The sequence below is a fragment of the Actinoplanes sp. M2I2 genome (assembly GCF_023544445.1).
GTDB lineage: Bacteria > Actinomycetota > Actinomycetes > Mycobacteriales > Micromonosporaceae > Actinoplanes.
In genome coordinates this window covers 1-56,651 of record NZ_JALPVJ010000030.1, presented here as the reverse complement: position 1 = coordinate 56,651, position 56,651 = coordinate 1, and the positions used below count along the sequence as shown (strand labels likewise).

General features: G+C 71.7%; 51 protein-coding genes and 1 tRNA gene (1 of these 52 running past the window's edge). 35 read left to right on the top strand and 17 right to left on the bottom strand.

Translation table 11 applies throughout. From position 1 onward, the window contains the following. Positions 1 to 3,154, bottom strand: the 5' portion of a protein-coding gene (locus HJC40_RS40090) for a bifunctional proline dehydrogenase/L-glutamate gamma-semialdehyde dehydrogenase (RefSeq protein ID WP_250008861.1). The gene continues 254 nt to the left of window position 1, outside the view; only the first 3,154 of its 3,408 coding nucleotides appear in the window; the start codon lies at positions 3,152 to 3,154; its stop codon lies off the left edge, out of view. A gap of 92 nt (positions 3,155 to 3,246) precedes the next feature. Here HJC40_RS40090 and HJC40_RS40085 point away from each other — a divergent pair, with 92 nt between their 5' ends. The 6 genes from HJC40_RS40085 to HJC40_RS40060 all read left to right on the top strand — a co-directional run bounded on the left by HJC40_RS40085 (position 3,247) and on the right by HJC40_RS40060 (position 9,666). Further along, positions 3,247 to 4,152, top strand: coding sequence for a LysR family transcriptional regulator (locus HJC40_RS40085; RefSeq protein WP_250008859.1), 906 nt, complete (start codon positions 3,247 to 3,249; stop codon positions 4,150 to 4,152). 93 nt (positions 4,153 to 4,245) lie between these two features. Continuing rightward, on the top strand, positions 4,246 to 5,865 hold the full coding sequence (locus HJC40_RS40080) for a methyl-accepting chemotaxis protein (RefSeq protein WP_250008858.1): 1,620 nt from the start codon (positions 4,246 to 4,248) through the stop codon (positions 5,863 to 5,865). Between the two features lie 147 nt (positions 5,866 to 6,012). After that, entirely contained in the window at positions 6,013 to 6,759 is a 747-nt protein-coding gene (locus tag HJC40_RS40075; RefSeq protein WP_250008857.1) for a hypothetical protein, read from the top strand. 158 nt (positions 6,760 to 6,917) lie between these two features. Continuing rightward, positions 6,918 to 7,256 (top strand): YciI family protein, encoded by a 339-nt coding sequence (locus HJC40_RS40070; RefSeq protein WP_250008856.1) that lies wholly within the window; start codon positions 6,918 to 6,920, stop codon positions 7,254 to 7,256. Continuing rightward, complete coding sequence (locus tag HJC40_RS40065) at positions 7,253 to 7,609, top strand: sigma factor (protein WP_250008855.1); 357 nt, start codon at positions 7,253 to 7,255, stop codon at positions 7,607 to 7,609. Before HJC40_RS40070 ends, HJC40_RS40065 begins: the two co-directional genes overlap by 4 nt. A 161-nt stretch (positions 7,610 to 7,770) precedes the next feature. Further along, positions 7,771 to 9,666, top strand: coding sequence for an adenylyl cyclase (locus tag HJC40_RS40060; RefSeq protein ID WP_250008853.1), 1,896 nt, complete (start codon positions 7,771 to 7,773; stop codon positions 9,664 to 9,666). A 154-nt stretch (positions 9,667 to 9,820) separates the two neighbouring features. Here HJC40_RS40060 and HJC40_RS40055 read toward each other — a convergent pair whose 3' ends face one another. Further along, on the bottom strand, positions 9,821 to 10,585 hold the full coding sequence (locus HJC40_RS40055) for a serine hydrolase (RefSeq protein ID WP_250008851.1): 765 nt from the start codon (positions 10,583 to 10,585) through the stop codon (positions 9,821 to 9,823). 53 nt (positions 10,586 to 10,638) lie between these two features. On the opposite strand from HJC40_RS40055, the gene HJC40_RS40050 reads away from it, so the two are divergent. From HJC40_RS40050 to HJC40_RS40030, 5 genes are all read left to right on the top strand, one after another. Beyond that, positions 10,639 to 10,959: a sigma factor gene (locus HJC40_RS40050; RefSeq protein WP_250008850.1), complete on the top strand. Its 321-nt coding sequence runs from the start codon at positions 10,639 to 10,641 to the stop codon at positions 10,957 to 10,959. Positions 10,960 to 11,021: 62 nt separating this feature from the next. After that, positions 11,022 to 11,174: a sigma factor-like helix-turn-helix DNA-binding protein gene (locus tag HJC40_RS46455; protein ID WP_308200995.1), complete on the top strand. Its 153-nt coding sequence runs from the start codon at positions 11,022 to 11,024 to the stop codon at positions 11,172 to 11,174. After that, positions 11,171 to 11,929, top strand: coding sequence for a hypothetical protein (locus tag HJC40_RS40040; protein ID WP_250008848.1), 759 nt, complete (start codon positions 11,171 to 11,173; stop codon positions 11,927 to 11,929). Before HJC40_RS46455 ends, HJC40_RS40040 begins: the two co-directional genes overlap by 4 nt. A gap of 35 nt (positions 11,930 to 11,964) precedes the next feature. Continuing rightward, complete coding sequence (locus tag HJC40_RS40035; RefSeq protein WP_250008847.1) at positions 11,965 to 12,648, top strand: nucleotidyltransferase domain-containing protein; 684 nt, start codon at positions 11,965 to 11,967, stop codon at positions 12,646 to 12,648. 48 nt (positions 12,649 to 12,696) lie between these two features. Continuing rightward, positions 12,697 to 12,909: a DUF1737 domain-containing protein gene (locus HJC40_RS40030; RefSeq protein ID WP_250008845.1), complete on the top strand. Its 213-nt coding sequence runs from the start codon at positions 12,697 to 12,699 to the stop codon at positions 12,907 to 12,909. A gap of 245 nt (positions 12,910 to 13,154) precedes the next feature. Here the strand turns inward: HJC40_RS40030 and rho are convergent, their stop codons facing one another. Further along, entirely contained in the window at positions 13,155 to 14,294 is a 1,140-nt protein-coding gene (rho, locus tag HJC40_RS40025) for a transcription termination factor Rho (protein ID WP_250008844.1), read from the bottom strand. Between the two features lie 288 nt (positions 14,295 to 14,582). Between rho and HJC40_RS40020 the strand changes: the two genes are divergently transcribed. From HJC40_RS40020 to HJC40_RS40010, 3 genes are read left to right on the top strand one after another with little or no spacing between them, the layout of a single operon-like run. Beyond that, the gene (locus HJC40_RS40020) at positions 14,583 to 15,446 is read left to right on the top strand and encodes a hypothetical protein (protein WP_250008843.1); all 864 of its coding nucleotides are present in this window, start codon (positions 14,583 to 14,585) and stop codon (positions 15,444 to 15,446) included. Beyond that, positions 15,443 to 16,948: a hypothetical protein gene (locus HJC40_RS40015; protein ID WP_250008842.1), complete on the top strand. Its 1,506-nt coding sequence runs from the start codon at positions 15,443 to 15,445 to the stop codon at positions 16,946 to 16,948. Before HJC40_RS40020 ends, HJC40_RS40015 begins: the two co-directional genes overlap by 4 nt. A 29-nt stretch (positions 16,949 to 16,977) precedes the next feature. After that, entirely contained in the window at positions 16,978 to 17,748 is a 771-nt protein-coding gene (locus HJC40_RS40010; RefSeq protein WP_250008841.1) for a maleylpyruvate isomerase family mycothiol-dependent enzyme, read from the top strand. Positions 17,749 to 17,829: 81 nt separating this feature from the next. On the opposite strand, the gene HJC40_RS40005 is transcribed toward HJC40_RS40010, so the two are convergent. Both HJC40_RS40005 and HJC40_RS40000 read right to left on the bottom strand, forming a co-directional pair. Continuing rightward, the gene (locus HJC40_RS40005) at positions 17,830 to 18,930 is read right to left on the bottom strand and encodes a glycosyltransferase (RefSeq protein WP_250008840.1); all 1,101 of its coding nucleotides are present in this window, start codon (positions 18,928 to 18,930) and stop codon (positions 17,830 to 17,832) included. Then, positions 18,923 to 19,855, bottom strand: a complete 933-nt coding sequence (locus HJC40_RS40000; protein WP_250008838.1) for a glycosyltransferase family 2 protein — start codon at positions 19,853 to 19,855, stop codon at positions 18,923 to 18,925. Before HJC40_RS40000 ends, HJC40_RS40005 begins: the two co-directional genes overlap by 8 nt. A gap of 200 nt (positions 19,856 to 20,055) precedes the next feature. Between HJC40_RS40000 and HJC40_RS39995 the strand changes: the two genes are divergently transcribed. Continuing rightward, the gene (locus HJC40_RS39995; RefSeq protein WP_250008837.1) at positions 20,056 to 21,150 is read left to right on the top strand and encodes an LCP family protein; all 1,095 of its coding nucleotides are present in this window, start codon (positions 20,056 to 20,058) and stop codon (positions 21,148 to 21,150) included. 109 nt (positions 21,151 to 21,259) lie between these two features. Continuing rightward, positions 21,260 to 22,120: an MEDS domain-containing protein gene (locus tag HJC40_RS39990; protein WP_250008836.1), complete on the top strand. Its 861-nt coding sequence runs from the start codon at positions 21,260 to 21,262 to the stop codon at positions 22,118 to 22,120. 27 nt (positions 22,121 to 22,147) lie between these two features. On the opposite strand, the gene HJC40_RS39985 is transcribed toward HJC40_RS39990, so the two are convergent. Then, positions 22,148 to 22,714 (bottom strand): NADAR family protein, encoded by a 567-nt coding sequence (locus HJC40_RS39985; RefSeq protein ID WP_250008835.1) that lies wholly within the window; start codon positions 22,712 to 22,714, stop codon positions 22,148 to 22,150. 44 nt (positions 22,715 to 22,758) lie between these two features. Next, entirely contained in the window at positions 22,759 to 23,139 is a 381-nt protein-coding gene (locus HJC40_RS39980) for a MerR family transcriptional regulator (protein WP_250008834.1), read from the bottom strand. Between the two features lie 117 nt (positions 23,140 to 23,256). Between HJC40_RS39980 and HJC40_RS39975 the strand changes: the two genes are divergently transcribed. Then, a complete protein-coding gene (locus tag HJC40_RS39975) occupies positions 23,257 to 24,195 on the top strand; it encodes a chlorophyllase (protein ID WP_250008833.1) in 939 nt (312 codons plus the stop codon). Positions 24,196 to 24,273: 78 nt separating this feature from the next. Further along, positions 24,274 to 24,759, top strand: a complete 486-nt coding sequence (locus HJC40_RS39970) for a hypothetical protein (protein WP_374273658.1) — start codon at positions 24,274 to 24,276, stop codon at positions 24,757 to 24,759. 22 nt (positions 24,760 to 24,781) lie between these two features. Here the strand turns inward: HJC40_RS39970 and HJC40_RS39965 are convergent, their stop codons facing one another. Beyond that, positions 24,782 to 25,183, bottom strand: a complete 402-nt coding sequence (locus HJC40_RS39965) for a GNAT family N-acetyltransferase (RefSeq protein ID WP_250008832.1) — start codon at positions 25,181 to 25,183, stop codon at positions 24,782 to 24,784. A 283-nt stretch (positions 25,184 to 25,466) separates the two neighbouring features. Between HJC40_RS39965 and chvE the strand changes: the two genes are divergently transcribed. The 4 genes from chvE to HJC40_RS39945 all read left to right on the top strand — a co-directional run bounded on the left by chvE (position 25,467) and on the right by HJC40_RS39945 (position 29,891). After that, entirely contained in the window at positions 25,467 to 26,594 is a 1,128-nt protein-coding gene (gene chvE / locus HJC40_RS39960) for a multiple monosaccharide ABC transporter substrate-binding protein (protein ID WP_250008830.1), read from the top strand. Further along, positions 26,594 to 28,126, top strand: coding sequence for a multiple monosaccharide ABC transporter ATP-binding protein (gene mmsA / locus HJC40_RS39955; RefSeq protein WP_250008829.1), 1,533 nt, complete (start codon positions 26,594 to 26,596; stop codon positions 28,124 to 28,126). The genes chvE and mmsA overlap by 1 nt, the downstream gene beginning before the upstream one ends. After that, positions 28,123 to 29,376 (top strand): multiple monosaccharide ABC transporter permease, encoded by a 1,254-nt coding sequence (mmsB, locus tag HJC40_RS39950; protein ID WP_250008828.1) that lies wholly within the window; start codon positions 28,123 to 28,125, stop codon positions 29,374 to 29,376. The genes mmsA and mmsB overlap by 4 nt, the downstream gene beginning before the upstream one ends. Positions 29,377 to 29,561: 185 nt before the next feature. Beyond that, on the top strand, positions 29,562 to 29,891 hold the full coding sequence (locus tag HJC40_RS39945; protein WP_250008827.1) for a nucleoside triphosphate pyrophosphohydrolase family protein: 330 nt from the start codon (positions 29,562 to 29,564) through the stop codon (positions 29,889 to 29,891). Between the two features lie 60 nt (positions 29,892 to 29,951). Here HJC40_RS39945 and HJC40_RS39940 read toward each other — a convergent pair whose 3' ends face one another. Continuing rightward, complete coding sequence (locus tag HJC40_RS39940; protein ID WP_250008826.1) at positions 29,952 to 30,674, bottom strand: TetR/AcrR family transcriptional regulator; 723 nt, start codon at positions 30,672 to 30,674, stop codon at positions 29,952 to 29,954. Positions 30,675 to 30,758: 84 nt separating this feature from the next. Between HJC40_RS39940 and HJC40_RS39935 the strand changes: the two genes are divergently transcribed. Further along, a complete protein-coding gene (locus tag HJC40_RS39935; protein ID WP_250008825.1) occupies positions 30,759 to 31,622 on the top strand; it encodes an SDR family oxidoreductase in 864 nt (287 codons plus the stop codon). 22 nt (positions 31,623 to 31,644) lie between these two features. Beyond that, entirely contained in the window at positions 31,645 to 33,312 is a 1,668-nt protein-coding gene (locus tag HJC40_RS39930) for an alpha-amylase family glycosyl hydrolase (protein WP_250008824.1), read from the top strand. Here the strand turns inward: HJC40_RS39930 and HJC40_RS39925 are convergent. Then, complete coding sequence (locus tag HJC40_RS39925) at positions 33,285 to 34,445, bottom strand: HEAT repeat domain-containing protein (RefSeq protein WP_250008822.1); 1,161 nt, start codon at positions 34,443 to 34,445, stop codon at positions 33,285 to 33,287. The genes HJC40_RS39930 and HJC40_RS39925 overlap by 28 nt on opposite strands. An 84-nt stretch (positions 34,446 to 34,529) precedes the next feature. Between HJC40_RS39925 and sigJ the strand changes: the two genes are divergently transcribed. Further along, on the top strand, positions 34,530 to 35,471 hold the full coding sequence (gene sigJ / locus HJC40_RS39920; RefSeq protein WP_250008821.1) for an RNA polymerase sigma factor SigJ: 942 nt from the start codon (positions 34,530 to 34,532) through the stop codon (positions 35,469 to 35,471). 65 nt (positions 35,472 to 35,536) lie between these two features. Next, positions 35,537 to 36,634, top strand: a complete 1,098-nt coding sequence (locus tag HJC40_RS39915) for an NAD(P)/FAD-dependent oxidoreductase (protein WP_250008820.1) — start codon at positions 35,537 to 35,539, stop codon at positions 36,632 to 36,634. Positions 36,635 to 36,656: 22 nt separating this feature from the next. Here HJC40_RS39915 and HJC40_RS45865 read toward each other — a convergent pair whose 3' ends face one another. The 3 genes from HJC40_RS45865 to HJC40_RS39900 all read right to left on the bottom strand — a co-directional run bounded on the left by HJC40_RS45865 (position 36,657) and on the right by HJC40_RS39900 (position 41,460). Next, positions 36,657 to 39,380: a patatin-like phospholipase family protein gene (locus HJC40_RS45865; protein ID WP_284044416.1), complete on the bottom strand. Its 2,724-nt coding sequence runs from the start codon at positions 39,378 to 39,380 to the stop codon at positions 36,657 to 36,659. 129 nt (positions 39,381 to 39,509) lie between these two features. Next, on the bottom strand, positions 39,510 to 40,403 hold the full coding sequence (locus HJC40_RS39905; protein ID WP_250008819.1) for a GIY-YIG nuclease family protein: 894 nt from the start codon (positions 40,401 to 40,403) through the stop codon (positions 39,510 to 39,512). A 31-nt stretch (positions 40,404 to 40,434) separates the two neighbouring features. Then, a complete protein-coding gene (locus HJC40_RS39900) occupies positions 40,435 to 41,460 on the bottom strand; it encodes a LacI family DNA-binding transcriptional regulator (RefSeq protein WP_250008907.1) in 1,026 nt (341 codons plus the stop codon). A 171-nt stretch (positions 41,461 to 41,631) separates the two neighbouring features. Between HJC40_RS39900 and HJC40_RS39895 the strand changes: the two genes are divergently transcribed. From HJC40_RS39895 to HJC40_RS39870, 6 genes are all read left to right on the top strand, one after another. Continuing rightward, positions 41,632 to 42,552: a carbohydrate ABC transporter permease gene (locus HJC40_RS39895; RefSeq protein WP_250008818.1), complete on the top strand. Its 921-nt coding sequence runs from the start codon at positions 41,632 to 41,634 to the stop codon at positions 42,550 to 42,552. Beyond that, positions 42,549 to 43,463, top strand: a complete 915-nt coding sequence (locus tag HJC40_RS39890; RefSeq protein WP_250008817.1) for a carbohydrate ABC transporter permease — start codon at positions 42,549 to 42,551, stop codon at positions 43,461 to 43,463. Before HJC40_RS39895 ends, HJC40_RS39890 begins: the two co-directional genes overlap by 4 nt. Positions 43,464 to 43,485: 22 nt before the next feature. Beyond that, a complete protein-coding gene (locus HJC40_RS39885; RefSeq protein WP_250008815.1) occupies positions 43,486 to 44,826 on the top strand; it encodes a sugar ABC transporter substrate-binding protein in 1,341 nt (446 codons plus the stop codon). An 18-nt stretch (positions 44,827 to 44,844) separates the two neighbouring features. Then, a complete protein-coding gene (locus HJC40_RS39880; RefSeq protein ID WP_250008814.1) occupies positions 44,845 to 46,821 on the top strand; it encodes a beta-galactosidase in 1,977 nt (658 codons plus the stop codon). Between the two features lie 84 nt (positions 46,822 to 46,905). Beyond that, positions 46,906 to 47,574 (top strand): endonuclease V, encoded by a 669-nt coding sequence (locus HJC40_RS39875; protein ID WP_250008813.1) that lies wholly within the window; start codon positions 46,906 to 46,908, stop codon positions 47,572 to 47,574. A 224-nt stretch (positions 47,575 to 47,798) separates the two neighbouring features. Then, positions 47,799 to 48,908: a hypothetical protein gene (locus HJC40_RS39870; protein WP_250008812.1), complete on the top strand. Its 1,110-nt coding sequence runs from the start codon at positions 47,799 to 47,801 to the stop codon at positions 48,906 to 48,908. A gap of 9 nt (positions 48,909 to 48,917) precedes the next feature. Here the strand turns inward: HJC40_RS39870 and HJC40_RS39865 are convergent, their stop codons facing one another. Next, positions 48,918 to 50,381, bottom strand: a complete 1,464-nt coding sequence (locus tag HJC40_RS39865) for a benzaldehyde dehydrogenase (RefSeq protein ID WP_250008811.1) — start codon at positions 50,379 to 50,381, stop codon at positions 48,918 to 48,920. A gap of 166 nt (positions 50,382 to 50,547) precedes the next feature. Here HJC40_RS39865 and HJC40_RS39860 point away from each other — a divergent pair, with 166 nt between their 5' ends. Further along, positions 50,548 to 52,203: a sulfatase-like hydrolase/transferase gene (locus HJC40_RS39860; RefSeq protein ID WP_250008810.1), complete on the top strand. Its 1,656-nt coding sequence runs from the start codon at positions 50,548 to 50,550 to the stop codon at positions 52,201 to 52,203. 24 nt (positions 52,204 to 52,227) lie between these two features. Here the strand turns inward: HJC40_RS39860 and HJC40_RS39855 are convergent, their stop codons facing one another. Next, positions 52,228 to 53,010 (bottom strand): aminoglycoside adenylyltransferase domain-containing protein, encoded by a 783-nt coding sequence (locus HJC40_RS39855; RefSeq protein ID WP_250008809.1) that lies wholly within the window; start codon positions 53,008 to 53,010, stop codon positions 52,228 to 52,230. 206 nt (positions 53,011 to 53,216) lie between these two features. Between HJC40_RS39855 and HJC40_RS39850 the strand changes: the two genes are divergently transcribed. Further along, on the top strand, positions 53,217 to 54,284 hold the full coding sequence (locus tag HJC40_RS39850; RefSeq protein WP_250008807.1) for a glycoside hydrolase family 26 protein: 1,068 nt from the start codon (positions 53,217 to 53,219) through the stop codon (positions 54,282 to 54,284). Between the two features lie 19 nt (positions 54,285 to 54,303). Here the strand turns inward: HJC40_RS39850 and HJC40_RS39845 are convergent, their stop codons facing one another. Together HJC40_RS39845 and HJC40_RS39840 are read right to left on the bottom strand one after the other, a co-directional pair. Further along, positions 54,304 to 54,618 carry an STAS domain-containing protein gene (locus tag HJC40_RS39845; RefSeq protein ID WP_250008806.1) on the bottom strand — a complete coding sequence of 105 codons (315 nt, stop codon included), beginning with the start codon at positions 54,616 to 54,618 and terminating at the stop codon, positions 54,304 to 54,306. A 51-nt stretch (positions 54,619 to 54,669) separates the two neighbouring features. Further along, a complete protein-coding gene (locus HJC40_RS39840; protein ID WP_250008906.1) occupies positions 54,670 to 56,340 on the bottom strand; it encodes a cyclic nucleotide-binding domain-containing thioredoxin-disulfide reductase in 1,671 nt (556 codons plus the stop codon). 108 nt (positions 56,341 to 56,448) lie between these two features. Here HJC40_RS39840 and HJC40_RS39835 point away from each other — a divergent pair. Further along, a tRNA-Gly gene (locus HJC40_RS39835) sits at positions 56,449 to 56,521 on the top strand. Positions 56,522 to 56,651 lie beyond the last annotated feature (130 nt).

Below are 56,651 nucleotides of genomic sequence, written 5' to 3'. Positions count from 1 at the left end.
GCAGGTCGAGGGCGGGCAGGGCGGTGGCCGTGGAGACCCGGAACGGCGCGCCGGCCCGCAGGCCCGCCGCGACGACCCGCAGCAGGCCGGCGACCGAAGCACCCTCGGCCAGCCGCACCTCGACCGGGACGGGCAGGTACCGCAGCACGTTGCGCTCGGCCCACAGCCCCGACACGTCCGTGGCCGCGCCGAACTCCGCCTTCCAGGCGGCCGCGTCGCTGCGGGCGGCCCGCTCCAGCATCCGCGCCTCGTCGGCCGGCAGGACCTTCGCGGCCGCGGTGAGCAGCGCGCTGACCGCCACGTCGTCGACCTTGGCGTCGGCCCGCGACTCCGCCGTCTGCCAGCCCGACAGGCCGACCAGGTAGTTGGGGCCGCCGGCCTTGGTGCCGGGGCCGACCGCCGAGCGCTTCCAGCCACCGAACGGCTGCCGGCGCACGATCGCGCCGGTGATGCCCCGGTTGACGTACAGGTTGCCGGCCTGGACCCGGTCGAGCCAGCGGGCCAGCTCGTCGGGGTCGAGCGAGTGCAGGCCCGAGGTGAGGCCGAAGTCGACGTCGTTGACCAGGTCGATCGCCTCGTCGAGGGTCTCCGCGGTCATGATGCCGAGGACCGGTCCGAAGTACTCGGTGCGGTGGTAGGCCGAGCCGCGGGTGACGCCGTCCCGGATGCCCGGGCTCCACAGCCGGTCGGTGTCGTCCAGGTTCCGCGGCTCCAGCAGCCAGCTCTCACCCGGGCCGAGCTTGGTCAGGCCGTCGAGCAGTTTGCCCGAGGCCGGCTCGATGACCGGGCCGACCTGGCTGCGCGGGTCGGTGGGCCAGCCGACGGTCAGCGACCGGGCGGCGTCGAGCAACTGGTGGCGGAAGCGCTCCGAGCGGGCGACCGACCCGACCAGGATGACCAGCGAGGCGGCCGAGCACTTCTGGCCGGCGTGCCCGAAGGCTGAGCTGATCACGTCCTTGACGGCCAGGTCGAGGTCGGCGCTGGGCGTCACGATGATCGCGTTCTTGCCGCTGGTCTCGGCCAGCAGCGGCAGGTCGGGGCGGAACGAGCGGAACAGCTCGGCCGTCTCGTACGCGCCGGTCAGCACGACCCGGTCGACCAGCGCGTGGCTGATCAGCTGCTTGCCGAGGGCCTGCTCCTCGACCTGGACCAGGGTGAGCAGGTCGGCGTCGGGCAGCACCGGCCGGATGATGTCGGCCAGCACCGCGCCGCAGCGCTCGGCCGGGCCGGCCGGCTTGAGCGCGACGGCCGAGCCGGCGGCCAGGGCGGCCAGCACCGAGCCGGCCGGGATGGCCACCGGGAAGTTCCAGGGCGGCGTGACCAGCGTCAGCTTCTCGGGCACGGCGATCGCGCCGTCGACGGTGTCGAGCCCGGCGGCCAGTTCGCCGTAGTAGTGGGCGAAGTCGATGGCCTCGGAGACCTCGGGGTCGGCCTGGTCGGCGGTCTTGCCGGTCTCGGCCGCCATGACCTCGATGAGGTCGGCCCGGCGGGACTCGAGAGCCTCACCGATGCGGTGCAGGACGGCGCCGCGCTCGGCGCCGGTCATCGCGCCCCAGGCCGTGGCCGCGGCGACGGCCGCGCCCAGGCGGTCGTCGAGGCGGCGCTCGTCGGTGACCCGGGCGGTGTCGATGGTCTCCACGCCGATCGCCGAGGCCGGCACCCGCTGGAGGATCTCGCGGATCTCGGCGCGGTTGGAGGCGACGGACGGGTCGGTGTCGGGCGTGTTGGCGAAGTGCCCCTTCTCGGCGGCGGCCAGCGCGGCGTGCCGGTCGGCCACGCGGTGCGGCGCCGGCACGGTCTCGTCCAGCTCGGCCAGCGACGCCAGGAACCGGTCGCGCTCGCGGGCGAACAACCCGGCGTCGCTGTCCAGCTCGAACACCGCCGACATGAAGTTGTCGCTGCTCGCGCCCTCCTCGAGGCGGCGGATGAGGTACGCGATGGCCACGTCGAACTGCTCCGGGCGGACGACCGGGGTGTAGAGCAGCAACCCGCCGACCTCCCGCCGCACCACCTCGGCCTGGCCCTCGGCCATGCCGAGCAGCATCTCGAACTCGATGCCCTCGCGCACCCCGCGCCGACCGGCCAGCAGCCAGGCGTACGCGATGTCGAAGAGGTTGTGCCCGGCCACGCCCAGCCGCACGTTGCCGATGCGGTCGGGGTGCAGCGCGTAGTGCAGCACCCGCTTGTAGTTGGTGTCCGTCTCCTGCTTGCTGCCCCAGGTGGCCAGCGGCCAGCCGTGCACGGTCGCCTCGACCTGCTCCATCGGCAGGTTGGCCCCCTTGACCAGGCGCACCTTGATGCCGGCGCCCCCGTCGGCGCGCCGGGCGGCCGCCCACTCCTGCAACCGGATCATCGCGGCGAGCGCGTCCGGCAGGTATGCCTGCAGCACGATGCCGGCCTCGAGGTCACGCAGCTCGGGCTTGTCGAGCAGCCGAGTGAAGACCGCGATCGTGAGGTCGAGGTCCTTGTACTCCTCCATGTCGAGGTTCACGAACTTGCGCGTACGGGCGGTGGCAGCCAGCGTGAACAGCGGCGTGAGCTGCTCGACGATCTCGGTCACGGCCTCGTCGAACGCCCACGGGTTGTGCGGGGCGACGGTCGCCGACACCTTGATCGACACGTAGTCGACGTCGTCCCGGCCGAGCAGGCGCTCGGTCTCGCGCAGCCGCCGGGTCGCCTCGCCCCGGCCGAGCACGGCCTCACCGAGCAGGTTGACGTTCAGGCGTACGTCCCGGCGCCTGATCCGGGCGATGGCCCGGCCCAGCTTGGCGTCGCTGGCGTCGACGATGAGGTGACCGACCATGTGGCGCAGCACCCGGCGGGCGATCGGCACGACCACGCCCGGCAGGACGGGGGCCAGCAGACCGCCGAGCCGCACCGCGCCGCGCAGGGGAGCGGGCAGGAAGCGGGGCACGTCCGGGGCGAGCGTGTGCAGGGCCCGGGCGCTGACCCGCACGTCCTCGGGGCGCACGACGCCGTCGACGAAGCCGACCGTGAAGGCCAGCCCCTTCGGGTCGCGCAGGACGCCGGCCAGCTGAGCCGCCGAACCGGTGGTCTTGATGGCGGAGGCTTCGTGCAACCAGCGGCGGACGAGCGCGACGGCTTCGTCGGCCAGGTCGGCCTGCACGAGCGGCGACTGAGCGACTTCAGACATGCCGAAAGTGTCCTTCCGGGTTCCGTTCAGGAAAAGCGACGGTTTTCGACGAGTACTCTTCACTTTTGCTTAACAATTTCTCGGAGGCTGTCGTGCTCGAGCTCCGGCGTCTCGTCCTGCTTCGCGAACTGGCCGTCCGGGGCACCATCGCGGCCGTCGCCGAGGCCCTCAACTTCTCCCCGTCGGCGGTGTCGCAGCAGCTCAGCCAGCTCGAGCGGGAGGCCGGCCGGCCGCTGCTGCGCAAGTCCGGCCGCGGCGTGCAACTGACCCCGCAGGCCGAGGTGCTGGTCGAGTCGGTCGGCGAGGTGCTGGACACGCTGGAACGGGCCGAGGCCCGGCTGCAGGCCTCGACCGCGACCGTGAGCGGCCGCGTGCGCGTCGCCGTGTTCCAGTCGGCCGCGCTCGCCCTCATGCCGGCCACGCTGCTGGCCATGGCCACCCGCTTTCCGGACGTACGGGTCGAGATGGTGCAGCGCGAACCCGAGGAAGCGTTGCGCGAAACCTGGGCCCGCGACTTCGACATGGTGATCGCTGAGCAATACCCGGCCCACGCCGCGCCACACCACCCCGGCCTCGACCGACACCCGCTGACCACCGACGCCATCCGGCTGGCCCTGCCCGCCGCCGAGGCCGCCCTGCACCCCGTCGCGTCCCTCGACGAGGCCCGCCACATGCCCTGGGTCATGGAGCCGCGCGGCACCGCGTCCCGCCACTTCGCCGAGCAGCTGTGCCGGGTCACCGGCTTCGAGCCCGACGTCCGCTACGAGACGGCCGACCTGCAGGCCCAGATCCGCCTGGTCGAGTCGGGCAACGCCGTGGCCCTGATCCCCGACCTGGTCTGGGCCGGCCGCGACACCTCCTGCCGCCTGCTCGACCTCCCCGACCGCCCACGCCGCACGATCTTCACCGCCCAGCGCCTGTCCGGCGCCGCCTCCCCGGCCGCCCGAGCCTTCCGCGAGGCCCTCGAGACGGTCGCCGGCGACCTCCATCGTTCCTGATTCAGCCCGGGTGCTCCATCGTTCCTGATTCAGCCCGGGTGACCGGGTGCCGAACTGACAGACGAGGGCGCGACTCGGTGCGAAGGGGCGGCAATGCTGGCGACGCTACGGAAGATCAGGATCGGAGCGCGCCTGGCCGGCAGCATGTCTCTCCTGCTCGCTCTGATCGTCGGCATGGTGGCGGTGGGACTGTCGGCGATGACGGATCAGCGCCGCGCCACAACCACGGTCCAGGATTACCGCGAGATCACGCGGCAGGCGATGCAGGTCAAGTTCCGCGCCGCCGACTTCAACGGCTGGCAGACCGCGTACGCCTTCGACGTGGCCCGGGGCGTGCGCGGCGCCGCGGCCGACACCGCGGAGGGCCGGGCCGCCTTCCTGACGTCCGCGGAGGCGTTCCGGACGGAACTGGGGGCCTTGCGGCAGACTCGGCTCAGCGCCGGTCAGCGAGCCGCCGCCGACCGTGCCGCGGAGCTGTTCGAGCAGTTCATGACCCTGGACGAGACGATCATCTCGGCCTACCGCGCCGGTGTAGCCGCCCGGGTGGCGCGCGGCCACGAGCTGGTGGCCGTCGACGAGATCACGATCTTCAACGAGGTCGCGGCCGCCGTCGACGACCTGGTGACCTCCATCGACCGTGCATCGGCGGCCGCCGTCGCCGCGGCCGGCGACGCCTCGGAACGTGCGTCGGCGGTGCTGCTCGCGGCCGGCGTCGCCGTGGTTCTCATGGGCGTATCCCTGGCCTTCGTCCTCGTCCGCTCGATCACGCGACCCCTGCGCGACCTCAACGGCCGCCTGGCCGAGATCGCCGACGGGGACGGCGACCTGACCCAGAGGGTCGCCGACGAGAGCCCGGACGAGGTCGGTCAGGCCGCCCGCACCTTCAACGCCTTCGCCGATCGGATGCAGCAGCTGGTCGCGAGGGTGGCCGCCGAGGCGGGCCGGGTGGCCCGGGCGGCCGACGAGCTCGGCGTGGTGAGCGCCCAGCTGGCCGGCGGCGCCACCGAGACCAGTTCACAGGCCGGGGCGGTCAGCTGCGGGGCGGAAGAGGTCTCGGCCATCGTGTCGGCCATGGCCGCCTCGGCCGACGAGATGACCGCTTCGATCGGCGAGATCTCCCGCAGCGCGGCGCTCGCCACCGGCATCGCGGGGGACGGCGTCCGCGCCGCGGAGCAGGCGAACGGGACCATCGCCGAGCTGGGCACGTCGTCGGCCGAGATCCAGTCGGTGGTCGAGCTGATCACCGCCATCGCGCAGCAGACCAACCTGCTGGCCCTCAACGCGACCATCGAGGCCGCGCGAGCCGGCGAGAGCGGCAAAGGTTTCGCCGTCGTCGCCGGTGAGGTGAAGTCCCTGGCCGAGCAGACCGCCTCCGCGACCGAGCAGATCGCCCAGCGGGTGGCCGCCATCCGGAAGGGCAGCGCCGCCGCCGTTCAGGCGATCGGCCGCATCGGCACTGTCGTCGCCGAGATCAACAGCACGCAGTTGACCATCGCCTCGGCGATCGAGGAGCAGACGGCCACGACCGCCGAGATGAGCCGCAACGTCGGTGAGACCGCGGGCGGCGCCGGCGACATCGCCGCCGGCATCCAAGCTGTCGCGAGGGCTTCGCAGGGGACCACCGCCGGCGCCGAACGTACCCGGGTCACGGCTCAGGAACTCACGCGGGCCTCCGATGACCTCCAGGCGCTGGTGGCGTCCTTCCGGTATTGACCGACAGCAATCGCCTCTTTCCGGCCGCCCGCGGCCATGGGTGCCTCGCCGCGCCCGCGCCCCCTCATCACGCAGGGGTGAGCCGAAAGATCCGACCGCGCCGCCGGGCGAACTGCGGGGCCGTCGTTCCGGTGGGACGATGCGGGGGTGGTCTTCCCGTACGTACCGGCGCCGGGGGCCGGCGGGCCGGCCGGTGAGACCTACGCGGCCGCTCTCGTGCGGACGAGCGACGCCGGCGGCGTGACGCAAGTGCTGCGGAGCCTGCGCTTCACCGGCTGGATCGTCCCGGCGCAGGATGGTTGGGTGCCGGTGCTCGCCGTCCCCGGCAGCGGGACTCTCGCGGCCGGCCGGCGCGGGATCGCCGGGGTCGGCGCCGCCCTGGCCGAGCAGCTCGGCGTGGCGGTGGTGGCGGTCCGGGTGCTCGCCGATCGTCAGCTGGTCCTGGTGGCGTGGTCGGGTGCCGAGGAGCTGGGCCGGTACGTCAGCGACCCGGCCCGGGAGCCGGGAGCCGACGAGGACGTCCTGGACGAGCCGTTCGGCGTCGGGGCGGCCGGCGCCATCGCCGCGGCCTGCGGGCATCCCGGGCGGGGCGGCGACCTGACCGAGATCCTGGCCGACGAGCTCGACCCGGAGAGCGTCATCGAGTCGGAGCGGCTGTCCCGGGTTCTGCGGCTGCTGGAGCTGCCCACCTGGCTGGTCGCGGTGGCGGCGTTGCCGCGGGACGTCCCGACCGGCCCGGCGGCACGGGAGCTGACCCGGCTCGGCTGGGGCGTGCCCGGGGCAGGCGGGGTGGTCGCCGCGCGGCTGGCCCGGGTCGTGCGCCGCCGCCGCCGGCCGCCGCCGGTCCTGGCCGATCCACCGCGCGGATCCGGTATGGATCCCTGGCTGATGTGACTGGTGGGGTAGCGCGGCGCGCGACCGCCACCGGGCAGGGCCGCGCCGGGCTCGATGCACTTGAGGTTCACTCCCGAGGACCGTCGCGTCGCGTCGTCGATTTCGCCGGGCGTCGTGCGACGTCCGGATGACGTCCATGATGAGTGCGGGAGGCACCGATGAAGTACGCGTTGCTGATCTACCAGACCGAGAAGGACTGGGCCGAGGCCGACGAGGAGCAACGGCGCCGGGCGTACGAGGCCCACGGGCGCTTCGCCGCGCTGCTGCGGGAGCGGGACGCCGACCGGGGCGGGGAGGAGCTCGCGCTCTCCGGGAACGCCACGACCGTCCGGCCGGGTGGCCTGCTCACCGACGGCCCGTACGCCGAGACGGCCGAGCAGCTGGGCGGCTTCTACCTCGTGGAGGCCGGCGACCTCGACGAGGCCCTCGTGTTCGGCCGCGCGCTCGCCGAGCTGGGCGACATCGTCGAGGTCAGGCCGGTGGCCGAGCCCCGATGAACGCGGTCGAGGCCGCCTTCCGCGAGCATCGTGGCCCCCTGCTGGCCACGCTGGTCGCCGAGCTGCGCAGCTTCGACCTCGCCGAGGACGCCGTGCAGGACGCCTTCGCCGCCGCCACCCGCCAGTGGCCCGGCGAGGGGGTCCCGCGCCGCCCGGCGGCCTGGCTGCTGTCGGTGGCCCGCCGCCGGGCCGTCGACCGGCGCGAGGAGGCTCTGGCGGCCTTCGATCGGGCGTTGTCGCTCGCTCCGACCGACACGGAGAGTGACCATCTGCGGCGGCGTCGGGGGAGCGTTTCCGGTACCGGTACCGAGGCGTCGCCGGTACCGGTTCCGGCGTCCGAACATCCGTTCTGAGGGGCCATTCGGGCAAGGTGCGTTCCGGAACCGCGGCGAGATGTCCGATGCCTGTGCGAATGCCGCACCCGAGGCGCCCCGCAGACCTTGACATGTCGATGCGTCTATTGCTTTCTGTGATCCTGTTTGTTGCCTCCCCGTTAACGGAAGGACCTTTCCGCATGACGACAAACGCCGGGCGACCCTCCGGTCGCCGGCATCTGCGACGGATCCTCGCCGTCGGGCTCACCGCCGTCACGGTCGGTGCGCTCGCCGGAGTTCCCGCTTACGCAGCTCCCACCGCAGTTCCCGCCGCGGCCCCCACGGCTGCTTCCGCCCTCGGCACCAACGTCACGATCTTCGACCCGAGCACGCCGGTCGCCGAGATCCAGGCGAAGCTCGACGCGGTGTACGCCCTGCAGGTCAACAACGAGATGGGCACCGCCCGGTACGCCTTCCTCTTCAAGCCGGGCACGTACGGCACCGACGCCCAGCCGCTGCAGATCAAGGTCGGCTACTACACCGAGGTCTCCGGCCTCGGCGCCTCCCCGAACGACGTCGTGATCAACGGCAAGGTGGAGGTCTACAACCGTTGCCTCGAGGGTGGCGGCACGAGCAACTGTCTCGCGCTCGTCAACTTCTGGCGCACGCTGTCCAACCTGTCCATCAAGGTCAACGGGGCCGGACAGGAGGGTTGCCGGGCCGGCGCCAACTTCTGGGCCGTCTCGCAGGCCGTGTCGCTGCGCCGGCTCAAGGTCGACGGCGGCTTCACGCTGATGGACTACTGCACCGCCGGTCCGCAGTACGCGAGTGGTGGCTTCATCGCCGACTCGCAGTTCGGCGCGATCACCAACGGTTCGCAGCAGCAGTGGCTCACCCGCAACAGCAAGGTGAGCGAGTGGTCCAACGGTGTCTGGAACCAGGTCTTCTCCGGCGTCGAGGGCGCGCCGGACGACTCGGCGTTCCCGAACCCGCCGTACACCACGCTGGCCCAGACCCCGCTCAGCCGGGAGAAGCCGTTCCTGTTCGTGGACGCCAACGGCAAGTACGCGGTCCGCGTGCCCAGCGCCCACCGCAACACCAGCGGTGTCTCGTGGGACGAGGACCTGACCGCGGGCCGGACGATCCCGCTGAGCAACTTCTTCGTTGCCAAGCCGTCCGACCCCGAGTGGCTGATCAACGCTCAGCTGCTGCTCGGCAAGAACTTGCTCTTCACGCCGGGCGTCTACAACGTCGACCAGACGATCCACGTGCTGCGGCCCAACCAGGTCGTGCTCGGCATCGGCCACGCCACGCTGACCGCGGTCAACGGGGTCACGCCGCTGAAGGTCGCCGACGTCCCCGGTGTGGTCATCGCGGGTGTCACGATCGACGCCGGCCTCAAGGAGTCGAAGAACCTGCTCCAGGTCGGCAACAAGAACGGCCTGGGCATCAGCTCGGCGTCGAACCCGACCACGCTGTCGGACGTCTACTTCCGGGTGGGCGGCCCGCACATCGGCAAGGTCGACACGGCGCTCGAGGTGAACAGCGACAACGTGCTGATCGACCACACCTGGGTGTGGCGCGGTGACCACGGCGTCGAGGGCTTCACCGAGGGCGTGAACGGCGACACCCAGCGGTGGCGCACCAACACCGGTCGCTACGGCGCCGTCATCAACGGCGACAACGTGACCGCGACGGGCCTGTTCGTCGAGCACTTCCAGAAGTACAACACCGTCTGGAACGGCGAGAAGGGCACGACGGTGCTCTACCAGAACGAACTGCCGTACGACCCGCCGACGCAGGCCGACTGGATGAACGGCAGCGTCAAGGGCTACGCGGGTTACAAGGTCGGGGACAAGGTCCGCAACCACCAGCTGTACGGTGCGGGCGTCTACGTCTTCAACCAGAACAACCCGTCGATCGAGACCGAGAACGGTTTCGAGGTCCCGAAGCGCCCGGGTGTGAAGCTGCACCACATCATGACCGTCAACCTCAGCGCCGGCGTGATCAACCACGTCGTCAACGGGGAGGGCGCGGCCGCCGACATGACCAAGGTCGGCGTTCCGGTCTACATCACGGACTACCCGGCCCCGTAAGGGGTGTGCAAAGGGCCGGAACCTCACGGGGTTCCGGCCCTTTCGCGTGTCAGAGGATGGATGCCTCCTGGCGGGGTAGGCACCCACCCCGCTCGCCATTCTGCTCCCACCTGGCCGTTCCGTCATTGTCCGAACAGCCCAGGATGCAGCGGCTTTACGACAGTGCGCTCCCGATTTCGCGCATGGCGCGCATGACGGCGGCCGTGGACCCAGGCCTTACCGGATCGAAATTCGCCAGGACGGCGTACGCCTGATCGCCCAGATAGCCGACGTCGGCCCGGATGCCGTCGTCGGTGCCCGTCTTGTTGCGCACCGAGCGCGTATGGGCGAGCGGGTCGTCCCCGAACCCGGAGGCGACCATCGACAGGTCGGCACTCGTCGACATCCAGGCGTCCATCCGCTCGGAGACCGCCGGCATCAGCAGGTCCCGGCGGCTGATCCGCCCCATGAGGCCGGCCAGCTCGCCCGCGCTGCCCGTCGAGAGCGTCGGCGGCTGCCCCGGCTCGCGCCGGTTCCGTACGCGGTCATGCAGCCCCGTCTCGTGCAGCCCCAGCCCCGCCGCGGTCGCCCGGACGGCCGCCAGCCCGACCCGCGCCAGCAGCACATTGGTGGCGTAGTTGTCGCTCACCGCCGCGATCAGCACCGCCAGATCGGCCGCCGGCAGGGCGTCCACGGCCAGGTGTTGCCACAGACCCGAGTCGGCCACGGCCAGCTCCGGGTCCTTGGCCAGCAGCTCACCGGGGTCGAGCTCCCCGGACTCGAAGCGCCGGGCGGTCTCGGCCAGCAACAGCAGCTTGCCGATGCTGGCCGTCCGCAGCCGTCGCCCGGGCTCGTGCCCGGCCCGCCCCGGCACGGCGATCGACCAGCTCACGCCCGGCGTTTGCGCGACGACGTCGTCGACGACCTCTTGCAGACCCATACGATCATTGTCCGCCGTCGTAACAACACCCGGGCGGCCGGACAGGTAGAGGTGTGACGACACTGCGACCCGATCGGGAGACGCGCTTCCGGACGCTCTACGCCGGCGCGTACGCCGACGTCCTGGCCTTCGCCCAGCGCCGGGGGATCCCGGACCAGGCCGAGGACGTGGTCGCCGAGGCGTTTCTGGTGGTGTGGCGGCGGTTCGACGAGGCGCCCCGGAAGGCGGACGACGCCCGCGCCTGGGTGTTCGGCATCGCCCGTCATTGCCTGCTCAACGCCCGGCGCGGGCAGGGCCGTCAGGACGCCCTCGCGGTCCGCGTCGCGTCCGTCGCGCCCGCCGGCGACGGGCCGGGGAGCCGTCGGCCGAGCTGATCGACCTGGCCCGGGCGTGGAAGAGGCTGAGCCCGGCCGAGCAGGAGGCCCTGGCCCTGACCGTGTTCGAGGATCTGACCTCGGCCCAGGCGGCCCGCGTGCTCGGGATCAGCGCCGCCGGTTACCGGATCCGGCTCATGCGGGCCCGCCGGGCGCTGCGCGGCCACCTCGCCCCGGGCACCTTCCGCACCGAGCTCCTGGAGGCCCAGTCATGAAGTCGCTGCGAGCGCTGGACGTCGCCGTCCCACCCACCTTCGAGCAGTACGGGCGGGCCGCCGCCACCCTCGACCGCATCGTCGCCACCCCGCCCGACCCGCCGCGGCGCCGCCCGGCCAAGGGATGGCTGCTGGTCCCGGCGCTCGTGGTCGCCGTCGCGGCGGTTCTGCTGGTGGTGCCCTGGGGCCGGAGCGGGCGGGCGTACGCCACCTGGACACCTGTTCCGGTGGCCCTCAGCCCGGCCGAGACCGCGCTGATCGGGCCGGCCTGCACGGACCAGTTGGGCGACTTGCCGTACCTCGACCTGAATCGGGCCGAGGTCGTGCTGGCCGAGCGCCGCGGTGAGGTCGTGGCCATGCTCTACCGCCACGACCACCCCGAATCGGTCGGGTTCTGCCTGGCCCACAACCGGCCCGGCTCCGACGACGTCGACGACGTGAAGACCGGCACCGCGGGCAGCTCCGGCCCCTTCGACCCGGCGCCCGCGGGCCGCTTCCGGGAGGGCGCCCTCTCGGTCTACCCGGAGGGGGTCTCCATCACCGAGGGCGCGGCCGGCCCGGACGTGACCGGGCTGACCATCCGTACCGGCGGCCTGACCGTGCAGGCCACCGTCAGCGGCGGCCGGTGGGTCGCGTGGTGGCCCGGCAAGGCTCTCGTACCCGATGGCGACGGGAAGTGGCGCGACGTGCCCCGCACCTACGATGTCCAGTTGCGCGACGGCCGGACGCTCCAGAACGTGCGACCGGCGTCCTGACGACCAGTCTCCGGCGGATCCCTACGATCGTCGTCATGTCCGTACTCGACGACCTGATGGCCCGGGCGACCGCCGACGCCGGGGTGCTGGGCGTGATCCTGACCGGGTCGCACGCGCGCGGCCTGGCCACCGCGCACTCCGACGTCGACGTGACGGTGGTCGTCGACTCCCACGGTGCCGCCTGGCCGCGCGATCGGGGCGCCGACCTCGACCTCGCCGCCCTCACGGTGGAGGAACTGGGCGACACGTCGGTGCTGTGGCCGAGGTACGGCTTCCGCGACGCCCAGGTGCTGCTGGACCGCGGCGGGGTGGCCGAGCTGGTCGAGCGGCAGGCCACGCCCACCGCCGAGGAGGCGCGTTCCTGGTCGGGGGAGTTCCTGGACGGGTACGTGAACCAGCTCTACCGCGCCGTGAAAAGTCGCCGCGACGGGCATCCCGAGGCGGCGGCGCTGGACGAGCAGGAAAGCGTGGGCTGGCTGCTGGGCACCGCGTTCGCCCTGCACGGACGGCTGCGCCCCTACAACAAGTATCTGGAATGGGAGCTGGCGACCCATCCGCTGCCGCCGCCGTGGAACGACGTGCTGGCCCCCGCGTACGTCGGGGCGCATCCGGTCACGCTGTTCCCCCTGGTGGCCGACCTGGCCCGCGAGCGCGGCCACGGCGACCTGCTCGACAGCTGGGGCGCCGACCTCGACCTCATCCTCGCCGCCGCACGATGACCGCCGGGACGCCTCGATTTCCGGCCTCGCAGCGGGAAGAATGCGCTCATGCCTGAGGTTGCCGAGCCCCTTCGCTACCGGCTCATCACCGGTCCGGACGACGCCGAGTTCTGCGCGCGCGTCAGCAGCCTGCTCGACCAGGGTTACCGCCTCCACGGGTCGCCCGCCGTGACCTTCGACGGCCTCCGGGTCATCGCGGCTCAAGCCCTGGTGCTGGCCGAGGTGTCCGATGCGGACGCTGACCGGACGGCCACCGGATAGCAGCCGACGGCGGCCGACACTTCGGGGCCGCCCCCGCCTCACTCCGGCTTGCGCGGGACGACGACCGCGTACGCCGACTCGACCGGTCCGCCGTTCAGATCGACGGTCACCGGGCCGCGCGGCAGAATCTCCATCCGGACCTCGATGATGTCGCCGTCGCAGGTCAGCGGACCCGAGACGATGGGGCTCCACCATGTGTCGCCGTTCCGCTCCGCGCGAGCACTTGTCGGCGCGCTCCGGACGGATCAGGCGGCCAGCGAGTGGGCCACGCGACGGAGGAACTCGTTGTTCGAGGCCGTGCCGCGCAGCTGGTCGAGCAGGCGGCGCATCGCGTCCGGGCCGTCCAGGACTCGCCGCATCTGCGAGATGATGGCCAGTTCGGCCGGGGACAGCAGCGCCTCGTCGTGCCGGGTGCCGGTCGACGACAGGTCGATCGCCGGGAAGACGCGGGCCTCGGCCAGTGACCGGTCCAGCTTGAGCTCGGCGTTGCCGGTGCTCTTGAACTCCTCGAAGATCAGGTTGTCCATCGCCGACCCGGTCTCGACCAGGGCCGTCGCGATGATGGTGAGGGAGCCGCCGCCGTCGATGTTGCGGGCGGCGCCGAGGAAACGCTTGGGCGGGTAGAGCGCCGACGCGTCGAGACCGCCGGAGAGCGTACGCCCGCGGCCCGGCGCCATCAGGTTGTAGGCCCGGCCCAGGCGGGTGATCGAGTCGAGCAGCAGGACCACGTCCTGCCCCTGCTCGACGAGGCGCTTGGCCCGTTCGACGGCGAGCTCGGCCAGCGCGGCGTGCTCCTGAGGCGGCCGGTCGAAGGTGGCCGCCACGACCTCGGCCCGCACCGTGCGGCTGAAGTCGGTGACCTCCTCGGGCCGTTCGTCGACCAGCACCACCATCAGGTGCGCCTCGGGGTTGTTGTGCGCGATGGCGTTGGCGATCTGCTTGAGGACCGTGGTCTTGCCGGCCTTGGGCGGCGCCACGATCAGGGCTCGCTGGCCCTTGCCGATCGGCATGGCCAGGTCGATGACGCGGGTGGTGAGCAGCCCCGGGTCGGTCTCGAGCCGCAGCCGCTCCTGGGGGTAGAGCGCGGTGAGGTCGTAGAAGTCGGGTCGCCGACCGGGTCGGTGGCCGTTCACGGTGTCGACCCGCAGGGTCGCCGGCTTGCGGCCGACGCTTCGGGCCGTTCCCTGTACGCGGTCACCGCGGCGCAGCCCCGACCGGCGGGCCTCGGCCAGGTTGACCGCGATGTCGCCGGGGCCGGGAAGATAGCCGTCGACGCGCAGCCAGGCACGGTCGTCGACGATGTCGAGCAGAGCGTCGAAGGTGACCTCCGCGGTGGTGGAGTCGGGCGGCGCTGTGCGCCGGTTCCGGGTGGATGTGACTGTCATGGGGGTACTCCTCGAGAGCCTGCGATGCGCAGGGTGAGATGACGCCGGGACGGCGCCGGGAAAAGAAAGTGGCCGGTGTCGAACTCGGCCGGAGAACGCCTCTGGGCTGCCGCAGCTTTCACGACTGGCGGAGCCCGGGATACCAGAGCCGTCCGGGGGCTGCCAGAAACTGGTGCCACACCCGGAGGTTGCCGTAAAGGTAGCACTCCCGGTCTCCGGCGCAAGAGATGACACTCTCCGGACACGCCGTGTTTCCCGGCCGGACGCCTCGACGGTATGGAATGCGGCGTGCACCACGCGAACCATTACTACGGCCACAGCCACGTCCTGGCCCGCTACTGCGGCCTCGACGACACCGACCCGCCGCGGCTCCACGGCTACCTGCAGCACGGCTGGAACATCGGCGACGGCATGGCCCCCGACCACGAGTACGTCCCGGGCGTCCCGAAGTTCGTCTGGTCGGAGCGGGTGCGCCGCCGGGCCTGGTCGCTGGGCCGCCGCGACGTCTACGTGGTGGGCGCCCCGTGGGCGTACCTGATCGCGATGGAACCCGAACCGGCCGACGCGCCGAAGCGGGAAGGCACCATCTGGTACCCCTTCCACGGCTGGGAGGGGCAGCACATCATCGGCAGCCACGACGGCCTGATCGCTGAGATCCGGGACACCGAGACCGGTCCGGTCACCGTCTGCCTGTACTGGCAGGAGTTCCGCGACAAGCGGGTGCGTGCGCTCTACGAGCGGGCCGGCTTCCGGGTGATCTGCCACGGGTACCGCGGTGGCTGGTGGAAGGACCTCGATCCCGGATTCCTCTACCGTCAACTGGCCGAGCAGCGCCGGCATTCCCGGGTCGCGTCGAACCGGCTGTGCAGCGCGATCATGTACGGGACGCTGGCCGGTTGCGAGCCGGCCGTCTACGGCGACCCGATGCAGCTGGAGCGGGAGAAGTCGGCGTTCGGCGGCCAGGCCCGGATCGTGCGGGAGTGGGCGGACATGCACGGCGCCTCGCTCGATCAGTCCGTCGCGCGCCGCGTCGCTGTCGACGAGCTCGGCGCCGACCGGCTGCTGCCTCCGGCCGAGCTGCGCCGCCTGTTCGGCTGGCCGTCCCTGCGTGAAGACCCCGATTTCGAGCTGACCGGAGTGCTGACCCGATGACCACCCTGATCGGCGGGGAGATGCTGTCCTGGTCCGACCTCGACGGCACCCACGGCCCGGCCGCCGCCTCCGGCGACGCGTTGCGGTCGCTGCTGTCGCCACCGCTGGGCCGTACGCTCGTGGCCGGCCCGCACGCCCCGCGGCTGTTCGAGGCCCTGCCGCCCGAGCAGGTGACCGTCCTGGTGCGTGGCGCCGACGACGCCTCGGCCCTGGCCCGCCCCGGGCTGACCGTCCTGTGCGGCAGCCTCGAGAAGCTGGCCGCCGTTCCCGCGTACGACACGGTGGTCGCCCTCGACGGCCTCGACCGCCTGCTCTCCGCCGAGGCCGACCCGCACACCTGGAACGAGACCCTCGACCTGCTGCTGGCCCAGCTGAAGCCGGGCGGGCGCCTGCTGCTCGGCGTGGAGAACCTCTTCGGCGTGCACCGCCTGGTCGCCCTGCCCCCGGCCCCGGCCGACAGCGACTGGGTGGTCCCCGACGACCACGACCCGGACCGGCCGGCCGGTCACGCCGGGTTGCTCACGAGGCTCACGCGACTCGGCTTGCGCGTCGAGCGTGACTACGCGGCGTACCCGGCGCTCTCCTCACCGTCCGTGCTGCTCAGCCGCGAGATCCTGGCCGAGCCCACCCTGGCCGGCGCGCTCGGGGCGGCGGTGGCCACGGCGGTCCGCCCGCCGGCCGACGTGCTGGCCGACCCGGTACGCCTGGCCACCGGCGCCCTGCGCAACGGCCTCGCCACCGAGCTGGCCCCGGCCTGGGTGATCGTCGCCGAGCTCGCCCCGGACCCGGCCGCCGAGCGGGGCCCGGGTCCGGCTGTCGAGCTCGCCCCGGACCCGGCTGTCGAGCGTGCGTTGATCGGCCGGCCCGACGCCGTGATCGGCGGTCGTGCGGTGTCCCTGCCCGACACCGGGCTTCCGCGGGGTCGCACCCTGCAGGACCACCTGCTGGCCGCCGCCCAGCGCCGTGATCTCCCGGCCCTGCGCGATCTGCTGTCGGGCTGGCAGTCCGGCCCGGCCGCGGGGGTGCCGGCGGGCCAGATCGTCGTGACCGGACCGCCGGCCGAGATGGTGGCCCTGATTCCGGCCGGAGAGCCCCTGAAGGCCCTGCGCGCCTTCGCCGCCACCGTGATCGCCGGCGGGTTCGCCCACCTGTGGCCGATCCGGGGCGACGAGGCCGAGCTGACCGCCGTGCTGGCCGGCATGACCGGTCGTGAGCTGGAGCCGGCCGACGTCCCGGCGGGCGACGCGCCGCCCGCGCACGCCGTCGGTGACCTGCTGGCCGACCGCGACCGCCTCACCCGCGAGCTGGCCGAGGCCCGGGCCAAGCACGAGTGGTACGAGTCGATGCTGCTGCGCCGCGAGGCCGAGCTCAAGCGGGTGCGCCAGATGAACGCCCTGCTCTCCGCCACCATTCCTGGCAAGGCCGCCACCAACCTGGTCGGCGGCCTGCGCGCCGGCAAGCGCGCGGTGCGCTCGGTCGTCCGCCGGACGCGCGGAGGCTGATTGTCGGAGGTCCGTGGTAGAAAGCCCGGGTGCCAGAGACTTTGGAGTTCCCCGACCTGCTGCGGTTGATCGACGAACGATCGACCACCTTCCGCGCCACGGTCGCCTCCGCGCCTGACCTTCATGTGCCGGTGCCGACCTGTCCGGGGTGGACCCTGTTCGATCTGGTGCAGCACCTCGGTCTGGGCCGCCGCAAGGCGGCTGCCATCGTCGCCGCCGGGCCGGCCGACGCGCCCCCGGCCGCGTCCGGCGAGGGTGCCCCCCGGGAACGGGAAGCCCTGCTGGCCTGGCTGGACGAGTCCATCGAGCGGTTGGTCACCACCCTGCGCGAGGCCGGCCCGGATCGCGGCTGCTGGACGTGGTGGGACGACTCGCAGTCGCCGCAGACCGCCGGCGGCGTGGCGCGGCACCAGGTTCAGGAAGTCGCGGTGCACACCTACGACGCCCAGCTCGCGGTGGGCGCTCCGCAACCGCTTCCGGAGCAGGTCGCTCTCGACGGTGTCGAGGAGTTCCAGTTCACGTGCGTCGCGACGACGGTCGCCTGGCCGCACGCACCCGCGGTCATCGACTACCACGCCACCGAAGGCCGTTCCTGGCGCCTCCGGCTGTCCGGCGACGGCGTCCGGGTCGTCCGGCTCCCGGCCGCCGGCGAGGAGCCCGGCCAGGCCGACGCCTCCGCCACGGGCCCGGCCGGCGACCTGGTCCTGGCCTTCTACGACCGCGTACCGCTGGATTCGCTCAAACTGGACGGCGACCGCCGCGTCTTCGACCAGCTCATCGCCTGGGACCCGTCGGAGTGACCCAGCCGGTCAGCGCGGCCAGGTGACGGCTCAGCCGGGGCCGGGGGAGCGGAGCCGGGTGAGTTCGGCCGGGCAGCCTCATCAGCGTGCGCGGGCCACCTCGTCGTAGATGTCCTCGAGGCGGCGGCTCTGCTTGACGACGTCGAAGTCGGTCTCGGCCCGCGCCCGGGCGGCGGCGCCCATGGCCGTGCGCAGATTCTCGTCGTCGAGCAGCTTGCGCAGGTTGGCGGCCAGCGCCTCCCGGTCGCCCTCGGCCCCCAGCAGCCCCGTCGTGCCGTCGGTGACCGCCTCGGGGATGCCGCTGTGCCGCGTCGAGACCACCGGGAGGCCGAGCGCCATCGCCTCGACGACAGTGGTGGGCAGGCCCTCGCTGTCGCCGTCGGCCGCCGTACGGGACGGGGCGGCCAGCACGCGGGACTCGCCGAGCAGGCGGTACACCTCGTCGGCGGGCCGGGCGCCGAGGAACGTGGCGTCCAGGCGCAGACTCCGGGCGTACCCCTGCATCTCGGCGAACCGCGGCCCGTCACCGATGAACAAAGCCCGGGCCTGCAGGGTGCTGAGGGCGGCGATCAGGTCGTCGGCGCCCTTCTTCTCGACGAAACGGCCGACGAACGCGACGTCCCACTGCTTCGGGACGGCGGTCGCCACCGCGGGGATCGGCACGCCGGTGTGGTGCACGCGCACCTTGGCCGGGTCGGCGCCCCAGTGGATCGCGCGCTGCCGGATGACCTCGGAGACCGCGATCAGCACGGCCGCGCGCTGGAAGATCGTGCGCAGGTTGCGCCGGTACCGCACCCCCTTGGGCCCGGTGCTCGACGGCTGCCGGGTCACGTCGTGCCCGTGCAGGGTCACGATCAGCGGCACCTTGGCCCGGGCCGCGCTGCCGCTGACCAGCCAGCCGTCCCCGCCGAAGTGGGCGTGCACCACGTCGGGACGTACGCCCGCAAGCAGGTGATGCAGCTGGGGCGAGGAGCCGGTGAGCCGCAGCCGCAGAAAGGCCCGATGGTCGGCGTCGGACGGATAGGCGATCAGGTCGGTGTCGCGGGCCAGCGGCGAGACGACCTTCGTCGCGCCCGCGTAGACCGGCTCCCAGCGGCTCAGCGAGTCGGCCTGGTTGCGGATGAACGTCTCGGAGCCGAGCAGCATGGCGCTGCGCCAGATCAGGACCCGGCGGTCAGGCATGGGCCTTCTTACGCCCGATGACCAGATCCCGTACGCGATGACGGACCGACGGTGGCAGCGCCCAGATCTGCAGGAACGTCACGTAGTCGAGCGCGCCCGGCCGGCCGGGGGCGCGCGCCTCGGACAGCAGCTCGCGGAACACCCGGTGATCGCGGGTGGGGGCGGCCATCGAGCTGATCACGCTCATCGTGACGGCAGCGTAGGCACGGGGCGTGAAGAGCTGCCGGTTGGCGCGCACCCAGGCGAGCTGCTCCTCCCACGGGTTCTGCAGGCTGATGCGATCGCGGTTCTCGTCCTGGTGCCACAGCACGAGCGCCTCGGGCGCGTAGAGCAGCTCCACGTCGTCGTGCTGCAGCGCGCGCAGGGTCCAGTCGAGCTCCTGCTGCCGGCGTAGCCCGACGGTGAACGGCACCCGGCGCAGCAACTCGGTCGGGGCCATGATCGTGGAGGTCTGGATGAAGCCGTCGCCGTAGAACAGGCCGCGGCGCACGAGCAGGTACTCGCTGAGCGGCTCGCCGGGCTCGGGCAGCCGGCGGGGCATCACCGTGTCGGCCCGCGGCGTCCGGCTGATCATGCGGGTGGCGACGATCGGCGACGACCGGGTCGCGGTCGCGGCCAGCGCCAGCTGCGTCTCGATCTTGTCCGGCATCCACTCGTCGTCGTCGTCGAGCAGGGCCACGAACCGGCCCTCGGCGGCCTTGACGCCCTGGTTGCGGGCGTTCGGCGCCTTGCCCCGCTCGGGCAGGACGATCGCTCGCAGCCGGTCGTCGTCGATCTCCTTGAGCGCGCGGACCGTCTCCTCGTCGGGGCCGTCGATCACGACGATGACCTCGAGATCGCGGTGGGTCTGCGCGAGGGCGCTGCGGACCGCGCGCGTCGCCAGCTCCGGGCGGTTGCACGTCGGGATGACGACGCTGACGTCCATGTCTTCGTTACCTGCTTCAGGCTTGGCGGGGCGTCGCCGGACACTTGGCGGCGGCTTCGCCGGACATTAGGGGCGTCCGACGGCCGTCCGGTTAAGCGCAGTGGTCTTCGACACGAACCGCGCGTGTGCACGGGCCGTCACAGGCGTTCGACAGTGAATTTTCAGTGACTTCCCACCGGACCGGGGCAGTGTCGGCGGATGTGAGATCACGACGCCGCCCGCGCTGGGCGATCTGGTGTGCCGGGCTCGGTGCGGTGCTGGCTGTCGTCGCGGGCGGCGCGATCGTCGTCACCCGGGAGGCGGTGCGAGCGATCCCCGAGCACCATCTGCTCGGCGTGGCTGCCTCGACGGCGCACGCCTCGGTCACCGGCGCCAAGAACATCCTGCTCGTCGGCATCGACCGCCGCGCCTCGGCCCGGCCCGGGGAGCCCACCCGCGCCGACTCGATCATCCTGCTCCACGTGACGGCCGACCATCAGCACGCCTATCTGGTCTCGCTGCCGCGCGACAGCTACGTGTCGATCCCGGCCTACGGCACCTACCGAGGCGGAAAAAACAAGATCAACGCCGCTTTCGCGTACGGGAGCAGGGGCCACACCGGCGAGGCGGCGCTCGAACACGGCTTCGAACTGCTGTCCCTCACCGTCGAGAAGCTGACCGGCATCACGCCGGACGCGGGCGCCGTCCTCGACTTCCAGGGCTTCGAGCAGGTCCTCCAGAAGCTCGGCAAGGTGTGCATGTACGTGGACGAGGACACCACGTCGATCCATGTCGGACACACCGCCGACGGCCGGCCCGCGGCGCCGTACGCGCTCAACACCGACGGCACCGTCAACCACAAGATCAAGGGCGTGACGGCCGCCTTCTACGCCAAGGGCGACCACTGCTTCACCGCGGCCGAGGCGCTCGACTTCGTCCGGCAGCGCGACCTGCTGGCCGACCACGACGCCGACTACGGCCGCCAGCGCCACCAGCAGCAGTTCATCAAGGCCGTGCTGTCGCAGGTGCTGGCCTCGCCGGCCAGGCTGCCCGCCCTGCTGCCGGTGATCGGCCGGGCGGTCACGGTCGACGACGGGGGCATCTCGCTCGAGGACTGGGTCTTCGCGATGCGCGGCCTGCGGGCCGACAAGGTGATCACGGTGAAGACCAACGGCGGGCACTTCGACAGCGAGTCCGTTCCCGGCGCCGGCAGCGTCCAGATCCTGAGCCCCGACAGCCTCGCTCTGCTGAAGGCCGTCCGGACCGATCGGGTCGGGCAGTTCGCCGCCGCCCACCCGTCCTGGGTGTCCACCTGATCGGGTGGTTTGGGGCGCGAACATCACCCGGCCGAGGTAACGCCCCGGAAGCGCTTCCAAGCGTACGGTGAACGCCACCCTACTTCCGGGGCAACGAGGGGGATGGTTCGTGGCGGGGCTGCTGGATCGCCTCGAACTCGGCGACCACGTCTGCTGGACAGTCGACGACGACGAGACACACCGACGGGCGATCGTGTGCGTCCTGCACGGCGGCCTGCTGGCCCATCACAAGGTCGTCTATTCCGGCGACGAGCCCCGCGGGGTGCTGGCCGCGCTGGCCGCCCGGGGCGTCGCCACCCGGCCCCTGCTCGAGTCGGGGCAGCTGAGCGTCGTGACGCCCGAGAGCAGCTATCTGGCCGGCGGCGCGTTCGACCCCGAGGGGACGATCGCGCACTGGCACGTCGAGAAGGCCCGGGCCCGCGCCGAGGGTTACCGCGGCCTGCGCGTGGTCGGCGACATGAACTGGGCCCAGCGCGGCGTTCCCGGCGCCGACCAGCTCGAGTGGTACGAGACCAGGGTCAACTCCGTCTTCTCCGACGGCTATGTGATGGGCGTCTGCGCGTACGACCGCCGGACCGTCGACCCGCTGTTCCTGAGGCGCCTCGCGCTGGCCCATCCCGGGGCGGCCGGCCCCCTGCTGCCCTTCGACCCCGACACGTCGCTGCGCTGCCGCAGAACCGAGGAGCCGTACGGCCTGTGGCTCTCCGGCGAGACCGACATGTCCAACCGGAACGCCCTCGCGGCGATGGTCGACGAGGCCCTCCTGGCCCGCGGCCCCCACGCGGTCGTCACGGTCGACGCGACCGCGCTCCGGTTCGCCGACAGCGCCGCCGCCCGGGTGCTGCTGGCCGCCGCCCGGCGCGGCCGCATGCACATCGTCGGCTGCTCACCGGTCCTGATCCGCCTGCTGCACTTCCACGGCGCCGCGGCGGTCCCCGGCCTGACGGTGACCGCCGGCTACTCGACCTGACCTCACGCCCGTTTACCGGGCCGACCGTCAGCCGGCGTCTGCTCGCAGGCTCTCGCGGACGTCCATGAGGGCGAAGCCGAGCAGATTGGCGCCCCGCCAGCGGCGCGGGTCGGCCGCGGCCGGATCGTCGCGGCCGAGCCCGATGCCCCAGACCCGGTCGAGCGGGCTGGCCTCGACCAGCACCCGGTCGCCGCTGCCCAGCAGGTAGTCGCGCAACTCGTCGTGCTGCCCGAACTTGGCCCGGTTGCCGGTCACCACGATCTCGTACCGGTGCTCGTGCCAGACCGCCTGCTCGAAGCCGGACACCCGCCCACCCAGCGTCTTGGCCACCTGCGGGTGCGGCGCGGTCAGAATCCGCCCGGCCATGGCGTCGTCACCGAACAACACCGCCTTGCGCCACATCATGTAGTGCTCGGCGGTGGCGAACTCCCGCCCCTGGACGTCGAACCCCGCCGGCCACCACTGACTGAGGCACCCCGCGCCCGCGCTCCCGTCCCGTTCGGCCTGGTGTCCCCAGAAGAACAGATACTTGACGCGGCGCTCCCCGGCCACGTAGGAGGCGAGCTCATCAACGCTGCGGACCATGACAGACATGCCCGCGAGTCTGCCCCAACCCGGCCCCCCGCGCAGACCCCGTTTCAGGCAGCCGCGTCCGACCGGCAGGACGCCCCGGTTCGCAGGTTGGCCGAGGCGCTCGCGAGGACCGTGTCGAGCTTGTTCCGGGTGTGCGTGAGGTCGGAGATGTGCCGGTCGAGGCGATCCCGTTCGGCGGCCAACCGGTCCAGGAGCGCGGGTGTCGCGTTGCCGTCGATGACGCAGGGGGTCAGCTCGGCGATGGTCTTGCTGGAGAGACCGGCCGCGTACAGCTCCCGGATCAGCCGGACCTGATCGATCGCGACCTCTGGATAGTGGCGCTGGCCGGTGCGGCCGCGCTCGGCCGTGAGCAGGTTCTGCTCCTCGTAGTACCGCAGAGCCCGGGTGGTGACGCCCGTCCGGCGGGCGAGTTCCCCAATGCGCATCTCCGGCTCCTTGCCGTGTGATCCAGGACGCAAAAGCTTCCCTTTGACGTCAACGTCAACTTTAGCGTAGTCGCTGCGCAAGGCGCCCCGTCGCTCGTACCGGAAAGAGGCAATTCCATGATCACGTACCCGGCCACCGGGCTCACCGGACCCTCGCCCACCCCGTTCGTGGCGGTGCAGCCACTTGTGCTGGCCGAGCCGCGGCGCGGCGAGGACCTGCACGTCCGCGTGTCCGCCCCGATCACCGGCACGAACCTGCCGGTCGTGCTGTTCGCCCACGGATTCGGTTCGCACCTGGATGGCTACGCGCCCCTGGCCGATCACTGGGCGTCCCACGGTTTCGTCGTCGTCCAGGCCACCCACCTCGACTCGATGCGCTACGACTTTGCCGCGAGCGACCCTCGCAGGGCCCAGTTCTGGCGGCACCGCGTGCAGGACCTGAAGCGCATCCTGGACGACCTCGACAGTTTGGAGGCATCCGTGCCCGGACTGTCCGGCCGGGTCGATCACGGTCGCGTCGTCGCGGCCGGTCACTCCTTCGGCGGTCAGACGGCGGGCCTCCTCGTGGGTCTGCGCGTCACCGACCCGCGGACCGGCATCGCCGAGGATCTGTCCGACGCCCGGGTCATGGCCAGCATCCAGCTGGCCACGGCGGGAAAGGGTGGCGACGAACTGACTCCCTTCGCCCACGAGCACCTGCCGTGGTTGCGAGATCAGGACTTCTCCCACATCACCGCGCCCGGACTGGTCGTCGCCGGCGACAAGGACGATCTGCCGCTCTCCACCCGGGGACCGGCCTGGACCAGCGATCCCTACACCCTCAGCCGTGGCACCAAGAGCCTGCTCACCGTCCACGGCGGCGAGCACTTCCTCGGCGGCATCTCCGGTTACCGGTCGGCCGAGACGACCGACGAGGACCCGGTCCGGGTCGCCCTCGTCCAGCAGGTCACCCTCGCCTATCTGCGCCACGTCACCGGCGTCGGCCACACCGACTGGGACCGGGCTCGAACGGTTCTCGCCGACACCCATGCGCTGGGACGGCTGGAGTCGAAATGACGCCCGGGGGTTGACTCTCGACCTGGTCGAGGGGGCACCATCGCAGCGGTCGTGTCGGAGCCTTCCCAGGAGCGAACCGTGCCGGAATCCCGTGAGAACGAGGCCGACGAGGTCATGACGGCGATCGTCGCCACCATCGAGCGGGGCCGTGCCGGTGACCGCGCCGGAGCGCGCCAGGAGTTGGAACGGCTGTGGGGCGAGACCGGCGATGCCCTGCACCGGTGCACGATCGCCCACTTCCTGGCCGACCTGCAGGACTCGGTCGCCGACGAGCTGACGTGGGACCAGCGGGCGCTCGTGGCCGTCACCGATCTCACCGACGAACGGGCCCAGAAGTACAACAACTCGTTCCAGGTACGGGCGTTCCTGCCGTCGCTGCACCTGAACCTGGCCGACGCGCACCGTCGATCCGGCCACGAGGCCGAGGCGCACCGTCACGTCGCCGAGGCCGAAGCCGAGCTCGACAGCCTCCCGGACGACGACTACGGCCGCTTGATCCGCACCGGTCTCCACAAGATCAAGCAGGCTCTGGCCGACGGCTCGACCGAGCCGCTGGCGCCGTGACAGCCGAACGGCGAGCAGCCGGTCAGCGCAGACCGATCAGACCGGCCCCGGTCGGCCGGAAGCGGCAGCTGTCCAGGTAGAAGTGCCGCAGGTGCGGCTCGAAGTCGACGTGCAACCATGCGCACCCGGCCGCACGGGCCTCGGTGGTGGCCGCGGCGACCAGGGCCGTCCCGAGGCCGCCGTGCTGCCGGTCCGGATCGACGGCCGTGTCGAGCAGGAAGGCGTGCGCCCCGCCGTCCCAGCACACCTGGACGAACCCGGCCAGCCGGCCGTCCTCGAACGCCCCGATCCAGGTGAGCGCGTGCCGTTCGAGCCGCTGCGCCCACGGCACGACCCGCGTCGGGTCGCCGCCGAAGGCCCGCGCGTGCAGGGCGCTGAGTTCCCGGTCGTCGACGGCGAAACGGGTGACGAGGGTGGCGGTCATGGTACGGACGGTATCGGCCACGGGACCCGCCGACGATCACCCGCGGGGGAATGCCCGGGACGGGCAAGGCGACGACCGGCGACGGCCGGCGACGACCGGTGTCGATCCGGCCTGGTGAGCGTGCATCGACGGCCGTGCCACTGCTGGTGCGGCCGCTGTTATCGATAACAACGTTTCGGCCACATGTCGGCAACGTTGCTTGAAACGGTTGACACCTTCTTGTGTGACCGTTCACACTCATGCGCACCCCCGCCCCGACGGACCCGATGAAGGAGTTCCTCGCATGAGACTGTCCAGGATGGGTGCGGTGGTTTCCGCCGCCGTGCTCGCCACCTCGCTGGCCGCGTGTGGTTCCAGTGAGAAGACTGTCGACAAGGAAGCCGGCGCCGGTGACAGCCAGGGCGCCTTGATCGGTGTCACCATGCCGACCCGCTCCTCGGAGCGCTGGATCAGCGACGGCGACAACGTCAAGAAGCAGCTCGAGGCGCTCGGCTACCAGGTCGACCTCCAATACGCCGAGGACAAGATCCCGACGCAGACGCAGCAGCTCGACAACCAGATCACCAAGGGCGCCAAGCTGCTGATCGTCGCCTCGATCGACGGCACCGCGATCACGACCCAGCTCGAGAACGCGAAGGCCAACAAGATCCCGGTCATCGCCTACGACCGGCTGATCCGCAACAGTCCCAACGTCGACTACTACGCGACGTTCGACAACTTCAAGGTCGGCGTGCAGCAGGCGACGTCGCTGCTGACCGGGCTCAAGGTGCTCAAGGCGGACGGCTCGGCGGACGACGCCAAGGGCCCGTTCAACATCGAGCTCTTCGCCGGCTCGCCGGACGACAACAACGCCACGTTCTTCTTCAACGGCGCCATGAGCGTGCTCAAGCCGAAGATCGACGACGGCACGCTGGTCGTGAAGAGCAAGCAGGCCGACTTCAAGACCGTCGCGATCCTGCGCTGGCAGGCCAAGACCGCCCAGGACCGGATGGAGAACCTGCTGACCTCCACCTACCGCGGCGGGGCCAAGGTCGACGGCGTTCTCTCCCCGTACGACGGCCTCTCGATCGGCATCCTCTCGGCGCTCAAGAGCAACGGGTACGGCACGCCGGCCCAGCCCTACCCGGTGGTCACCGGTCAGGACGCCGAGGAGGCGTCGGTCAAGTCGATCCTGCGCGACGAGCAGTACTCGACGATCTACAAGGACACGCGGGAGCTGGCCAAGACGACCGTCGAGATGGCCGACGCCGTGCTCAAGGGTCAGACGCCGAAGACCAACAACACGACCGACTACGACAACGGCGAGAAGATCGTGCCGTCGCAGCTGCTCGAGTCCGTGATCGTCGACAAGGCGAACTACAAGAAGGAGCTCGTCGACAGCGGCTACTACACCGAGGCTCAGCTGAAGTAATGAGCGACGTCATCCTCCGCATGCGGGGCATCTCCAAGACGTTCCCGGGCGTCCGCGCGCTCGACGACGTCAACCTGGAGGTGCTCCGCGGCGAGATCCACGCGATCTGCGGGGAGAACGGCGCCGGCAAGAGCACCCTCATGAAGGTGCTCTCCGGCGTCTACCCGCACGGCGACTACAGCGGTGAGATCACGTTCGACGGGCAGGAGTGCCACTTCGGCGGCATCCGGGACAGCGAGCACCGCGGCATCGTGATCATCCATCAGGAGCTGGCGCTCGCGCCGAACCTGTCGATCGCCGAGAACATCTTTCTCGGCAACGAGCAGTCCAAGCGCGGCCTGATCGACTGGAACCGCACGAACGCGGCGGCGGCCGAGCTGATGCGCCGCGTCGGGCTGCGGGAGAACCCGGTGACCCCGGTGATCGACCTCGGCGTGGGCAAGCAGCAACTGGTCGAGATCGCCAAGGCGCTGTCCAAGCAGGTACGGCTGCTGATCCTCGACGAGCCGACCGCGGCGCTCAACGACGAGGACTCGGCCCACCTGCTCGAGCTGCTGCGGGGCCTGCGCGACGAGGGCATCACCTGCGTGATCATCTCGCACAAGCTCAACGAGGTGCTCGAGATCGCCGACCGGGTGACGATCCTGCGCGACGGTAAGACGATCACGACGCTGGACGCCGAGGGTCTCACCGAAGACAAGATCATCAGCGGCATGGTCGGCCGCGACCTCGACCACCGCTTCCCGCCCCGCGAGCCCCGCATCGGCGAGGAGGTCTTCCGCGTCGAGGACTGGACCGTGCACAGCCCGACCCAGCACGGCCGGCTGCTCGTCGCCGGCGCGAACTTCACGCTGCGGCGCGGCGAGATCGTCGGCCTGGCCGGGCTGATGGGCGCCGGGCGTACGGAGCTGGCGATGAGCATCTTCGGCCGGGCCTACGGCGTCGGCATCAGCGGTCGTGTGTTCAAGGACGGCCGGGAGATCCGGTTGCGGTCGGTCGGCGAGGCGATCCGGCACGGCATCGCGTACGCCACCGAGGACCGCAAGCGGTACGGGCTCAACCTGATCGAGGACATCAAGCGCAACGTGTCGGCCGCGGGCCTGCGCAAGCTCGCCCGCCGGGGCTGGGTCGACGACAACGAGGAGTTCAAGGTCGCCGACTCCTACCGCAAGAGCCTGAACATCAAGGCGCCGAGCGTCTCGAGCATCACGGGCAAGCTCTCCGGCGGCAACCAGCAGAAGGTCGTCCTGTCCAAGTGGATCTTCACCGATCCGGACGTGCTGATCCTCGACGAGCCGACGCGCGGCATCGACGTGGGCGCCAAGTACGAGATCTACACGATCATCAACAAGCTGGCCGAGGACGGCAAGGCGATCCTGCTCATCTCGAGCGAGCTGCCCGAGCTGCTCGGGCTGTGCGACCGCATCTACACCCTCTCGGCCGGGCGGATCACCGGTGAGGTGCCGCGCGCCGAGGCCACCCAGGAAGGGCTGATGACCCTGATGACCGCCGGACAGGAGGCACGCCGATGAGCGTCGCCCCGCCCAACGCCGACTTCATGGTCGGTCAGCAGCCGGCCGTTCCCGGCGACCGCGCGCCCGGCCCGCGCCGCTTCTCGATCAATCTGCGGCAGAGCGGCATCTACATCGCGTTCGCGGCGATCGTGCTGCTGTTCACGATCCTCACCGGCGGCGACATGCTCGCCCCGCAGAACATCAGCAACATCATCGTCCAGAACTCGTACATCCTGATCCTGGCCATCGGCATGATCCTGGTGATCATCGCCGGGCACATCGACCTGTCGGTGGGCTCGATCGTGGCCGCCTGCGGCGCGGTCGCGGCCGTGCTGATGGTCAACCACGACGTGCCCTGGCCGCTGGCCGTGCTGATCACGCTGTTGGTCGGCGGGCTGATCGGGGCGTGGCAGGGCTACTGGGTGGCGTACTTCGGGATCCCGGCGTTCATCGTCACGCTCGCCGGCATGCTGCTGTTCCGCGCGGTCACATACAACATCCTCGGCAACCGGGGCATCGGCCCGTTCCCCGACGAGGTGCGGACCCTGTCGAACGGCTTCACCAACGGCTATCTGGGCAACATCGGGCTGGGCGGGCTCGGCGGGGCCGACCTGTTCAGCATCCTGATCGGTGTCGCGGCGGTGGTCGGCATCGTGGTCACGCAGTGGCGCTCGCGGGCCGGCCGGTTGCGCTTCGGCCAGGCCGTCGAGCCGCTGCCGCTGTTCATCGCGAAGATCGCGATCGCCGCGGTCGTCCTCCTGTTCGTCATGGTGCAGCTCGCGCGGTTCCGCAACGTGCCGTGGGTGCTCGTGCTGCTGGCCGCGCTCGTGCTCGGCTACTCGCTGCTGACCAACCGGGCCGTCTTCGGCCGGCAGATCTACGCGGTCGGCGGCAACCTGCAGGCGGCGACCCTGTCCGGCGTGAAGGTCAAGTCCGTCGTGTTCTGGATCTTCGTGAACATGGGCGTGCTGGCCGCGCTGGCCGGCGTCATCTTCGCGGGCCGGCTCAACCAGGCCAACCCGACCGGCGGCGACCAGTTCGAGCTGGACGCGATCGCCGCCGCGTTCATCGGCGGCGCGGCGGTGCAGGGCGGCGTCGGCAAGGTCGTCGGGGCCATCACCGGCGGTCTGATCATGGGCGTGATCAACAACGGCATGAGCCTGATCGGCGCGGCCAGCGAGCAGGTCCTGCTCGTGAAGGGCGCGGTCCTGCTGGCCGCGGTCGCGTTCGACGTGTGGACCAAGCGGCGGGCCGGCGCCAGCCGCTGACCCGCACCGGAAAGTGCTGATCCGCTTCAAGAAGCAGCAGGTGATCGCGGCCGGGGTTTCTCCTCGGCCGCGGTCCTGTTCCGGGTCGATCTCCGCCCCCGGCGTAGGCGACCGGCCGCGTGGCGCAGCCCGGCCGGCCCCTCCGTCCGTCGTGGCAGTGGGACGGCGCACCGGTATAAGAGGGCATGGAACTGAACGACTATCAGCGGGCCGCCCTGGGCACCGCCGCTCCCCGGGACACCCCCAACGAGGTGTTCCACCTGTTGCTCGGCCTCGTGGGGGAGACCGGGGAGATCGCCGAGAAGGCCAAGAAGGTCGTGCGCGACAGGGGCAGCGACTTCTCCCGGTGGGACACCGAGGATCTGAAAAAGGAACTCGGGGACGTGCTCTGGTACGTCGCCGTCCTGGCCGACCACTTCGACCTGTCGCTCGAGGAGGTGGCCGCGGCCAACGTCGCGAAGCTGGCCGACCGGCGGGACCGTGGAGTGCTGGGCGGAAGCGGCGACGTCCGCTAGCTGCCTGTTTCGTGGTGTGAGCCACGCCGCGGCCCGGCTCACACCACGAAACAGCGCCCGCTAGCCCGCGGTGCGGAGGTGGGTCAGGGACCGGCTCAGCCACTCGGCCATCAGGGCCCGTTCGGCGTCGGTGAGACCGGGCAGGCCGGGCAGCACGGTGGCGAACGTGACCGCGACCGTGGCCACCTCGGCGTCCGGGGTCGCGGGCGCGGTCGTGAAGAGGGTGGCGGCCACGGTGTGGAACATGGCTTCGGCGAGGTCGGGGTCGCGCTGCCCGGCCGGCTGCCCCGCCAGCGCGAGCACCGTGCCGGCGCCGGCCGCGTGGATCATGGCGACGGCGCGGTCCTCGTCGACGCGCAGCCGGCCGGCCGCGGCCACCCGGCGTACGCGGGCCCGGAGCACCTCGATGCCGGTGGCCGTCGCGGGGGAGCGCTCGGCCCGGTCGGGGTTGGTCAGCAGCGCGTACAGGCCGGGGTTGGCCAGGCCGAAGTCGATGTGCGCCCGCCACGCGGCGCGCAGGTCGGCCACCGGATCATCGCCCTCGCCCGCCGCCGTCTCCGACTTGGCGGCGACGTAGGTGGCCATGACGTGCTCGGCGACCGCGTCGATCAGGCCGTCCTTGTCGCCGAACTGGCGGTAGATGGTGGGCGCCTGCACGCCGGCCGCCTGGGACACCGCGCGCGTGGTCACCGCCCGGACGCCCTGCTCACGCAGCAGTCGCGCGGCCGCCTCGACGATTCTGACCCGGCTGCCCCGGTCGGCTGCCGTCTCCGCAACTGTCATGTAGCGATGATAACAGTCCCTTGTTAACGTCCAGCGGATCAGTGCTAACGTCAGTGGCGTACCAATGGAAACGAGGGAGTCATCATGATCGTCATCACCGGCGCCACCGGCCAGCTCGGATCGCGCGTCGTCGAACGGCTGCTCGACCGGGTGCCCGCCTCCGAGGTCGGCGTCAGCGTCCGCGACGTCGACAAGGCCGCGTCGCTGGCCGAGCGGGGCGTGCGGGTCCGGGCCGGCGACTTCACCGCGCCCGGCGGCCTGCCGTACGCCTTCGAGGGCGCCGACCGCGTCCTGATCATCTCGGCGGCCATCCGTGGTGACGCGGCGGTGGCGGCCAACAAGGCCGCGATCGACGCCGCCCGGACGGCCGGGGTGCGGCGGGTGCTCTACACGAGCCACCAGGCCGCGTCGCCCACGTCGCTGTTCGCCCCGCAGCACACGCACGCCGCGACCGAGGACTACCTGACCGGGTCCGGCATCCCGTTCACCGCCCTGCGCAACGGCTTCTACACCAACACCCTGGGCTACTACCTCGGCGCGGCGCTCGAGACCGGCCGGCTGGCCCTCCCCGAGGACGGCCCGTTCTCGTGGACCGCACACGACGACCTGGCCGAGGTGGCGGCGATCGCCCTGGCCGAGGACGGCGTGCTCGACGGCGTGACCCCGCCGCTGACCGCCCCCGAGACGCTCGACCTGGAGGCCGTCGCCGCCGTTCTCAGCGAGCTGAGCGGGCGCCCGATCACGCGCGTGGTCGTCAGCGACGACGAGTGGAGGACCGCCGCGGTGGGCGGTGGCATGCCCGCGCCGGCCGCCGACTTCACCCTCGGGATGTTCCGGGCGGCGCGGCGGGGCGAGTTCGCCGTGACCGACCCCACGCTGGAAAAACTGCTGGGCCGTCCGGCGACCACGGTGCGTTCCGTGCTCGAAGGGCTCGCTGCGGGCCGGTGAGACTCCTGGCAGCATGGCTGCCATGGGACGCGAATGGCTGGCTGACGCCGTGATGTACGAGATTTATCCGCAGTCGTTCGCCGACTCCGACGGCGACGGCGTGGGGGATCTGCGCGGCGTCATCGGCAAGCTCGACCACATCGCCTCGCTCGGGGTCGACGTCATCTGGTTCAACCCGTGCTTCGCGTCGCCGTTCGTGGACGCCGGTTACGACGTCTCCGACTACCTGACGATCGCGCCGCGCTACGGCACCAACGACGACCTGGCCGAACTGGTCGCCCGGGCCCGCGAGCGCGGCATCCGCGTCATCCTCGACCTGGTCGCCGGGCACACGTCCATCGAGCACCCCTGGTTCCAGAAGGAGCTGAACGCCGCCGGCCCCGACCCGGACGGCGACCGCTACATCTGGAGCGAGGAGCTGCCCGAGCGGACGTGGACCCGCGACCAGCCGGGCACGCCGGCCTGGGTGCGCTCGCCCGGGCCGCGCCCGGGTTTCTACCTCAAGAACTTCTACGACGAGCAGCCCGCGCTCAATTTCGGCTGGGTGACCCGTCCGCGGGCGGGTGGGCAGGTGCCGCTGCAGGACGAGACCGACCAGCCCGCGGACCTCCGGATCGCGCGCCCGGGGGACGACTCCTGGCGGGACGCGATCGACGCCCCCGGACCGCTGCGCAACCGTCAGGCGCTCCGCGACATCATCGCCCACTGGCTCGGCCTGGGAGTCGCCGGCTTCCGCGTCGACATGGCGTTCTCGCTGGTCAAGGACGAGGAGCTGACCCAGGGGTACGTCGAGACGGTCGCGCTCTGGCGGGAGCTGCGGGAGTGGCTCGACGTGTCCTACCCCGACGCTGTGCTGATCCCGGAGGGCGCGGAGCCGCGGACGGGCGGGCCGCTCGCCTTCGACGCCGACTTCTTCCTGGTCATCCACGACGCCCACGCCAGCCTGTTCAACAACCACTACGCGGGACGGCTGCCGTTCCAGGCGCCGCGCGAGCCGTTCTTCGACGCCGAGGGCCGCGGCAGCACGCGGCCGTTCCTCGACGCCTGGGCGGCCGCCCGTGACGGGCACCCGGACCGGCCCATCATCCTGGCCACGGCCGACCACGACTTCGACCGGCTGCGCTGCGGCCCGCGCACGCCCGAGCAGCTCGGCGCCGCCCTGACCTTCCTGTTCACCTGGGGCAGCATCCCGTGCCTGTACTACGGCGACGAGATCGGCATGCGGTATCTGCCGGGGCTGCCCGACGTCGAGGGCTCGATCTGCGATCCCGGCTACAACCGGGCCGGTTGCCGCACCCCGATGCAGTGGGACGACAGCGCGAACGCCGGCTTCTCCACCGCCGCCGCGTCCCAGCTCTATCTGCCCATCGACCCCGACCCGGACCGCCCGACGGTCGCCGCCCAGCAGGACGACCCGTCGTCCACCCTCGCCCTCGTGCGGCACCTGATCGCCCTGCGGCGGGCCACGCCGGCCCTCGGCGCCCGCGCGTCGACCGAGGTGCTCTCCGAGGACTACCCCCTGGCCTACGTCCGGGGCGGATCGCACCTGGTCGTGGTGAACCCTCGCCGCGAGCCGGCCACCCTGGCGGTCGAGGGCACCACGCCGATCTGGACGTCCGGTGTGGAGCCCGCGCCGGGCGGGCTGCGGGTGGCCGGCTTCGGTCACGGCGTGCTGGCCATGCCGGCGTAGGCGCGCATCCCGGCCGCGTCGCGGGGCAGGCCGTAGGCGCCGATCAACCACAGGAAGTCGCCGACCGCGCGATCCAGGGTCTGCCACGTCGGTGGGGAGGCGGCGAGCGCCCGGATCACCCGCCGCTGCCGCTCGGTGAGGTCGCCGAACGGGGTGCCGGCCGCGATCGGGCCGCCGGGGAAGGCCCAGCGCAGGGCCTCGTCCACGACGGGCAGAGCCTCCGGGCCCCGCACTGCCGGGATGCGGGTCAGCAACACGTCGAGCGCCTCGTCGGTGTCGTCCGGCAGGACCAGGCGCAACGACCGGGCGGCATAGCCGGACAGGTCACCGTCGAGATAGGGCACCTCGGTCCGCTCCTCGGTGCCGGCCCGGCGCAGCAGCCGCTCGGTCACGGCCCGGGGCGCCGCCCGCCCGTGAACCGTGGCCAGCGCGATGGCCGCCGCGTCGCGCACCAGCTCGCGGGGGTCGGACAGCGCGCCCTCCGGAGCGACCCCGAGCAGGCCCAGCGAGATCGCCGCGGTCGCCGCCACGGACGCGTCCTCGTCGGCGAGCACAGAGGTGAGCGCGGACGTGGTGAGCGCGGCCGGATCGTCGCCGGGGAACCAGCCCAGCGCCCCGGCCGCGAGCCGGCGCACGGCGACGTCGCCGTCGGAGAGCAGCGCGGTGAACAGCGGCACGCCCGCGCCGACCGCCTCGTACGCGTTCAGCTCGATGCGGGCCTGCAGCCGGTCCTGATCGGCCTCGGTCAGCGCATCGAGCCGGTCGGGGCGGCCGCCGCCGACGGGCAGGGCCTCGCGGCCGGCCGCCGCCGACCGCAACTCGTCGATCGGGAAGGCGGACGGCAGGTGGGACCCGTCGTCGCCGATCGCCAGCGCGACCAGCAACTCGATCAGCGCGGCCCGCGCCGGCGTCCCGGGCGAGGCCACCAGCTCGAGCAGGAACGGCACGGCCGCCGCGCTCGCCTCGTATCGCGTTCCCTCGTGGAACACCGAGCGAGACAGATTCCACAATGCTTTCTCGCGCACGCCGGCCTCGCCGGACCGCAGCGCCCGCAGCTGAGCAGGCACGTCGTCGGCCGGGCCGAGGGCGTGGTGAAGGTCGGACCAGGGCACGTCATCCAGCTTTTCGAGCACGGCGAGACCCTACTGCGGGCCTACGACATTTTCCCGGCCCGCCGTCGCCCGCGTACCGTTGCCCGGACGGGGGAGGGTGGAGCGATGTCGCCGGAGGTCGAGGTCTTCGAACGGTGCCGGGGGCGGCTGGAGGCGATCGCCTACCGGCTGCTCGGGTCGGCGCAGGACGCCGAGGACGCCGTTCAGGACACGTTCCTGCGCTGGCAGTCGGCCGATCACGAGCACGTCCGTACGCCCGAGGCCTGGCTGACCAAGGCGCTCACCAACGTCTGCCTCAACCAGCTGACCTCGGCCCGGGTCCGCCGCGAGAGCTACGTGGGGCAGTGGTTGCCGGAGCCGGTCCTCGACGGCGACCGGATGCTCGGCCCGGCCGAGACCGCCGAGCAGCGCGAGTCCGTTTCGATCGCGATGCTCACCCTGCTGGAACGGCTGTCGCCCAACGAGCGCGCCGTCTATGTGCTCCGCGAGGCCTTCGGCTATCCGCACACCGAGATCGCGCAGATCCTCGACCTCACCGAGTCCAACAGCCAGCAACTGCTGCGCCGGGCCCGGCTGCGCCTGACCGGCGCCCCGGCGCGGGTCGAGGTCGACGCCGCCGCCGCGCGCAAGCTCGTCGAGGAGTTCCTCGCGGCCGCCCTCGGCGGCGAGATCGAGCCGCTGGTCCGGCTGCTGAGCGAGGACGCGACCGGCCTGGCCGACGGCGGCGGTCACGTTCCGGCCCGCGGCATCCCGGTCGTCGGCGGGCTCGCCATCGCGCGCCTGCTGCGCGGCGCGTTCAAGCCGGCGCTGGCCCAGCGGTTCATCGGCCCGACCCGCATCGCGTTCCACGCCGCGGTCGTCAACGGCGGCCCGGCTCTGCTGGTCACGGCCGACGACGAACGGGTCGTCGCGGCGGTCGCGCTCGAGATCTCGGCCGAGGGCATCGCCGCCGTGCACATCCAGGCCAACCCCGAGAAGCTCCGGCGCCTCACCCACGACTGGGCCGGGTCCGACCGGGACGAAGCCCTTTTGGAGAGCTGGGTCTAGCCACCCTGTCAGGAATCGCGGTCCTGTCCGGTTCAGGAGGTACGCCAACCGAACAGGAGCGCAGCATGAAGCACCGCATCGTCGTCCTCGGGGCCGGATACGCCGGCGCGCACGCCGCGGGCCGGCTCGCCCGCCGACTGCACCCGGGCGACACCGAGATCACCGTCGTCAACGCCGATCCCGACTTCGTCGAACGGGTCCGCCTGCACCAGGTCGCCGCCGGCCAGGACCTCCGGCCCCGCCCGCTGACCGGCGTCTTCGCCGGCAGCCACGTCTCGGTCCATCCCGGATGGGTGACGGCCGTCGACCTGGACCGCCGGAGTGTCGTCCTCACCGACCGCGAGGTCCCGTACGACACGCTGGTCTACGCCCTCGGCAGCGCCGGCGCCACGCCGGGGCATCACGTGGCCTCCCGGCCGGCCGCGCTGCGGCTCCGGGAACGCCTGCGGGAGCTCACCGCGGGCGAGACAGTGCTGGTCAAGGGCGGGGGCCTGACCGCCATCGAGCTCTCCACCGAGCTGGCCGAGTCGCGGCCCGACCTGCACGTGGCGATCAGCGGGCGCAACGGCGTCGGCACCTGGCTCAGCGACCGGGCGCAGGAGCACCTGCACGGCGTCCTCGATCGGCTCGGCGTCGAGGTAGGCGCCCCGGCCGACCCCGCGGTGACGGTGTGGGCCACCGGCTTCTCGGCCCATCCGATCGCCGCGGCGTCGGGCCTGACGGTCGCCGAGACCGGGCAGATCGTGGTCGACCGCACCATGCGCTCGACGTCGCACCCCGACGTCTACGCCGCGGGCGACGCCACGTACGCCGAGGGGCCGGGCGGCAAGCCCCTGCGGATGTGCTGCGGCATGAGCGTCCTCGCCGCCTGGCAGGCCGCCGACGCCATCGCCGCCCGGCTCACCGGGCGCGACGTCCCGCAGATCTCGATGCGCTACAACGCCCAGTGCATCAGCCTGGGCCGCCGGGACGGTCTCCTCCAGTTCACCGACGCCGAGGACCGGGCCACCTCCAAGGTCCTCACCGGGCGCAAGGCCGCCCGCTTCAAGGAATTCGTCTCCTCGGGCGCGACCTGGGGCGTCTCCCACCCGACCGTCATGATGCCGAGCCGCCGCCATCACCTGCGCGACGCTGTCGGCGCTGTCGCCGGTCACCCCCGATAAGCATGGCAGCGGATCCGGGTTCCTACATCGGGGGTATCTGGCCGAGCCGGGGGTGCGGCCGGGGACTGCCGTCGACGATCACGCCGTCGCCGGTCCGTCCGCCGTTCACCGCCGGGACGGCCCGCGCCGCGAGGTCGTCGAACAACCCGGCGGCGCCGGTCCAGAACGACTCGTCGACCGGGCGGTACCAGTCGGCGCCGTCGCTGTAGGGGTCGAAGGCGTACGTGTTCTCGAGAGTGGTGAGATCGCCGTCGGCCCCGGCGAGGATGTGGCCGTAGGTCGCACGCCCGTCGGCCACGTCCTCCCGGATCCGTTGCAGGTTGGCCAGCGCGATGCGCAGCCGCAGCCAGCGGTACCGCCCGCCCTGGGTGTCGTCGTCGAACCGGCGGCGCAGCCGGGCGCCGGCGAGGGCGCCGCGCAGGGCGAGCGACGCGATGACCTCACGCGGCATGTAGAGGTTGGTGCCGCCCTCGTTCGGGCGCTGGCGGACCCAGGCCACTCGGCCGCGGTACCCGGGCATGCCGGTCTGCATGGTGTCCCGCCAGGACCGGGCCGTGTCGACGAGCGCCGAGACGAACGATGTCGCCGCGGGCGCGACCTCGCTGGACGGCGCCCGGGGGGCCTGCCAGTCCTGCGGCAGCCACACGTCCTGATGCGGGTGACCGTCGGGAAATCCGCCGAGGTTGAGGCCGAAGGTGGGCCAGTTGGGCAGCAGCGCGTCGAACAGGTGCACCGGGAAGTTCGAGGTGATGCCGCCGTCGGAGAACCACAACTCCTCGGCCCGGGTCCGCCGGTCGGGCCACCACCACAGGGTTTCCGGGTCGCCCTTGCGGCGGATCGGACGGCCGAAGTCGTCGCACACCTGAGCCGCGCTCATCAGCCGATACAGCCGGACCGCCTTGAACAGTCCGGGCAGCGAGACGCTGAGCCGGACGGCGAAGGCCACCGGCAGGTTCCACGGGTCGGGGAGCCGATGCAGCAGCACGTCCCGGCCGTCGGTCGTGCGGTAGGAGCGGGGCTCCGGGTCGGTCAGGGCGGTGATCACGTCGGCGTCGAAGTAGGCGTTCCCGTCGGCGGCCAGGTCGTCGAGGCAGACGTAGAGCTGTTCGCTGTCCGGGTCGTTGGGATCGGTCGGCTCGAGCGGGAAGGAGTACGGGCGCTTGCGGGTCAGGTCGGTGGTGATCAGTTCGAGGTTGACCGACCTCCGGCGGACGTCATGGGACAGCGCCCGGAGGTCCGCGGTCCGCTCCTGCCATTCCCGGTACGCTGCCGGCCAGGCCGGATCGGGCTCGGCCGGGGCCAGGGGCGACCACGGGGCCGGCTCGAATCGCGGGCCGAGCCACAGATGGCCGAAGCGCAGCACCTGTCCGTCGGGCAGGCCGGCGAGTTGGGTCAGCGCCCCGCCGAGCCACGGCATCAGCGCGGGCCCGACGGTGCATCTCGGCGTGCCGGCGAGACGTTCGGGCAGCGACCGGCGGGACGACGGCGGTTCCGCGCCGGCGACCATCCCGAAGCCGACGTCGCGGGCGCGGGCCTGGAAGCGGAAGACACTGACCGCGACGACCACGGTGATGGCGGCGGCGAGTCCGGCTCCGACGAGCGCCCCGGCGGTCCATTGCCACAACCCGAACACGGCCAGGATCACGGGCGCCGCGAACAGCGCCAGCGCCGAGATCGCGCGACTCAGCCGGGATCGCGGCGGGTCGGCCTGGACCGATGCGCTGGACACCCTCGACAGCGAAGCCAGCCAGGGCGGAGGCTGGTCGACGGCGATCCTGGGGGCCCGGACGAGAGGCAGCAACACCAGGACCCCGGCGACGAACACGAAGAACAGCGCCAGATCGGCGGAGGCCCAGACCAGCGACTGAGGGTCCGTCCAGCCGGCGGCGCCGGCGTCCCGGTCGAGCGGCGGCCATGATCCGATACGGTCACCGAGCGAGGCCGTCAGGACCACCGCGCCCGCGACGACGAGGGCCAGGACCAGCTTGGACCAGGGCCCGAAGGCCATCAGGGCGATCAGCGGGACAGCCCACAGGTGCTTGCGCATCACCGCGGTGGCCAGCGCGAAGAGACGCCGTTGCGGCCGCGCCGGGCGGAACAGCTGGGCCAGCCGGAACTCGTCCCGCTGGTGCGGGCGGTACTGCGGGCCCACCTGGCACAGCCAGCCGATGAGATCGGCCAGCCCGGCGAACCCGGCCCGCACCCGTCCGGTGGCGGAGTCCTCCTCCGCCGGGCCGGGGTCCCGTGGGCCGGGCGGCGGATAGCTGCGACCGAGTTCGGCCGCCGCGGTCGCCGCGGCGGCGATCGCGCCGGCTGACGCCCCGCCGACATTGCGGATACGCCGGGTCGTGGCTATCTCGCAGACGGCCAGCGGATAGACGACCCCCGAGGTGGTGCCGCCCCGCATCGTCAGGTCGATGCTCGTGGCGCAGTACAGCCGGCGATCGTCGGCCGACCACGCGCCGGCCGCCGCGACCGGAAGCACCTCGGACGGCGGTTGCCAGACCACCGATCCGGCCGGCGCCAGCCGGTACGTCTCGTCCAGCGCGTAGCCGCCGACCTCGGCCTCGGACAATTCGCCCCACACCCAGCGCCGGCCCTCGCCGGTCGCGGCGACCGCTTCGAGCTCCTCGTCGGGCCTCTGCGGAAGGTATTCGTCGCGGAGCAGCGCCTCGGTCACCGGCCGCCGTTCCCCGAGCAGATGTCCGAGCGCGGTGAGCGCTTCACGCGAACTTGGAACAGCCATCACAACCCCCACGGCCGCCGGATGCGATCCGCCCGGTGGGCCCCGCACGGGGTCGGCCGAGCACTACCCAGCGTGGGCGAAGCCGTCGCGCTGCGACAGCCACGTGTCACCTAACCGCCACCAGACCGGTCAGGTGAGGAGCCGGGCGAGGTTCGCGTTGCGCTCGGCGAACGCCGACCACTCCGGGGGCGTCAGGGCGAGATGACGCCGGGCGGCCGTCTGCGAGCTGGCCCGCTGCTCCCAGCGGTCGAGGCGTCCACCGCGCACCTGGAAGCGCACGAGCAACCCGTCGGCCCACCCGTAGACGTCATGGTCGGGCGGCGCCGCCAGCCGCGTGACCTTCTGCTCGGCCACGATCCACTCCACCGCCTCGAGCTCCTGCTGGATCCGCCCGGCCAGCTCGAACCCCAGGTTGGCCGAGGCCCGATCCCGCAACAGGATCAGACCCTCCCGTACGGTGGCCAGCGCGTCACCCCGGCGCCCGAGCGCCGCCTCGATCGTCGCCCGCAGGGCGGCGCCGTCGGCCGGGCCCACACCCCGGATCCGGGCCAGGTCGCGCAGCCCGCCGTCGAGCCGCTCGCCGGTGTAGCGCAGCGGCAGCACCCGCTCCAGCCCGGAGACCGCCAGCCGGGCCTGCGTCCCCCCGAGGTACGGCCCGAACACGTCCCCCGGCGACGAGCCGGGCTGCCAGTGCACGAGCTCCACCTTCGACGCCGACACACGGATGCAGAACGGCACCTCCAGACCGCCGCGAATCCGGTTCCACCGTGGCTTGGAGCGTTCCAGCAGGTTGCGTTCGAGCCAGGCCGCCTCGTGCACGGAGTCGCAGACCACCGCCTCGACCCGCTCGATCTGCGGCACCATGCGCCGCAGATGCCGCCGGTCCCGCAGATCACCCCAGTACGAGGCCACCCGGCTGCGCAGATGCGTCGCCCGCCCGACGTAGAGCACCCGCCCGGTGACGTCCCGGAACCGGTAGACCCCGGGCGCCCCCGGCAGCTCCGTGCGCCCCCGGCTCGTCATCACCGCAGGCTACAAGCCGCCCCTCGCGACGCTACGACGACGTGCCGGGGGCCGAGCCGGCCGGCGGGGCTGTGCTGGCCGGCGGGGCTGTGCTGGCCCGGGGGATCAGGGTGGTCGGGACCAGGACGGTGCCGGGCTCCACGGTGTGCCGGTTGATCTGTTCGAGCAGGCCCTGGACGCAGCGCCGCCCCACCTCGGCCCAGTCCTGGCGGACGGTGGTCAGGGGTGGCATGTAGGAACCGGCGTCGGGGATGTCGTCGAAGCCGACCACGCTGACGTCCTCGGGGACCCGCCGGCCGGCCTCGTGCAGGGCGCGCAGCACGCCCAGGGCCATCTGGTCGTTGGCCACGAAGATGGCGGTGCAGTCGGCGAGCCCGGCCAGTCGCAGTCCGGCGCGGTAGCCGGAGCCGGCCGACCAGTCGCCGTGCTCGCACGGGGGAGCAGCGCGGCCGGCCTCGTCGAGCACCGCCCGCCAGGCCTGGGCCCGCCGGGCGCTGGAGAACGATTCGTCCGGGCCGGTGACGTGCCAGACCGTCCGGTGGCCGAGCTCGAGCAGGTGGCGGACGGCCTGGCGGGCGCCGTCGGCCTGGTCGGTGTCGACGACGGGGTAGCGGTCGCCGGCGTCGGAGTCGACCACGACCACCGGTACGCCCGGCGGCAGCCGCAGGTCGGCCGCGTCGAGCAGGTGCACCTCCATGATCACGATGATGCCGTCGACGGCCAGCTCGCCGAGGCGGGTGAACGCGCCGAGCACCTCGTCCTGGGTCGGCACGGCCACCGGGATGAGCGTGATCGCGTAGCCCTCGCGGGCGGCGTGGGCGGCGATCGCCTCGACCGTCCGGCTGTTGCCGGTGGTCGCGAGTGTGAACAAAATGACACCAATAGTGCGGAACTCGCCTCGCTTCAAGGCGCGCGCGGCACTATTGGGTCGGTAACCAAGCTGTTGCATCGCGTTCAGAACTTCGCGGCGCGTCGACTCGAGGACTCCGGGGTGGCCGGTCGACACCCGGCTGACCGTCTGGGAGGAGACCCCAGCTAGACGCGCCACGTCGGCCATCGAGACGCCGCGGCGACGGTTGCTTGACGTTCGCTGCACGTGGTGAAACTATCACCCGCATGTTTACGCAAACATCACAGCCGTGAACTGAACGAAACATTGTCGAACGCGTCGGTGTGCGTCATGTTTGCGTAAACATCACGCGAGTTCGGGCCAGACAGGATGAGGCAGATGGCAGTACCACAGCTGGCGGCGCCGCCCGCCGTGTCGCCCGGCGGCGTGCGCCGCAAACGCCGCTCGTACCGGGCCTGGCAGTTCGTCGGCCCGTTCATGATCGTGTTCGCGCTGGTCTTCCTCGCGCCGATCGCGTACTCGATCTACCTGAGCCTCTACCGCAACCGGCTCATCGGCGGCAACGCGTTCGTCGGGCTGGACAACTACCGGCAGGCGCTCGAGGACTCGCAGTTCTGGTCGGCGGTCGGCCGGGTCGGGCTCTTCCTGGTCGTCCAGGTGCCGATCATGCTGTTCCTGGCGCTGCTGGTGGCGCTCGCGCTGGACAGCGGCCGCCTCTACGGCAAGAGCTTCTTCCGGGTGACGATCTTCCTCCCGTACGCGGTGCCGGCCGTCGTGGCCGCGCTGATGTGGGGCTTCATCTACGGCTCGCAGTTCGGCCTGGTCGGCAACCTCAACGACTCGCTCGGCTGGAGCCTGCCCGACCCGCTCAAGCCGAGCCTCATTCTGGCCTCGATCGGCAACATCGTGACCTGGGAGTTCATCGGCTACAACATGCTGATCTTCTATTCGGCGCTGCAGGTCGTGCCCAAGTCGCTCTACGAGTCGGCCGCGATCGACGGCGCCGGGCAGTTCCGGATCATCCGGTCGATCAAGCTGCCGGCCATCCGCGGCGCGCTCGTCATCGCCACGATCTTCTCGATCATCGGCAGCTTCCAGCTGTTCAACGAGCCGGCGATCCTGCGCAACCTGGCCCCGAACGCGATCACCACGTACTTCACGCCGAACTTCTACGCCTATTCGCTGACCTTCTCGGGCCAGCAGTTCAACTACTCCGCGGCCGTGGCCGTCGTCATGGCCGTCATCACCATGATCGTCGCCTACGTGGTGCAGCTGCGCGGGACGAAGGAGCTCGGATGACCACCACGACCGTCGAGCCCACCGTGGCCAAGGGACGGCCCCCGGTCACGCTGTCGTCGAAGAAGCGCCGTAAGGGCAGCATCACGCTGACCGTGCTCACCTCGCTGATGGCGCTCTACGCGCTGGTCCCGCTGGCCTGGTTGCTGATCAACTCGACCAAGACCCAGGACGGCCTGTTCAGCTCGTTCGGGCTGTGGTTCGACGACGGCCCGTTCGCCCTGTTCAGCAACATCGCCGACACCTTCACGTACGACGACGGGATCTTCACCCGCTGGCTGGGCAACACCCTGCTGTACGTGGTGGCCGGCGCCGGCGGAGCCACCTTCCTGGCCGTGCTGGCCGGCTACGGCCTGGCCAAGTTCGACTTCGTCGGCAAGAAGGCGGTCTTCGCGATCGTCATCGGTGCGGTGGCCGTCCCGCCGACCGCCCTCGCCGTCCCGACCTTCCTCATGTTCAGCAAGATGGGCCTGACCAACACCCCGTGGGCCGTGATCATCCCGTCGCTGATCTCGCCCTTCGGCCTGTACCTGATGTGGACCTTCGCGGCGCAGGCGATCCCGACCGAGATGCTCGAGGCGGCCCGGGTCGACGGTGCGAGCGAGTTCCGGACGTTCTTCCGGCTCAGTGTCCCGCTGCTCGCGCCCGGCATCGTCACGACGCTGCTGTTCACCATGGTCGCGACCATGAACAACTACTTCCTGCCGCTGATCATGCTGAAGGACCCCGACTGGTACCCGCTGACCGTCGGGCTCAACGCCTGGAACGCGCAGGCCGCCACGGCCGGCGGCGAGGCCGTCTTCAACCTCGTCATCACCGGCTCCCTGGTCACGATCGTCCTGCTGCTCGGCGCGTTCCTGCTGCTGCAGCGCTACTGGCAGTCCGGCCTGGCCGCCGGCGCCGTCAAGGAATAACCCTCCGAAAGGACCCGCAGAGATGTCCCGATTCCTCAAGGTGGCGGCCGTCGCTTCGGCCGCTGTCCTGGCCCTCGCCGCGTGCGGTGGCGGGGACGACGACTCGTCGTCCGCCGGCTCGTCCGGCGGCGCCACGGTCACCGACGCCCAGGTGCAGGCCGCGCTCGAGAAGGGCGGCACGCTGACGGTGTGGGCCTGGGAGCCCACGCTCAAGGACGTCGTCACCAAATTCCAGGAGAAGTACCCGAACGTCAAGGTCGACCTGGTCAACGCCGGCACCGGCGACAAGCAGTACACCGCCCTGCAGAACGCGATCGCGGCCGGCAAGGGTGTGCCGGACGTCGGGCAGATCGAGTACTACGCGCTGCCGCAGTTCGCCATCGGCAAGGCGCTGACCAACCTCGGCACGTACGGCGCCGAGAGCCTCAAGGCCGACTTCAACCCCGGCCCGTGGAACTCGGTCAACTCCGGTGGCGGCGTCTACGGCCTCCCGATGGACTCGGGCCCGATGGCGCTCTACTACAACAAGGAAGTCTTCGACAAGTACAAGATCGAGGTCCCCAAGACCTGGACGGAGTACCTGGACGCCGCGCGCAAGCTGCACAAGGCCGACCCGAAGGCGTACATCACCAACGACACCGGCGACGCGGGCTTCACCACCAGCATGATCTGGCAGGCCGGGGGCAAGCCGTACCAGGTCGACGGCACCAACGTCACGATCAACTTCAACGACCCGGGCTCGCAGGAGTTCGTGAAGGTGTGGCAGACGTTGATCAGCGAGAAGCTGCTCGCGCCGATCAGCTCGTGGAGCGACCAGTGGTTCCAGGGCATCGGCAACGGCTCGATCGCCTCGCTGGCCACCGGCGCCTGGATGCCGGCCAACTTCGTCTCCAGCGCCCCCGGCGGCTCGGGCAAGTGGCGTGCGGCCGAGCTCCCGCAGTGGACCGCCGGCAGCAACGCCAGCGCGGAGAACGGCGGCAGCTCGCTGGCGATCATGGACAAGGGCGCCAACAAGGAGCTCGCGTACGGGTTCCTGAAGTACGCCAACGACGGTGACGGCGTGCAGATCCGCGTCGACGGCGGCGCGTTCCCGGCCACCAGCAAGACCCTGGCCGACCCCGAGTGGCTGGGCACCGAGTTCAAGTACTTCGGCGGTCAGAAGGCCAACGAGATCTTCGCCAAGTCGGCCCAGAACGTCGTCACCGGCTGGTCGTACCTGCCCTTCCAGGTCTACGCGAACAGCGTCTTCAACGACACCGTGGGTAAGGCGTACGTCTCGGACACCACGCTCACCGACGGTCTGAAGGCCTGGCAGGACCAGTCCACCAAGTACGGCAACGAGCAGGGCTTCACCGTCAAGTAATCCTCCCTGGGAGATTTTGTGCAGAACCCCCGTTGGTTGCGCCGGGCCGGAGACCCCCGTCTCGAGTACGGCGCCGACTACAACCCCGAGCAGTGGCCCCGCGAGGTGTGGGACGAGGACGTGCGCGCCATGCGCGAGGCCGGCGTCACGATCGTCTCGCTCGGCATCTTCTCGTGGGCGCGACTCGAGAGATCCGAGGGCGTGTACGACTTCGGGTGGCTCGACGAGGCGATCGATCTGTTGCACGCCAACGGGATCGCGGTCGATCTGGCCACGGCGACGGCCTCGCCGCCGCCGTGGCTGACCACCCGGCACCCCGAGATCCTCCCGGTCGACCAGCACGGCAACACGATCTGGCCGGGCGGCCGCCAGCACTGGCGGCCGACCTCGCCGATCTTCCGCACGTACGCGCTGCGCCTGGTCCGCGAGATCGCCACCCGGTACGGCGACCACCCGGCCGTCGTCGCCTGGCACGTCAGCAACGAGCTGGGCTGCCACAACGTGTACGACTACTCGGACGACGCCGCGGCCGCGTTCCGGGTCTGGCTCCGCCGGCGCTACGCGTCGATCGACGAGCTGAACGAGGCGTGGGGCGCGGCCTTCTGGTCGCAGTGGTATTCGGACTTCGAGGAGATCCTGCCGCCGCGGCAGGCGGCCACGCACCCCAACCCGACGCAGCAGCTCGACTTCAAGCGTTTCTCGTCCGACGCGCTCAAGGACTACCTGCGGGCCGAGCGGGACCTGCTGCGCGAGATCACGCCGGACGTGCCGGTGACCACGAACTTCATGGTCATGGGCGAGACCAAGGGCATGGACTACGCCGACTGGGCGGCCGAGGTCGACTTCATCGCCAACGACCACTACCGCCTGCCCGGTGAGCAGACGCTCGACGAGCTGTCGTTCTCGGCCAACCTCACCGGCAACCTGGCCGGCGGCCGGCCGTGGTTCCTGATGGAGCACTCCACCTCGGCGGTCAACTGGCAGCCGATCAACCTGGCCAAGAAGCCGGGCGAGCTGGCCCGCGACTCGCTCACCCACGTCGCCCACGGCGCCGACGCGGTCTGCTTCTTCCAGTGGCGGCAGTCCCGCGCGGGCGCCGAGAAGTACCACTCGGCCATGTACCCGCACGCCGGCACGGACTCCGAGCTGTTCCGGGACGTCGTCTCGCTCGGCTCGGCCCTGCGCTCGCTCGCGGACGTGGCCGGCTCGCCGCGCACGCCTGCGAAGGCGGCCATCCTCTTCGACTGGACGTCGTGGTGGGCGGTCGAGCAGGACTCGCACCCGACCGGGAAGCTGCGCTACCGCCAGGAGGCCCTGGACTGGTACACGGCGTTCCTCGACCTGGGCGTCCGGGCCGACGTCATCCCGGCCGGGGCCCCGCTCGACGGGTACGACGTCGTGGTGGCCCCGATCCTGCACGTGGTCCCGGCGCCGCTGGCCGCGCGTCTCACCGCGTACGTCGAGGCCGGCGGGCACCTGGTGACCACGTACTTCTCCGGGATCGTCGACGAGAACGACCACGTGTGGCTGGGCGGCTACCCCGGCAGCCTGCGGGAGCTGCTCGGCCTGCGCGTCGCCGAGTTCGGGCCGCTGCTCGAGGGCGACACCGCCGAGCTCGACAACGGCCTGACCGGCACGCTGTGGACCGACCGGATCGACGTGACCGGGCCGGACACGGTGGTGCTGGCCTCGTACAAGACCGGCGACCAGGCCGGCCGCCCGGCCATCACCCGCCGCGCGGTGGGCGACGGCTCGGCCTCGTACGTCTCGACCCGCCTCGGCCCGGCCGGACTCGCGCCGGTGCTGGGCGAGCTGCTGTCGCAGGCCGGCGTGACCAGCGAGCTGCCCGCCGAGCTGCGGGGCCAGGTCGAGCTGACCCTCCGCGGCACGACCCGGTTCGTCATCAACCGCACCGAGGAACCGGTTGACATCACCGCCCTCGGCGGCGCCGACCGCACTCTCACCGCCAGGGGAGTGGCGGTGCTCCGCGCCTGAGTCCCAGCCAGGCGCACAAGGCGGCCCGGTGGCAGCGACGACTCGCCGCCACCGGGCCGCTTCGTCGTCCCGTACCGTGCGGGAGTGCCGTCCTTCCGCCAGCCCGCCGACGCCGCCGAGGCCGAACTGATCCAGGACGAGCTGCGTGAGCGTCTGGTCCTCCCGTCGGCGCCGATCGCGCTGCCCCGCACGGTGGTCGGGCTCGACGTCACGTACGCGGTGGGCTCGTCCCGGGCGGTCGCCGCGGCCGTGGTCGTCGACGTGGCCACGCTGGCCGTCGAGGAGGCCGTGACCGTCGAGGGCGAGGCCACCTTCCCGTACGTGCCCGGTCTGCTGGCCTTTCGCGAGGTGCCGCTGCTGCTGGCCGCCCTGGAGCGCCTGTCCGCGCCGCCCGCCCTGCTCCTCTGCGACGGCTACGGCCTGGCCCACCCGCGGCGCCTCGGTCTGGCCAGCCACCTCGGCGTGCTGCTCGACCTGCCGTCCTTCGGCGTCGCCAAGACCGCCTTCATCGGCGCCGCCGCCGACCCCGGCCCCGGACGCGGCGAGTCGTCCGAGCTGGTCGACAACGGCGAGGTCGTCGGCCGCGTCGTGCGCACGCAGTCCGGGGTGAAGCCGGTCTTCGTCTCGGCCGGCCACCGCATCGGCCTGGCCGACTGCGCCGAGCTGACCGTCCGGCTCAGCGGTCGCTATCGCATCCCCGAACCGACCCGCCAGGCCGACATCCTTTCCCGGAGCGTTCTCCGTTCCGGGTGATCCTGCTCCGCCACCCGACCGGGTGAATGGTCGCGGAATGGCCGCACCGCGGCTCGGGATCGGTCGGCTCGGCCGCTCCTGCCTGCGGCGATGCTGTGATCGGCGCCGGTCGTTCGATGATCCTCGGACACAAGGTCACAGCTCGTACACAATGCATTGAAAGCCGCCACCCGGGTTCGCGAAACACGTTGTGCTGACGGAAACCACCGCGCTGAGGGGGCGGCATGGCACGACGCGTGTTTGTTCATATCGGCGCGCCCAAGACGGGCAGCACCTATGTGCAGAATGTGCTCTGGGGCAACGTCGAAGCCCTTTCCCAGGCCGGCATCCTGCTGCCCGGCAAGTTCTCGGCCCACGACGAGGCCATGGCCGACCTGCGCGAGCTCAACTGGCACGCGACGCCGGCCTGGTCGTGGGACCGGCTGGCCGCGAAGGCCGCGGCGTGGCCGGGCGACGTGGTGATCACCAACGAAGGGCTGGGCGCGGCCACCAGCGCCCAGGCGGCTCGGGCAGTGCGCAGCCTGCAGCCGGCCGAGGTGCACATCCTGGTGGCAGCCCGCGATCTGTGGCGGACGTTCCCGTCGATGTGGCAGCAGAGCATCCGGTCGCGCAGTGTCTGGAGCTTCGAGGACTTCATCGGCGCGGTCGAGCGGGGCCGGTTCGAGGACTTCTGGGAGCACTACACGGCCAACCGGATGCTGCGCCGCTGGGGCGACCTGGTGCCGGCCGGCCACCGCCACCTGATCACGGTGCCCGGGGCGGGCGCTCCCCGGGACACGCTGTGGCGGCGTTTCGCCGAGGTGATCGGCATCCCCGACGGCGTCTGCGACCTCGACGTGGTGGGTGGCGTCAACACCTCGCTGGGCGCGGCCGAGGTCGAGGTGCTGCGCCGGGTCAACAAGGCGCTGGGCGACCGCTATCCGCACCGCGCGCCCTACCAGCGGGCCGTGCAGCGTCACCTGGTCGACGCGGTGCTCAAGAACCGGACGAACGACCTGCGGTTCGGCGTCGGCCCGGAGCGCGCCGAGTGGGTGCTCGACCTGGCCGAACAGCAGATCAAGGACCTGGACGACTATCCCTGCGAGGTGGTCGGCGACCTGGCCGAGCTGCGCCCGGTCGATCCGGCGCCGCAGCCCTCACCCGCCCAGGTGCGCCAGGATCAGCTTCTCGACACCGCCATCGAGACGATCATCGGCATGATCACGCACGCCGAGCAGTTGCACGGCCTCGTGCCCGAGCCGCGGCTCAGCTCGATCGAACGCCTGCGCCGCCGGGCCGCCGGCAAGGTGAAACGGGGCCTCCAGCGCGTGAAGGCCCCCCAGCAGCGGCGCTGAGACTCCCGCTCAGAACGGGTAGGTCGCGGCCTGGCTTCGTACGGTGATCCAGCGCGTCTCGGTGAAGGCCTCGATGTTGGCCTGGGCGCCGCCGAACCGGGAGCCCGTGCCCGACCCGCCGATCCCGCCGAAGGGGGCGTTGGCCTCGTCGTTCACCGTCTGGTCGTTGATGTGGGCGATGCCCGTCGGGATGCGGTCGGCCAGTTCCACGCCGCGCATCGCGTCGCGGGTGACGATGCCCAGCGACAGTCCGTACTCGGAGTCGCCGGCCAGGGCGACGGCCTCGTCGAGGGTGCCGAAGCGGGCCACCGGGGCCACCGGCCCGAAGATCTCCTCGGTGAACGCGGGGGTCGAAGCGGTGACGCCGGCCAGCACCGTCGGGCGGTAGAAGAGCCGGTCGTAGTCGCCGCCGGCGGCCACCCGGACGTCGCCGCCCACGCTCGAGGTGACGAGGCCGTGGATCTTGTCGCGCTGGCCGGCGTCGATGACCGGGCCCAGGGCGACCTGGTCGCGGGCCGGATCGCCGACCGGGAGCTTGGCCGCCTTGTCGGCCAGGCGCTCCACGAAGTCGTCGTAGAGACTCTCGTGGACGAGGTGACGGCCCGTCGTCATGCAGATCTGGCCCTGGTGGAACCAGCTGCCCCAGGCGGCCAGGTTGACCGCCGTGTCCACGTCGGCGTCCGACAGCACCACCAGCGCCGAGTTGCCGCCGAGCTCGAGGTGGGCGCGCTTGAGGTGGCTCCCGGCCAGCTCGCCCACGCGGCGCCCGGCCGGCGTCGAGCCGGTGAACGAGATCACCGGCACCCGGGGATCGGTCACCACGGCCTCGCCGACGTCGCGGCCGCCGGGCAGCACCTGCAGCAGGCCGTCGGGCAGCCCGGCCTCCCGGAACAGGGCCGCCAGGACGACGCCGCCGGTCACCGCCGTCCGCGGGTCGGGCTTGAGCAGGACCGCGTTGCCCAGCGCGAGAGCCGGCGCGACCGAGCGGATGGCCAGGATGATGGGCACGTTGAACGGCGCGATGACCCCGACCACGCCGACCGGGTAGCGCCGGGTCATCGACAGGCGCGGCTCCCCCGACGGGATCAGCTCGCCGTACGGGCGGCCCGGCAGCGACGACGCCTCCCAGCACTCCTGCTCGGCGGTGTGCACGGCGAACGCGGCCATGCCGGGGACCGCGCCGACCTCGCGGACGTTCCACCAGGCGATCTCCTCGGCGTGCTCGGCCCACAGCCCGGCGGCCCGGCGCAGCACCGCGGCCCGCTCGACGTGCGGCCGGGCGGCCCACTCGCGCTGGGCGACGGCGGCGGAGCGCGCGGCCGCGGCCACGTCGCCGGGAGTCGCCAGGGCCAGCTGGCCCAGCGTGTCGCCGGTGGCCGGCTCGATCACGTCGATGGTCTCGCCGCTGCCGGCCCGCCAGGCGCCGTCGGTGAAGATCAGTTCGTTCCGGTGAGCCTCGTCGAGCAGCGCCATCGGGTGCTCCCTTCCTTGCCTGCGGCGACCGGAGATCGCGTGCAGCGACTGTAGGCACTATGTGTCGCGCATATCAACGGCGTGTTTCCGGTCCCGGGCGCTGAACCTTGGGCGGCTCCGATCCGTATCCGAGGGAGGCCACACCCTCGAACCGGGAGTTTCCGCTTTGCCGAAGATCCGTCGCCTTCTCGGCGGCCTCCTGACCGTGGCCGCGGCCGCACTGATCGTCACCGCGCTGGTGGTCCCCGACGCGATCGCCCGCACCAAGGCCGGCGCGTTCCTGCCGGGCGCCTTCCTGCGGCTGCCGATCGAGGCCATCCTCGCCGCGGCGGTGGTGCTGGCCCTGCCGGTCCGGTGGCGCAGACCGTTCGCGGCGGTGTTCGGGCTCGGCCTCGCGGTGCTGGTCGTCTTCAAGATCGCCAACGCCGGTTTCCGTACGGTCCTCGGCCGCAAGTTCGACCCGGTGCTCGACACCCCGCTGCTGCGCGACGGCTACAACGCGCTGACCGAGACCGACGGCCGCACCTACGCCAACCTCGCGGTGGCCGGCGCCGTCGTGCTGATGGTCGTCCTGGTCGCCACCCTGATCATGTCTGCGGTGCGGCTGGCCGGGGTCGGCACCCGGCACGCGCTCCCGGCGAAGCGGGTGCTGGCCGGTCTGAGCGCGGCCTGGGTGGCGCTCGCGCTGAGCGGGCTGACGCTGTTCCCGAACGCGCCGGTTGCCTCCGACTCGGCGATCAAGCTGGCCAAGTCGACCGTCCGGCAGGTGCCGTTGACGATCCGGGACGAGCGGCAGTTCGCCTCGGCGGTGCGCCACGACCCGTACGCCGCGGTGCCGGCCAAGGATCTGGTCTCGGGTCTGCAGGGCAAAGACGTGATCATCGGCGTCGTGGAGAGCCTCGGGCACAGCTCGCTGACCGATCCCGGCATGTCGGCGATCGTCAACCCGGCGCTCGACGCGGCGAACGCGAAGCTGGGCGCGGCCGGTTTCCACTCGCGCACCGGGTGGCTGACCTCCTCGACCTACGGCGGCGGCAGCTGGCTGGCCCACGGCTCGTTCCAGTCCGGGCTGTGGGTCACCTCGCAGCGCCGCTACGACGAGATGGTCAGCGGCGACCGGCTGACCCTGACCCGGGCGTTCAAGCAGGCCGGGTGGCAGACCGCCGGCATGGAACCGGGCAACACCAAGGACTGGCCCGAGGCCGGCTTCTACGGCTACGACAAGGTGTTCGACTCGCGGAACATGGGCTACAAAGGACCCGACTTCGGCTGGTCGCGGATGCCCGACCAGTTCGTGCTGGACAAGTTCCAGCGGGAGGTCAACGCCAAGGCCACCAAGCCGCTGATGGCCGAGATCACGCTGACGTCGAGCCACGAGCCGTGGACGCACATCCCGTCGATGGTGCCGTGGGACGCGATCGGCGACGGCAAGGTCTTCGAGCCGCAGGTCGCCACCGCGCCCCCGCGCAGCGACCTGTGGTCCGATCCGGTCAAGACCCAGGCCGCGTACGCCAGGACGCTCGCCTACTCGGTCGACAGCCTCACCTCGTGGGCCACCGAGTACGGCGACAAGAACACGGTGCTCATCATGTTCGGCGACCACCAGCCGATGTCCATCATCACCGGCCGCAACGCCAGCCACGACGTGCCGGTGTCGGTCATCGCCAAGGACCCGGCCGTGCTCGACCGGATAGCGTCCTGGGGCTGGACCGACGGCCTGCGCCCGGCCGCGAACGCCCCGATCTGGCGGATGGACCAGTTCCGCGACAAGTTCTTCGCGGCCTACGGCAGCGCGCCCGGGGTGGCGCTCGGCCCGCGCTGAGACCCTCGGCGTGGCGAGCCCCGGCTACCGGGCGGTGTGGCGGAGGGCGGTCTCGAGCAGGACGGCCAGGCCGGGCTCGTCGACGACCGCGGCGGGGTCACCCTCGTACTGTCGCAGGGCCTGCCGCACTGCGGACAGCGACGGGTCCCGGGCCAGTACCCAGCGGGCGGCGTCGGTCTTGGGGGAGTGGACGCGCTCGGCGGCGAACTGCCAGATGCGGCACGCGGTCAGCACCATGAAGGCGGCGTGGGCGGTGTCGCCGGTCAGGCTTTGCCAGGTCCGGAGCCAGTGGCGGCCGCGGGCGACCACCCACTCGGCCGGGACCGGGGCCAGGACGCCGGGCGCTCCGGTTAGAACCACACCGTCCTGCCGGGCCATCGACAACTCGGCGGGCAGGTCGGGCCAGGCCGGGCGGCGGCGTTCGACCTCGAGGCCGGGCTCGCCGCAGTGGCGGCCGACGAGCAGTTCGAGCGGCGGCTCGGCCGAGGGGCGACGCGCCACCTCGGCGGTCACGACGTGCAGGTCCAGGCCGGCCGCCTCGCCGAGGGCGGCGTCGCCTGCCAGCCGTACGAGGGAATCCGCCTGGTCGTCGGTGAGCGGGCCCTCGGCGACGGCGAGCAGGTCGAGGTCGCTCACGCCGGGCCGGAAGCCGCCCGCCGCCAGCGAGCCGTGCAGGATCACCGATCGGCAGCCCGGACCGAGGATGTCGGCGACGGCCCGGCCGAGAGCGGCCGCGTCCGGCATGGTTCCGCGTGGCCGGTCAGTCGTCGTTCCCGGCTCCCGGCGTCGTTCCGTCGCGTCCGTCATGCCGTCGAATGCTACGGAGCGGGAGCCTGCTCGGGCCGGAAAGCTCAACCCGCCCCCGTTGCGGCCGATCGCACCGGCCGAGGCGCCGGAGACCGGCGGATTGGCGCAACCCGTCCGCACCGCGACGGGCACGGGCGGCGCACCCGGCGCCCGGGAATCTCTTCTCATGCCCGGCGGACAACGGCCGGACAACAGGGGGAGATTCGATGCTTCGTCAGACCGTGTACTCGCTGGCCGCACTCGTCGCCGGGGTTGGCGCCGCGTTCGCAGCCGGCCCGGCCACGGCCCAGGCCGCCACCACGCTCGCGCCCGCGCCCGCCGCGGTTGCCCGGAAGTGTGTGACGGACGCGAAGCTCGTGCCCAGCTGCGGCGTGCTGTGGGGCGCCGCCGCGGGCGGGTTCACGAACCGGCCGCGCGACCTCGAGCACAAGAACTGGGAGAAGCTCAGCGGTCGTACCGCGACGATCTTCCACACGTACCACAAGGGCGACGAGAAGTTCCCGACCGCGGCCGAGATCGCCATGGTGCGCGAGCCGGGCAAGCCGCGGGTGCTGCTGCTCAACTGGCGCGTCGAGTACGGCTCGACCTGGGCGAACGTGGCCTCGGGCAAACTCGACGCGCGGATCGACGCGTTCGCGGCCCGGGTCAAGGCGACGCTGCCGGAGAAGTTCTTCCTCGTGCTCAACCACGAGCCGGAGGACGACGTGCGTACGGCCGCCGGCTCGGGCATGACGGCCAAGGACTTCGCGGCCTCCTACCGCCACGTGATCAAGCGGCTGAAGTCCAAGGGCCTCGGCAACATGGTCAACGTCGTCGCCTACATGGGCAACGAGAAGTGGATGGCCCAGTCGTGGTGGAAGGACCTCTACCCGGGTGACGACGTCGTCGACTGGATCGGCCTGGACTCGTACGTCAGCGCCGAGCAGAACTACTACCACGCCGGCGTCTTCGCCGACCTGCTCGACCGCCGGGCCAGGGGAGGTGAGGGCTTCTATTCCTGGGCGACCACCAAGCACGCCTCGAAGCCGCTGATGGTGGCCGAGTGGGGCGCCTACCACCGCATCGGCAAGGTCGTCGACAAGTCGAAGCAGTTCACCAGCGTGCTGCCCGAGCTGGCCAAGCGGCCGCAGGTGAAGGCGATCGTCTACTTCGACACGAAGAAGGACATGTTCGGCGACCGCGACATCAGCATCGACAGCGCGCCGTCGAGCCTGGCCGCGTTCCGCAAGCTCGCCGCCAGCCCGACGTTCAACGTCCAGCTCAAGCTCAAGTAGGGCCCGTTCTCAAAACGCCTCAGAGGCCGAAGACGTGACCGAGCCCGGTCACCTCGATCGCCTTGCGGACCGGCGGCGACGGCTCGGCCAGTGTCATGGTCACGCCGGTCGCCGCCGCGCTGTTTCGGGCGCTCACCAGGGCGCCCAGCCCGTACGAGTCGATGAAGTCGAGACCGGCCACGTCGATCCGCAGGTAGCGGCAGGCGGGGTCGGCGGCGATCCCGGCGAGCTGATCGCGGACGGCGTCGGCGCGGTCGAGATCCAGCTCACCGCTCAGTGTGGCGACGACCAGACCGTCCGCGTCGGCCGGTTCGTACACAAGCGTGGCGTCCATCGGCATTGGCCAGATGCTACCCGGAGGCGGCCAGAACAGCACAGCGAGAGATCATCGAGGGCGAGGCGCCGGCACCGCCGCGAACGCCAGCGCCTGGTGGACCGAACGCACCGCGCTGGCCCCCTCGCCCACCGCCGCCGCCACCCTCTTCATCGACGACCACCGCACGTCCCCGGCCGCGAACACCCCCGGCACGCTGGTCTCGAACGGCAGCGGCCCGCGTCCCACGCCGGTCCACCGGTCGCCGAGCTGCCCGTCGGTCGGCACGAACCCCTTGTCGTCCAGCGCCACCCCGGTCAGCCAGCCGGTGGCCGGGGCGGCCCCGATGAAACAGAACAGCCCGAAACACCCGCACGGGTGGTCGTCGGCGCCCGCGGTCAGCGTGACCTCCTCGAGGCGGTGGGTCCCGGCCAGCGCGGTCACCCGCGTCGAGGTCCGCACGGTGATCCGCGGATCGGCCCGGATGCGCTCCACGAGGTAGCTCGACATGTCCTTGGCGAGGTCGGGACCGCGTACGGCGAGGGTCACCTGGCCGGCCTGCTGGGCCAGATAGATCGCCGCCTGCCCGGCCGAGTTGGCTCCGCCGACCACCGTCACCGGGAGCCCGGCCACCGCGCGCGCCTCCAGGTCGGTCGCGGCGTAGTAGATGCCCGACCCGACGAAGTCCGACCACCGGTCCAACGGCAGATTCCGGTACGCCGCCCCGGTCGCGATCAGCACGGCCCGGGTGACGATCTCGGTGCCGTCGACCAGCGTGAGCACGTGTCCCTCGTCCGAGGTACGCATGGACACCACCGCACACGGGCTGGCCAGGTGCGCGCCGAACTTCAGCGCCTGCACGACCGCCCGCGCCGCCAGCTGCTCGCCGCTGAGCCCGAACGGGAAGCCCAGGTAGTTCTCGATGCGCGAGCTGGCCGCGGCCTGCCCGCCGGTCGCGACCGCGTCGAGCAGCACGGTCTCGAGGCCTTCGGAGGCGCCGTAGACCGCGGCGGCCAGCCCGGCCGGGCCGGCGCCCACGATGGTCAGGTCGGCCACCCCGTCCGGGGTACGCCGATAGGTCAGTCCCAGCCGATGGCTGAGGGCGCGCGGTTCGACCTGGCGCAACGTCGCCTGCGGCATGACCGCCGCGGGCAGGTCGGCCTCGGTCAGCCCGGCCGCCGCGGCTTCCACCCGGCCCTCAGCGGTGTTCTGCTCGATCCAGCGGTGCGGCAGGTCCTGCCGGATCAGGAACGTCCGCAGCGCCATCCCGACCCCGGTGGCCTCGTCCGCGATGATCTCGAGGTTGCGGCCGGCCCGCTGCACCAGCAGCCGGCGGCGGGCCAGGAACGCCCGCAGCAGCAGGTCGCTCAGCTCGGCGTCCTGGGCCATGAGCAGCCGGAACTGCCGGGCCGGCACCCGGTGCACGAGCCCGGCGGCGGCGACGCGCGCCCGCAGGATGCGGGACTGCCCGGTGAGCAGGTTGAGCTCCCCGACGAACTGCCCGGGCCCGGCGCGCAGGATCGGCTCGCCGTCGAGGTCGTCCTGCAGCACCTCGATCCCGCCGGACTCGACGAGCAGCAGGTCGGCGTCGTCGTCGCCCACGTCGAACACGATCCGGCCCTCGTCGACCCGCTCCGGCCGGCCGTAGGCGGCCGCCCGCGCGAACTGTGCCTCGTCGAGCGTGCGGAACGCCGCCTGCGCGAGTTCCTCGAACTGGTCCCCGAGCTCGGGGAAGGGCGACATGACCACCCGGCCGATGCTGCCAGCCGGGCTGGGCCGGAACAATCCGTCAGTTGACTGGTGGGGCGGTCGCGCATCGGCCCGCGCCGATCCGGTATGGTTTCCCTCAACGCGGACGTAGCGCAGCTGGTAGCGCATCACCTTGCCAAGGTGAGGGTCGCGGGTTCGAATCCCGTCGTCCGCTCTCTGTGATGTCTCAAGACATCGGAAACCCCTGAACCCGCGGTTGTGGGTTCAGGGGTTTTTCTTTTTCGGTGTGGGTCCGGGTGGCCGGCCGGTGGGTTGGTAGCGCTTGGTGGGGTCGAGGACGAGTT

Bases quoted from the DNA above. Each gene is read 5' to 3' on its own strand.
- rho (WP_250008844.1), bottom strand. From the start codon at position 14,294: ATGACAGTCACATCCACCCGGAACCGGCGCACAGCGCCGCCCGACTCC.
- HJC40_RS40030 (WP_250008845.1), top strand. From the start codon at position 12,697: ATGCCTGAGGTTGCCGAGCCCCTTCGCTACCGGCTCATCACCGGTCCG.
- HJC40_RS40000 (WP_250008838.1), bottom strand. From the start codon at position 19,855: ATGGACGTCAGCGTCGTCATCCCGACGTGCAACCGCCCGGAGCTGGCG.
- HJC40_RS39865 (WP_250008811.1), bottom strand. From the start codon at position 50,381: ATGGCGCTGCTCGACGAGGCTCACCGGAACGAACTGATCTTCACCGAC.
- HJC40_RS39890 (WP_250008817.1), top strand. From the start codon at position 42,549: ATGACCACCACGACCGTCGAGCCCACCGTGGCCAAGGGACGGCCCCCG.
- HJC40_RS40035 (WP_250008847.1), top strand. From the start codon at position 11,965: ATGTCCGTACTCGACGACCTGATGGCCCGGGCGACCGCCGACGCCGGG.
- HJC40_RS39885 (WP_250008815.1), top strand. From the start codon at position 43,486: ATGTCCCGATTCCTCAAGGTGGCGGCCGTCGCTTCGGCCGCTGTCCTG.
- HJC40_RS39980 (WP_250008834.1), bottom strand. From the start codon at position 23,139: ATGCGCATTGGGGAACTCGCCCGCCGGACGGGCGTCACCACCCGGGCT.
- HJC40_RS39945 (WP_250008827.1), top strand. From the start codon at position 29,562: ATGGAACTGAACGACTATCAGCGGGCCGCCCTGGGCACCGCCGCTCCC.
- HJC40_RS39900 (WP_250008907.1), bottom strand. From the start codon at position 41,460: ATGGCCGACGTGGCGCGTCTAGCTGGGGTCTCCTCCCAGACGGTCAGC.
- mmsA (WP_250008829.1), top strand. From the start codon at position 26,594: ATGAGCGACGTCATCCTCCGCATGCGGGGCATCTCCAAGACGTTCCCG.
- HJC40_RS40005 (WP_250008840.1), bottom strand. From the start codon at position 18,930: ATGCCTGACCGCCGGGTCCTGATCTGGCGCAGCGCCATGCTGCTCGGC.
- HJC40_RS39895 (WP_250008818.1), top strand. From the start codon at position 41,632: ATGGCAGTACCACAGCTGGCGGCGCCGCCCGCCGTGTCGCCCGGCGGC.
- HJC40_RS40080 (WP_250008858.1), top strand. From the start codon at position 4,246: ATGCTGGCGACGCTACGGAAGATCAGGATCGGAGCGCGCCTGGCCGGC.
- HJC40_RS39855 (WP_250008809.1), bottom strand. From the start codon at position 53,010: ATGACGGACGCGACGGAACGACGCCGGGAGCCGGGAACGACGACTGAC.
- HJC40_RS39870 (WP_250008812.1), top strand. From the start codon at position 47,799: ATGGCACGACGCGTGTTTGTTCATATCGGCGCGCCCAAGACGGGCAGC.
- HJC40_RS39930 (WP_250008824.1), top strand. From the start codon at position 31,645: ATGGGACGCGAATGGCTGGCTGACGCCGTGATGTACGAGATTTATCCG.
- HJC40_RS40015 (WP_250008842.1), top strand. From the start codon at position 15,443: ATGACCACCCTGATCGGCGGGGAGATGCTGTCCTGGTCCGACCTCGAC.
- HJC40_RS40060 (WP_250008853.1), top strand. From the start codon at position 7,771: ATGACGACAAACGCCGGGCGACCCTCCGGTCGCCGGCATCTGCGACGG.
- HJC40_RS39845 (WP_250008806.1), bottom strand. From the start codon at position 54,618: ATGGACGCCACGCTTGTGTACGAACCGGCCGACGCGGACGGTCTGGTC.
- HJC40_RS39985 (WP_250008835.1), bottom strand. From the start codon at position 22,714: ATGTCTGTCATGGTCCGCAGCGTTGATGAGCTCGCCTCCTACGTGGCC.
- HJC40_RS39965 (WP_250008832.1), bottom strand. From the start codon at position 25,183: ATGACCGCCACCCTCGTCACCCGTTTCGCCGTCGACGACCGGGAACTC.
- sigJ (WP_250008821.1), top strand. From the start codon at position 34,530: ATGTCGCCGGAGGTCGAGGTCTTCGAACGGTGCCGGGGGCGGCTGGAG.
- HJC40_RS39935 (WP_250008825.1), top strand. From the start codon at position 30,759: ATGATCGTCATCACCGGCGCCACCGGCCAGCTCGGATCGCGCGTCGTC.
- HJC40_RS39840 (WP_250008906.1), bottom strand. From the start codon at position 56,340: ATGTCGCCCTTCCCCGAGCTCGGGGACCAGTTCGAGGAACTCGCGCAG.
- HJC40_RS39940 (WP_250008826.1), bottom strand. From the start codon at position 30,674: ATGACAGTTGCGGAGACGGCAGCCGACCGGGGCAGCCGGGTCAGAATC.
- mmsB (WP_250008828.1), top strand. From the start codon at position 28,123: ATGAGCGTCGCCCCGCCCAACGCCGACTTCATGGTCGGTCAGCAGCCG.
- HJC40_RS40055 (WP_250008851.1), bottom strand. From the start codon at position 10,585: ATGGGTCTGCAAGAGGTCGTCGACGACGTCGTCGCGCAAACGCCGGGC.
- HJC40_RS39905 (WP_250008819.1), bottom strand. From the start codon at position 40,403: ATGACGAGCCGGGGGCGCACGGAGCTGCCGGGGGCGCCCGGGGTCTAC.
- HJC40_RS39915 (WP_250008820.1), top strand. From the start codon at position 35,537: ATGAAGCACCGCATCGTCGTCCTCGGGGCCGGATACGCCGGCGCGCAC.
- HJC40_RS40065 (WP_250008855.1), top strand. From the start codon at position 7,253: ATGAACGCGGTCGAGGCCGCCTTCCGCGAGCATCGTGGCCCCCTGCTG.
- chvE (WP_250008830.1), top strand. From the start codon at position 25,467: ATGAGACTGTCCAGGATGGGTGCGGTGGTTTCCGCCGCCGTGCTCGCC.
- HJC40_RS40070 (WP_250008856.1), top strand. From the start codon at position 6,918: ATGAAGTACGCGTTGCTGATCTACCAGACCGAGAAGGACTGGGCCGAG.
- HJC40_RS39975 (WP_250008833.1), top strand. From the start codon at position 23,257: ATGATCACGTACCCGGCCACCGGGCTCACCGGACCCTCGCCCACCCCG.
- HJC40_RS45865 (WP_284044416.1), bottom strand. From the start codon at position 39,380: ATGGCTGTTCCAAGTTCGCGTGAAGCGCTCACCGCGCTCGGACATCTG.
- HJC40_RS39850 (WP_250008807.1), top strand. From the start codon at position 53,217: ATGCTTCGTCAGACCGTGTACTCGCTGGCCGCACTCGTCGCCGGGGTT.
- HJC40_RS40040 (WP_250008848.1), top strand. From the start codon at position 11,171: ATGAAGTCGCTGCGAGCGCTGGACGTCGCCGTCCCACCCACCTTCGAG.